General features: G+C 74.1%; 52 protein-coding genes (2 of these 52 running past the window's edge). 23 read left to right on the forward strand and 29 right to left on the reverse strand.

Features of this window, described 5'->3' with window-relative positions; genetic code table 11:
* The 5 genes from M3673_RS11505 to M3673_RS11525 form a co-directional block, all read right to left on the reverse strand.
* Window positions 1-990, reverse strand: partial view of a 5-(carboxyamino)imidazole ribonucleotide synthase gene (locus M3673_RS11505; protein ID WP_156697850.1) — the 5' portion only. It extends 171 nt beyond the left edge of the window; only the first 990 of its 1,161 coding nucleotides appear in the window; it begins with the start codon at window positions 988-990; its stop codon lies beyond the left edge, outside the window.
* A 26-nt stretch (window positions 991-1,016) separates the two neighbouring features.
* Window positions 1,017-1,502 carry a winged helix-turn-helix domain-containing protein gene (locus M3673_RS11510; protein WP_082500196.1) on the reverse strand — a complete coding sequence of 162 codons (486 nt, stop codon included), beginning with the start codon at window positions 1,500-1,502 and terminating at the stop codon, window positions 1,017-1,019.
* A 95-nt stretch (window positions 1,503-1,597) separates the two neighbouring features.
* Window positions 1,598-2,536 carry an adenylate/guanylate cyclase domain-containing protein gene (locus M3673_RS11515; protein ID WP_056863912.1) on the reverse strand — a complete coding sequence of 313 codons (939 nt, stop codon included), beginning with the start codon at window positions 2,534-2,536 and terminating at the stop codon, window positions 1,598-1,600.
* 43 nt (window positions 2,537-2,579) lie between these two features.
* A complete protein-coding gene (locus M3673_RS11520; RefSeq protein WP_056864584.1) occupies window positions 2,580-3,092 on the reverse strand; it encodes a PH domain-containing protein in 513 nt (170 codons plus the stop codon).
* A gap of 50 nt (window positions 3,093-3,142) precedes the next feature.
* Complete coding sequence (locus M3673_RS11525) at window positions 3,143-3,994, reverse strand: biotin--[acetyl-CoA-carboxylase] ligase (RefSeq protein ID WP_193661246.1); 852 nt, start codon at window positions 3,992-3,994, stop codon at window positions 3,143-3,145.
* Window positions 3,995-4,101: 107 nt separating this feature from the next.
* On the opposite strand from M3673_RS11525, the gene M3673_RS11530 reads away from it, so the two are divergent.
* Window positions 4,102-5,679 (forward strand): acyl-CoA carboxylase subunit beta, encoded by a 1,578-nt coding sequence (locus tag M3673_RS11530; protein ID WP_251534343.1) that lies wholly within the window; start codon window positions 4,102-4,104, stop codon window positions 5,677-5,679.
* The gene (locus M3673_RS11535; RefSeq protein WP_251533785.1) at window positions 5,676-5,900 is read left to right on the forward strand and encodes an acyl-CoA carboxylase subunit epsilon; all 225 of its coding nucleotides are present in this window, start codon (window positions 5,676-5,678) and stop codon (window positions 5,898-5,900) included. Before M3673_RS11530 ends, M3673_RS11535 begins: the two co-directional genes overlap by 4 nt.
* An 18-nt stretch (window positions 5,901-5,918) precedes the next feature.
* Here M3673_RS11535 and M3673_RS11540 read toward each other — a convergent pair whose 3' ends face one another.
* A complete protein-coding gene (locus M3673_RS11540) occupies window positions 5,919-6,665 on the reverse strand; it encodes a response regulator transcription factor (protein ID WP_056863909.1) in 747 nt (248 codons plus the stop codon).
* An 86-nt stretch (window positions 6,666-6,751) separates the two neighbouring features.
* Between M3673_RS11540 and M3673_RS11545 the strand changes: the two genes are divergently transcribed.
* Window positions 6,752-7,366, forward strand: coding sequence for a nucleoside triphosphate pyrophosphatase (locus tag M3673_RS11545; protein WP_251533786.1), 615 nt, complete (start codon window positions 6,752-6,754; stop codon window positions 7,364-7,366).
* Here M3673_RS11545 and M3673_RS11550 read toward each other — a convergent pair.
* The 3 genes from M3673_RS11550 to M3673_RS11560 all read right to left on the reverse strand — a co-directional run bounded on the left by M3673_RS11550 (window position 7,293) and on the right by M3673_RS11560 (window position 10,791).
* Window positions 7,293-7,841 carry a GtrA family protein gene (locus M3673_RS11550; protein ID WP_056863906.1) on the reverse strand — a complete coding sequence of 183 codons (549 nt, stop codon included), beginning with the start codon at window positions 7,839-7,841 and terminating at the stop codon, window positions 7,293-7,295. The two genes, M3673_RS11545 and M3673_RS11550, sit on opposite strands and share 74 nt — an antisense overlap.
* A 225-nt stretch (window positions 7,842-8,066) precedes the next feature.
* Window positions 8,067-9,458, reverse strand: a complete 1,392-nt coding sequence (locus M3673_RS11555) for an OFA family MFS transporter (protein ID WP_251533787.1) — start codon at window positions 9,456-9,458, stop codon at window positions 8,067-8,069.
* Between the two features lie 118 nt (window positions 9,459-9,576).
* Window positions 9,577-10,791: an acyl-CoA dehydrogenase family protein gene (locus tag M3673_RS11560; RefSeq protein WP_193661249.1), complete on the reverse strand. Its 1,215-nt coding sequence runs from the start codon at window positions 10,789-10,791 to the stop codon at window positions 9,577-9,579.
* 231 nt (window positions 10,792-11,022) lie between these two features.
* On the opposite strand from M3673_RS11560, the gene M3673_RS11565 reads away from it, so the two are divergent.
* Genes M3673_RS11565 through M3673_RS11585 form a run of 5 tightly spaced genes read left to right on the forward strand, consistent with a single transcriptional unit; the run spans window position 11,023 to window position 18,963 of the window.
* Complete coding sequence (locus M3673_RS11565; RefSeq protein ID WP_193661250.1) at window positions 11,023-12,813, forward strand: biotin carboxylase N-terminal domain-containing protein; 1,791 nt, start codon at window positions 11,023-11,025, stop codon at window positions 12,811-12,813.
* A gap of 41 nt (window positions 12,814-12,854) precedes the next feature.
* Window positions 12,855-13,382 carry a PH domain-containing protein gene (locus tag M3673_RS11570; RefSeq protein WP_251533788.1) on the forward strand — a complete coding sequence of 176 codons (528 nt, stop codon included), beginning with the start codon at window positions 12,855-12,857 and terminating at the stop codon, window positions 13,380-13,382.
* The gene (locus M3673_RS11575) at window positions 13,379-14,962 is read left to right on the forward strand and encodes a PH domain-containing protein (RefSeq protein ID WP_251533790.1); all 1,584 of its coding nucleotides are present in this window, start codon (window positions 13,379-13,381) and stop codon (window positions 14,960-14,962) included. The genes M3673_RS11570 and M3673_RS11575 overlap by 4 nt, the downstream gene beginning before the upstream one ends.
* Before the next feature lie 26 nt (window positions 14,963-14,988).
* Window positions 14,989-18,387 (forward strand): pyruvate carboxylase, encoded by a 3,399-nt coding sequence (locus M3673_RS11580; protein ID WP_193661252.1) that lies wholly within the window; start codon window positions 14,989-14,991, stop codon window positions 18,385-18,387.
* A gap of 9 nt (window positions 18,388-18,396) precedes the next feature.
* Complete coding sequence (locus tag M3673_RS11585; protein WP_251533792.1) at window positions 18,397-18,963, forward strand: dienelactone hydrolase family protein; 567 nt, start codon at window positions 18,397-18,399, stop codon at window positions 18,961-18,963.
* Here the strand turns inward: M3673_RS11585 and M3673_RS11590 are convergent.
* Window positions 18,960-19,511 (reverse strand): helix-turn-helix transcriptional regulator, encoded by a 552-nt coding sequence (locus M3673_RS11590; protein WP_251533794.1) that lies wholly within the window; start codon window positions 19,509-19,511, stop codon window positions 18,960-18,962. The genes M3673_RS11585 and M3673_RS11590 overlap by 4 nt on opposite strands.
* Window positions 19,512-19,572: 61 nt before the next feature.
* On the opposite strand from M3673_RS11590, the gene M3673_RS11595 reads away from it, so the two are divergent.
* Window positions 19,573-20,790 (forward strand): benzoate/H(+) symporter BenE family transporter, encoded by a 1,218-nt coding sequence (locus M3673_RS11595; protein ID WP_251533800.1) that lies wholly within the window; start codon window positions 19,573-19,575, stop codon window positions 20,788-20,790.
* On the opposite strand, the gene M3673_RS11600 is transcribed toward M3673_RS11595, so the two are convergent.
* From M3673_RS11600 to M3673_RS11610, 3 genes are all read right to left on the reverse strand, one after another.
* Window positions 20,771-22,000 carry a SpoIID/LytB domain-containing protein gene (locus M3673_RS11600; RefSeq protein WP_251533807.1) on the reverse strand — a complete coding sequence of 410 codons (1,230 nt, stop codon included), beginning with the start codon at window positions 21,998-22,000 and terminating at the stop codon, window positions 20,771-20,773. The two genes, M3673_RS11595 and M3673_RS11600, sit on opposite strands and share 20 nt — an antisense overlap.
* A 78-nt stretch (window positions 22,001-22,078) precedes the next feature.
* Window positions 22,079-23,329 carry a SpoIID/LytB domain-containing protein gene (locus tag M3673_RS11605; protein WP_251533812.1) on the reverse strand — a complete coding sequence of 417 codons (1,251 nt, stop codon included), beginning with the start codon at window positions 23,327-23,329 and terminating at the stop codon, window positions 22,079-22,081.
* Window positions 23,330-23,428: 99 nt separating this feature from the next.
* Window positions 23,429-24,967 carry a hypothetical protein gene (locus M3673_RS11610; RefSeq protein WP_251533813.1) on the reverse strand — a complete coding sequence of 513 codons (1,539 nt, stop codon included), beginning with the start codon at window positions 24,965-24,967 and terminating at the stop codon, window positions 23,429-23,431.
* 116 nt (window positions 24,968-25,083) lie between these two features.
* On the opposite strand from M3673_RS11610, the gene M3673_RS11615 reads away from it, so the two are divergent.
* Complete coding sequence (locus tag M3673_RS11615) at window positions 25,084-25,776, forward strand: DUF305 domain-containing protein (protein WP_251533814.1); 693 nt, start codon at window positions 25,084-25,086, stop codon at window positions 25,774-25,776.
* A 49-nt stretch (window positions 25,777-25,825) separates the two neighbouring features.
* Here the strand turns inward: M3673_RS11615 and M3673_RS11620 are convergent, their stop codons facing one another.
* Together M3673_RS11620 and lpdA are read right to left on the reverse strand one after the other, a co-directional pair.
* On the reverse strand, window positions 25,826-27,232 hold the full coding sequence (locus M3673_RS11620; protein ID WP_193661259.1) for an NAD(P)H-quinone dehydrogenase: 1,407 nt from the start codon (window positions 27,230-27,232) through the stop codon (window positions 25,826-25,828).
* Window positions 27,233-27,261: 29 nt separating this feature from the next.
* Window positions 27,262-28,668 (reverse strand): dihydrolipoyl dehydrogenase, encoded by a 1,407-nt coding sequence (gene lpdA, locus M3673_RS11625; protein ID WP_251533815.1) that lies wholly within the window; start codon window positions 28,666-28,668, stop codon window positions 27,262-27,264.
* Window positions 28,669-28,738: 70 nt separating this feature from the next.
* Here lpdA and M3673_RS11630 point away from each other — a divergent pair, with 70 nt between their 5' ends.
* From M3673_RS11630 to M3673_RS11660, 7 genes are all read left to right on the forward strand, one after another.
* Entirely contained in the window at window positions 28,739-29,191 is a 453-nt protein-coding gene (locus M3673_RS11630) for a gamma-glutamylcyclotransferase (RefSeq protein WP_056863892.1), read from the forward strand.
* A gap of 49 nt (window positions 29,192-29,240) precedes the next feature.
* Window positions 29,241-30,038, forward strand: a complete 798-nt coding sequence (locus M3673_RS11635; protein ID WP_056863891.1) for a purine-nucleoside phosphorylase — start codon at window positions 29,241-29,243, stop codon at window positions 30,036-30,038.
* Complete coding sequence (locus M3673_RS11640; RefSeq protein WP_251533816.1) at window positions 30,038-30,748, forward strand: TetR family transcriptional regulator; 711 nt, start codon at window positions 30,038-30,040, stop codon at window positions 30,746-30,748. The genes M3673_RS11635 and M3673_RS11640 overlap by 1 nt, the downstream gene beginning before the upstream one ends.
* Complete coding sequence (locus M3673_RS11645) at window positions 30,745-31,389, forward strand: biliverdin-producing heme oxygenase (protein WP_251533818.1); 645 nt, start codon at window positions 30,745-30,747, stop codon at window positions 31,387-31,389. The genes M3673_RS11640 and M3673_RS11645 overlap by 4 nt, the downstream gene beginning before the upstream one ends.
* Before the next feature lie 38 nt (window positions 31,390-31,427).
* Window positions 31,428-32,468, forward strand: coding sequence for an aldo/keto reductase (locus M3673_RS11650; RefSeq protein ID WP_193661261.1), 1,041 nt, complete (start codon window positions 31,428-31,430; stop codon window positions 32,466-32,468).
* Between the two features lie 54 nt (window positions 32,469-32,522).
* Window positions 32,523-33,143 (forward strand): hypothetical protein, encoded by a 621-nt coding sequence (locus M3673_RS11655; RefSeq protein ID WP_251533819.1) that lies wholly within the window; start codon window positions 32,523-32,525, stop codon window positions 33,141-33,143.
* Window positions 33,144-33,206: 63 nt separating this feature from the next.
* Window positions 33,207-34,883, forward strand: a complete 1,677-nt coding sequence (locus M3673_RS11660; RefSeq protein ID WP_251533821.1) for a phospho-sugar mutase — start codon at window positions 33,207-33,209, stop codon at window positions 34,881-34,883.
* A gap of 30 nt (window positions 34,884-34,913) precedes the next feature.
* On the opposite strand, the gene M3673_RS11665 is transcribed toward M3673_RS11660, so the two are convergent.
* Window positions 34,914-35,537: a hypothetical protein gene (locus M3673_RS11665; RefSeq protein WP_251533822.1), complete on the reverse strand. Its 624-nt coding sequence runs from the start codon at window positions 35,535-35,537 to the stop codon at window positions 34,914-34,916.
* Window positions 35,538-35,628: 91 nt separating this feature from the next.
* On the opposite strand from M3673_RS11665, the gene deoC reads away from it, so the two are divergent.
* From deoC to M3673_RS11680, 3 genes are read left to right on the forward strand one after another with little or no spacing between them, the layout of a single operon-like run.
* Window positions 35,629-36,621, forward strand: a complete 993-nt coding sequence (gene deoC, locus M3673_RS11670) for a deoxyribose-phosphate aldolase (RefSeq protein WP_228941948.1) — start codon at window positions 35,629-35,631, stop codon at window positions 36,619-36,621.
* 4 nt (window positions 36,622-36,625) lie between these two features.
* Window positions 36,626-38,074 (forward strand): aldehyde dehydrogenase family protein, encoded by a 1,449-nt coding sequence (locus tag M3673_RS11675; RefSeq protein WP_056903698.1) that lies wholly within the window; start codon window positions 36,626-36,628, stop codon window positions 38,072-38,074.
* The gene (locus tag M3673_RS11680; RefSeq protein WP_056863880.1) at window positions 38,071-38,943 is read left to right on the forward strand and encodes an aldehyde dehydrogenase family protein; all 873 of its coding nucleotides are present in this window, start codon (window positions 38,071-38,073) and stop codon (window positions 38,941-38,943) included. Before M3673_RS11675 ends, M3673_RS11680 begins: the two co-directional genes overlap by 4 nt.
* 103 nt (window positions 38,944-39,046) lie before the next feature.
* Here the strand turns inward: M3673_RS11680 and M3673_RS11685 are convergent, their stop codons facing one another.
* Window positions 39,047-39,736 (reverse strand): hypothetical protein, encoded by a 690-nt coding sequence (locus tag M3673_RS11685; RefSeq protein WP_251533824.1) that lies wholly within the window; start codon window positions 39,734-39,736, stop codon window positions 39,047-39,049.
* A gap of 69 nt (window positions 39,737-39,805) precedes the next feature.
* Between M3673_RS11685 and M3673_RS11690 the strand changes: the two genes are divergently transcribed.
* Window positions 39,806-40,417 (forward strand): ATP-binding protein, encoded by a 612-nt coding sequence (locus M3673_RS11690; protein WP_251533826.1) that lies wholly within the window; start codon window positions 39,806-39,808, stop codon window positions 40,415-40,417.
* Window positions 40,414-40,980 (forward strand): hypothetical protein, encoded by a 567-nt coding sequence (locus tag M3673_RS11695; RefSeq protein ID WP_251533828.1) that lies wholly within the window; start codon window positions 40,414-40,416, stop codon window positions 40,978-40,980. The genes M3673_RS11690 and M3673_RS11695 overlap by 4 nt, the downstream gene beginning before the upstream one ends.
* Here the strand turns inward: M3673_RS11695 and M3673_RS11700 are convergent.
* Window positions 40,953-42,059 carry an adenosine deaminase gene (locus tag M3673_RS11700; RefSeq protein WP_251533830.1) on the reverse strand — a complete coding sequence of 369 codons (1,107 nt, stop codon included), beginning with the start codon at window positions 42,057-42,059 and terminating at the stop codon, window positions 40,953-40,955. The genes M3673_RS11695 and M3673_RS11700 overlap by 28 nt on opposite strands.
* 118 nt (window positions 42,060-42,177) lie before the next feature.
* Between M3673_RS11700 and M3673_RS11705 the strand changes: the two genes are divergently transcribed.
* Complete coding sequence (locus M3673_RS11705; protein ID WP_056863875.1) at window positions 42,178-42,633, forward strand: MaoC family dehydratase; 456 nt, start codon at window positions 42,178-42,180, stop codon at window positions 42,631-42,633.
* A 16-nt stretch (window positions 42,634-42,649) separates the two neighbouring features.
* Here the strand turns inward: M3673_RS11705 and M3673_RS11710 are convergent, their stop codons facing one another.
* The 11 genes from M3673_RS11710 to M3673_RS11760 form a co-directional block, all read right to left on the reverse strand.
* A complete protein-coding gene (locus M3673_RS11710; RefSeq protein WP_251533832.1) occupies window positions 42,650-44,170 on the reverse strand; it encodes a fused MFS/spermidine synthase in 1,521 nt (506 codons plus the stop codon).
* Window positions 44,167-45,453, reverse strand: coding sequence for a thymidine phosphorylase (locus M3673_RS11715; RefSeq protein WP_251533834.1), 1,287 nt, complete (start codon window positions 45,451-45,453; stop codon window positions 44,167-44,169). The genes M3673_RS11710 and M3673_RS11715 overlap by 4 nt, the downstream gene beginning before the upstream one ends.
* 56 nt (window positions 45,454-45,509) lie before the next feature.
* On the reverse strand, window positions 45,510-45,935 hold the full coding sequence (locus M3673_RS11720) for a cytidine deaminase (protein WP_251533836.1): 426 nt from the start codon (window positions 45,933-45,935) through the stop codon (window positions 45,510-45,512).
* 1 nt (window position 45,936) lies between these two features.
* Window positions 45,937-47,265, reverse strand: a complete 1,329-nt coding sequence (locus M3673_RS11725) for an ABC transporter permease (RefSeq protein ID WP_156718109.1) — start codon at window positions 47,263-47,265, stop codon at window positions 45,937-45,939.
* Window positions 47,262-48,485 (reverse strand): ABC transporter permease, encoded by a 1,224-nt coding sequence (locus M3673_RS11730; protein WP_251533837.1) that lies wholly within the window; start codon window positions 48,483-48,485, stop codon window positions 47,262-47,264. Before M3673_RS11730 ends, M3673_RS11725 begins: the two co-directional genes overlap by 4 nt.
* Entirely contained in the window at window positions 48,482-50,047 is a 1,566-nt protein-coding gene (locus M3673_RS11735) for an ABC transporter ATP-binding protein (RefSeq protein WP_251533839.1), read from the reverse strand. The genes M3673_RS11730 and M3673_RS11735 overlap by 4 nt, the downstream gene beginning before the upstream one ends.
* Window positions 50,048-50,217: 170 nt before the next feature.
* Window positions 50,218-51,324: a BMP family protein gene (locus tag M3673_RS11740; protein ID WP_056903692.1), complete on the reverse strand. Its 1,107-nt coding sequence runs from the start codon at window positions 51,322-51,324 to the stop codon at window positions 50,218-50,220.
* A 110-nt stretch (window positions 51,325-51,434) separates the two neighbouring features.
* The gene (locus M3673_RS11745) at window positions 51,435-52,649 is read right to left on the reverse strand and encodes an amidohydrolase (RefSeq protein WP_056903691.1); all 1,215 of its coding nucleotides are present in this window, start codon (window positions 52,647-52,649) and stop codon (window positions 51,435-51,437) included.
* Window positions 52,650-52,664: 15 nt separating this feature from the next.
* Window positions 52,665-53,726, reverse strand: a complete 1,062-nt coding sequence (gene meaB / locus M3673_RS11750; protein WP_251533841.1) for a methylmalonyl Co-A mutase-associated GTPase MeaB — start codon at window positions 53,724-53,726, stop codon at window positions 52,665-52,667.
* A gap of 11 nt (window positions 53,727-53,737) precedes the next feature.
* Window positions 53,738-55,915 (reverse strand): methylmalonyl-CoA mutase, encoded by a 2,178-nt coding sequence (gene scpA, locus M3673_RS11755; protein WP_251533847.1) that lies wholly within the window; start codon window positions 55,913-55,915, stop codon window positions 53,738-53,740.
* Window positions 55,912-57,284 carry the 3' portion of a methylmalonyl-CoA mutase family protein gene (locus M3673_RS11760; protein ID WP_251533849.1) on the reverse strand. Its footprint extends 478 nt past the window's final position, so only the last 1,373 of its 1,851 coding nucleotides appear in the window; the start codon falls outside the window, past its right edge; the stop codon is at window positions 55,912-55,914. The genes scpA and M3673_RS11760 overlap by 4 nt, the downstream gene beginning before the upstream one ends.

Here is a 57,284-nt window from a genome sequence, read left to right on the forward strand (position 1 = left end):
GTGGGGGAAGCCGTCCCACAGCCGTCCCACCTCGGTGTCGTCGCTGCCGAGGATGTTGACCATCACCGTCCAGCGCGCGCGGGGGGCCGGCGAGCCCAGCGGCAGGTCCATGACGGCACGCAGGTGGTTCTCGAACTGGGAGGTCACCGCGCCGTCCTGGGTCCAGTGACCGGTGTTGTGCGGGCGCATGGCCAGCTCGTTGACGAGGATCCGCCCGTCGTTGGTCTCGAAGAGCTCCACGGCCAGCACCCCGGTGACACCGAGCTCTCCGGCGATGCGCAGCGCGATCTCCTGCGCCTGGCCGCCCAGCTCCGGGTCGAGGTCGGGGGCGGGGGCGACCACCTCGTGGCAGATGCCGTCGCGCTGGGTGGAGGCGACGACGGGGTAGGCCGCGGCCTGGCCGCTGGGCGAGCGCACCACGAGGGCCGAGAGCTCGCGGCGGAAGTCGACGAGCTCCTCGGCCAGCAGGCCGACGCCGCCCTCGGCGGCGGCGCGCAGCGGCTCGGCGCAGTCCTCGAGCGACCGCACGAACCACACCCCCTTGCCGTCGTAGCCACCGCGGGTGGTCTTGAGCACGCAGGGCAGGCCGAAGGCCTCGACCTCGTCGGGGGAGGCCACGACGGCGTTGCGCGGGCACGGCACGCCCAGCTCGGCCAGGCGCGTGCGCATCACGGCCTTGTCCTGGGCGTGGACGAGGGCGTCGGGGCCGGGTCGCACGGCGACGCCGTCGGCCTCGAGCGCGTGGAGGTGCTCGGTCGGCACGTGCTCGTGGTCGAAGGTGACCACCGGGCAGCCGTCGGTGACGCGGCGCAGCGTGGCGAGGTCGCGGTAGTCGCCGACGACGTGGTCGGGCACGACCTGCGCGGCGGAGACACCCTCGGCCTCGGCGAGCAGGCGCAGCGGCAGACCCAGGGCGATGGCGGGCTGGGCCATCATCCGGGCCAGCTGGCCACCGCCGATGACGGCGAGGACGGGAGCGGACTGGGGCACGGCCCCAACCCTAGGAGACGCCCCCGTCAGGCGACCACGGGGCGCTCCGCGGCGGACACGCGGTCGGCCTCGGGAGCGCGGTAGGCCATCTCGGGAGCCCCGACACCGGGGGCGGCCGGGCCGTCGGCGCAGTCGGTCGCGACGTCGGCGTCGATGACGATCGGGGCCACCGGCTGCGCACCCTCGCCGCCCGCGGCCGGGTGGCCGGGAGGCGGCTGCGGCTCGAAGCGCAGGCCCTTGCCGCGGATGGTGGTGATCAGGTGCGGGCGCCGCGGGTTGTCGCCGATCTTGCGGCGCACCCAGCCCAGGTGGACGTCGATGGTCTTGGAGGAGGTCCAGAAGCTGGTGTGCCACACCTCGCGCATCAGCTGCTCACGCGTGACGATCTCGCCGGGGCGGGAGATGAGGGCGAGGACGAGATCGAACTCCTTGCGGGAGAAGGTGATCTCGTCGTCCCCCTTCCACGCGCGGCGGGTCTCGGGGTCGAGGGAGACGTCCTGAACGCTGTACACGGGACAACCGTACGAAGCGACCCGGGCGAAAGTAAGGAAATGCCGCAAAATGACAGTGGCAGGAAACTGTCACACTGGGGGGACTGAAGAAATGCTCAGTGGCGACGAACGGCCACCGGCTCGACGAGGCCGAAGCCGCGCACCGGTCGGGCCGGCAGACGGCGGGTCTCGAACTGGTCCTCCGGCAGCACCGCAGCCGTCGCGGCGTCGATGATGATCCGGTTGCGCCGGGCCACCGCGGTCAGCCGCGCGGCCATGTTGACCGGCGGGCCGAAGACGTCGCCCAGGCGCATCACCACCGACCCGCTGGCCAGGCCGAGGCGGATGTCGGGCATCCGCGGGTCGCGACCGATCACGTTGATGATCCCCTCGGCGGTGTCGTAGGCCCGGATGGGGTCGTCGTTCACGAAGAGCACCGAGTCGCCGATGCTCTTGATCACCCGGCCGCGCTGGGTGGCCACGACGTCGGCGCAGCGCACCTCGAAGAGCTCCACGAGGTCGCCGATGCGCTCCTCGGTGAGGGTGTTGCTCAGGGCGGTGAAGCCCACGATGTCGGCGAAGCCGACGGTGAGCGTGGTCGTGTGGAGGTCCTCGTCGGTGGCGCCGAGGGCCTCGATGCGGGCCGCGGCGGCGGCCAGGTGGCGGCGCCACGCATAGATCAGCATCGACTCGAAGGGCTTGGAGAAGTCCTCGACGACCTGCAGGGCCAGGTCGACGCGGGCCCCGGGGCCGGCCTCGTCGGCGTCCATCTCCTCGACGTGCTGCACCAGGGCCGAGACCTCCCAGTCGGCCAGGCGCGCCATCGTCTGCCCCACCGCACGCGTGAGGTTGACCGCGAGGTCGAAGTCGATGAGCCCGGAGCGCACCACCTCCAGCAGGACGCCCACCGCCTCGGAGTCGGCGCCCATGAAGGCCGCCTCGTCGGCGGGGTGCTCGGGGAAGCCCAGCGCGCGCCACAGCCGGCGGGCCTGCTCGAGCGAGACACCGGCGTGCTCGGCCAGCTCGGGTGAGGTCAGCACCGGCACGTCGCCCATGATCGCCCGCTCCAGGTCGCCCGGTCGCCTGCTCGGCCCCGGCTCACGCACCGTCGGCCCGCGAGCGCGGCTCGTGCAGGTCGTGCAGGAGCAGGTTGAGGCGGCGGTGGGTCTCCTCGACGTGGGGGATGTCGGGCAGCGCGACCTGACCGTGGGTGCTGGCGTCGCTGATGATCAGCGTGCCGCAGCCCAGGAGCCGGTCGACCAGGTGCAGCTCGATGGCCACGTCGCTGATCCGCGACAGCGGGATGTCGTGGCCACGGCGGGTCACGACGCCGGTGCGGGTGATGAGACGACGGTCGGTGAAGGTGTAGGAGGCGGTGAGCCAGACCAGGAAGGGGCGCAGCACCCACCACAGCGCGGCCACGGCGACCAGCGCCCACACGACCAGCGACGCCACGCGGCCCACCTCGCCCTCGAGCAGCACCTGCGCCGCGACGCCGACGGCGAGCAGCACGACGAGGGTCAGCAGCGGCAGCAGCAGCGCCTTGGGGTGGGTGCGGGTGCTGAGGACGACGGACTCCCCGTCGTTGAGCAGCTTCTGCGAGATGGCCACCACACGATCATGTCACCTGCGGGCGACCCGCGCGCACCGGTCGGGCCACCTCACAGGGCGCGCGCGTGCACCACGTCGCCGGCCCCCACGGCCACCTCGCCGTCGGGTCCCGCGACCACCAGGCGACCCTGCTCGTCGACCCCGGTCGCCTGCCCCAGCAGGGTCCGCCCCGCGGGCAGCTCGACGCGCACGCGCCGGCCGACGCTCACGCAGGAGGTGGCGTACGACGCGCGCAGCCGCTCGGCCGCGCCGGCGCCGCCGCCCTGCCAGGTGTCGTAGGACTCCCGCAGCGTGGCGAGCAGGTCGACGAGGAGGGCCGCGCGGGTCGGCACCGGGAGGCCGAGCCGGTCGGCCTCGAGCGCCAGCGAGGTGGCCGTGGCGACCGGCAGCCGGTCGGCAGGGGTCCCGACGTTGAGCCCGATCCCGACCACGGCGGCCGCACCGGCGGGACCCTCGACCCGCTCGACCAGGATCCCGACCAGCTTGCGCTCGCCGCCCGCGGGGGCGCACAGCACGTCGTTGGGCCACTTCACCCCGGCCTCGAAGCCGTGGGCGCGCAGGGTCGCGGCGACCGCCTGCCCGGTCAGCAGCGGCAGCCACGGCCACTGCTGCGCCGGCACCCGCGGGCGCAGCAGGACCGAGAAGGGCAGGGAGGTGCGCGCCGGCATCTCGAAGCCGCGGTCGAGGCGTCCCCGGCCCGCGGTCTGGTGCTCGGCCACCACCACCAGCCCCTCGGCCTCGCCGGCGCGGGCCCGCTCGGCGACCAGCGCGTTGGTGGACGGCGTGGAGGCGACCACCTCCACCCTCAGGCCGGGCACCACGAGCGCGGCCGGGTCGAGCGGGGCGTCGAGCGGGAGCCGCTCCGGCTCGTGGGGTGGGCGCTCGGCGGTGTCCGGGGTCACGGGCACTACATTGACGCACGACCACTCGACGGGCCAGATCAGGAGGCCGGATACACGTGAGCGCACAGCCAGGCGAGGGCACCGACGTCCCCTCTCAGGAGACAGGCATCGACCTCCACACCACCGCGGGCAAGCTGGCCGACCTCGACCGCCGTCTCGACGAGGCGGTGCACGCTGGCTCGGCCAAGGCCGTCGAGAAGCAGCACGCCAAGGGCCGCCAGACCGCGCGCGAGCGCATCGAGCAGCTCTTCGACGAGGGCTCCTTCGTCGAGCTCGACGAGCTGGCCCGGCACCGCTCCACCGCCTTCGGCCTGGAGAAGACCCGCCCCTACGGCGACGGCGTGGTGACCGGCTACGGCACCATCGACGGTCGCCAGGTCTGCGTGTTCTCCCAGGACTTCACCGTCTTCGGCGGCTCGCTGGGCGAGGTCTACGGCGAGAAGATCACCAAGGTGATGGACCTCGCCATCAAGACCGGCTGCCCGATCATCGGCATTAACGAGGGTGCCGGCGCCCGGATCCAGGAGGGCGTGGTCTCCCTCGGCCTCTACGGCGAGATCTTCCGCCGCAACGTGCACGCCTCGGGCGTCATCCCGCAGATCTCCATGATCATGGGCTCCTGCGCCGGCGGCCACGTCTACTCCCCCGCGGTCACCGACTTCACGATCATGGTCGACGGCACCTCCAACATGTTCATCACCGGGCCCGACGTCATCAAGACCGTCACCGGCGAGGACGTCTCGATGGAGGACCTCGGCGGCGCGCGCACCCACAACACCAAGTCGGGCAACGCCCACTACATGGGCTCCGACGAGGCCGACGCGATCGAGTACGTCAAGGCGCTGTTGTCGTTCCTGCCGCAGAACAACCTCGACGAGTCGCCGACCTTCGACGACCCCGCCGACCTCGAGCCCTCCGAGCTCGACCTGGCCCTCGACACGATCATCCCCGACTCCCCGAACCAGCCCTACGACATGCACACCGTCATCGAGGCGGTCGTCGACGACGAGGAGTTCCTCGAGGTCCAGGAGCTCTTCGCCCCCAACCTCATCGTCGGCTTCGGCCGCGTCGAGGGACATTCGGTGGGCGTCGTGGCCAACCAGCCGATGCAGTTCGCCGGCACCCTCGACATCGACGCCTCGGAGAAGGCCGCGCGCTTCGTCCGCTTCTGCGACGCCTTCAACATCCCGGTGCTGACCTTCGTCGACGTGCCCGGCTTCCTGCCCGGCACCGACCAGGAGTGGAACGGCATCATCCGCCGCGGCGCCAAGCTGATCTACGCCTACGCCGAGGCGACGGTGCCGCTCATCACCGTCATCACCCGCAAGGCCTACGGCGGCGCCTACGACGTCATGGGCTCCAAGCACCTCGGCGCCGACATCAACGTCGCGTGGCCCACCGCCCAGATCGCGGTGATGGGCGCCCAGGGCGCGGCCAACATCGTGCACCGCAAGGAGCTCAAGGCCGTCGAGAAGGAGGGCGGCGACGTCGAGGCGCGTCGTGCCGAGCTCATCGACGAGTACGACACCACCCTGGCCAATCCCTACATCGCCGCCGAGCGTGGCTACATCGACGCGGTCATCACGCCCCACGAGACCCGCGTCGAGGTCGTCCGGGCCCTGCGCCTGCTGCGCTCCAAGCGCGAGACCCTGCCTGCGAAGAAGCACGGGAACATCCCGCTGTGAGCGCCGAGCAGGAGCCGGCGGCCCCCGTGCTGCGGGTCGTCACGCCCGACGCGACGCCGGAGGAGATCGCGGCCCTGGTGGCCGTCGTCTCCGCCCTCGGCGCCGGCTCGGAGCCGGCGCAGGCGCCGCGACGCCCCGAGTGGAGCGCCCCGGCCCGCCTGGTGCGGCGCAACCCGCCGCACGGGCCGGGCGGCTGGCGGGCCAGCGCGCTGCCGCGCTGAGCCCACGCGCGGCCCGGCTCAGCGCTGCTCGGCGCAGCGGTAGCCGACCTCGCCGACGGCCTCCACGAAACGGGGCCGGTCGCCGGTGTCCCCGAGCCGGTGGAGCAGGGCCTCGACGCACGCGTCGAGGCCCTGCCGGTCGTCGTCGTCGACCACCGTGGGGCCCGGCCGGTCGCCGCGCACCGAGAGCACCAGGTCGGCCTTGCCCCGCACCCGACGGCCGGTCGAGAGCAGGGTCGTGAGCAGGGTGCGCTCGTGCGCGCCGAGCTCGACCGGCCGCCCGTCGAGCTCGACCGCTCCGGTGGCGGTGTCGAGCACCAGGCCGTTGAGCTCCAGCGTCGCCGGCAGCAGGACCCCGGGCGGTGTGCGCGCGGCGAGGCCCGCCGCGTCGGCGACCAGCGCGTCGGCCTTGGCCCGCAGGTCGCGCGGGCGGAAGGGCTTGACCAGGTAGTCGTCGGCGCCGGCCTGCAGACCCGCCGCGGCGTCGCCGTCCTCGGCCATGGCCGAGATCATCACGACGTGGGTGCCGCTCAGCTCGCGCAGCCGGCGCGCCACCGCGAAGCCGTCGAGGCCCGGCATGTTGACGTCGAGGGTCGTCAGGAGCGGCGCGTGCGCGCGCACCGCGTCGATGCCCTCGAAGCCGTTGCCGGCGAGCACCGTGGTCAGGCCCGCCTGGGTGAGCACGATGTCGATGAGGTCGCGGACGTCGGGGTCGTCCTCGATGACCACCGCGACGGGGGCGGCGGCGGGGGGTCGCTCCGGCATGGCCGGGAGCCTAGGGCATGGTCGGGCCCCGCCCGCCGGGGGCGAAGCCGGCCGCGCGGTCGCCAGCCGGCCTCTAGGCTCGTGCGGTGACCTTCGTGCTGGCCAGTGCCTCCCCCGCCCGACTCGCCACGCTGCGCAGCGCCGGCCTCGATCCCGTGGTCGTGGTCAGCGGCGTCGACGAGTCGGTGCTCGACGGCCTGCCCGCTGCCGAGCTCGCCCTCGGACTCGCCCGCCTCAAGTGCGACGCCGTGGCCGAGCGGGCCGGGTCGACGGGCTCCGAGGTGCCCGCCGACGCCCTCGTGCTCGGCTGCGACTCGGTGCTCGAGCTCGACGGCCGGGCGCTCGGCAAGCCCCACTCCCCCGCCGAGGCCGTCGCGCGCTGGGAGGCCATGCGCGGGCGCACCGGGGTGCTGCGCACCGGTCACCACCTGCGCGACCTCGCCAGCGGGCGCTCGACCGGGGCGACCGCGTCGACGACCGTGCACTTCGCGCAGGTCAGCGACGCCGAGATCGCGGCCTACGTCGCGACCGGCGAGCCGCTGCACGTCGCGGGCGCCTTCACCGTCGACGGCCTGGGCGGCGCCTTCGTCACCGGCATCGAGGGCGACCACCACAACGTGGTGGGCGTCAGCCTGCCGCTCCTCCGCGAGCTGACGGCGGCGCTGGGTCGGTCGTGGACCGACCTGTGGGCGCGGCCGTGAGGGTCTCCTCGGCGGGGTAGATGTCGCCGAGCCCGATCGGGCGCCGGAAGACGAAGGTGCGGAAGAGGTAGAACCGCGCACCGACTCCGAGGGCCAGGCCGATGACGTTGGCCGCGACGTTGTCGGAGACCGGGTCGTCGAGGCCGAGCACGTCGCGGCTGACCACCAGGCACAGCACCGGCAGGGCCATGGTCGCCACGTTGATGACGACGAAGGCCGAGCGGCCCCCGTCGGCCTGGCGCGGCGGGCGGTCGCGGAAGGCCCAGCTCCGCGTGCCGCGGTAGCTGATGACCATGCCCACGGTGTTGGCGACGACGTAGGCCAGCACCGGCTGGTCGGGCAGCAGCGCGTGCTCGCCGGTGTTGAAGCCGTGGACCAGGAGATTGAACAGCACGAGCGCCACGACGGTGGCCAGGCCGCCGACGGCCAGGAACCTGCCGACCTCGGCGAGGACCCGCTCGCGACCCTCGCCCATGGGTCCAGGCTAGGCCACGACGACGTCGGGCCGGGGAGCGACGTGCTCCCCGGCCCGACGGCCGTACGGTTCCGGAGGGGTCCGGAAGGTCCGGAAGGTCCGGAAGGTCCGGAGGGTCCGGCCGGCCTCAGCCGGTGAAGAGCGCCGAGGCCTTGCGGACGGTCTCGACGATGCCGTAGGCCAGCGGGACGCCGACCAGGGCCCAGGCGACGACGATCCGGGCGCTCATGCGTTGCTCCTCTCGGTGGCACGGGCCGCGCGCGGCTCGTGGTACTTGCTGGCGACGGGGCGGACCATCGCGTTGGCCAGCAGGCCCACCGCGAGCAGGCCGACCATGATGAACAGCGCCGGGCGGTAGTCGCCGGCCACGAGCTCACCGGGGGTGCCCCGGCTGTCGAGCACCGAGTTGACGATGAGCGGCCCGGCGACACCGGCGGCCGACCAGGCGGTCAGCAGCCGGCCGTGGATGGCGCCGACCTGGTAGGTGCCGAAGAGGTCGCGCAGGTAGGCCGGGATCGTGGCGAAGCCGCCGCCGTAGAAGCTGATGATGACCGCGGCCAGCAGCACGAAGAGCGCGGTGGCGCTGCTGCCGACGGTGGCGAGCAGCACGTAGAGCACCAGGCCGAGGCCGAGGTAGACGAAGTAGATGCCCTTGCGCCCGATGACGTCGGAGGTCGAGGACCACACGAAGCGACCGGCCATGTTGAAGATCGACAGCAGGCCGACGAAGCCGCCGGCGGCCACGACCGAGACCGTGCTCGTCGCCCCGTCGCGGAAGAAGTCCTGGATCATCGGCGCGGCCTGCTCGAGGATGCCGATGCCGGCGGTCACGTTGCAGAACAGGATGGTCCACAGCAGCCAGAACTGCGGGGTCTTGATCGCGTTGGCCGCGGAGACCGAGTCGGTGGTGACGAGGCTCTTCTGCTTGACCGTCGAGGGGTCGAAGCCGTCGGGGCGCCAGTCGTCGGCCGGCACACGCATGGTGAAGGCGCCGAACATCATGAAGACCAGGTAGAGCGCGGCGAGCGTGAGGAAGAGCAGCACCAGGGCCTGGCCGTCGGCGAACGGGTTCTCGGTGGCGCTGAAGGAGGGGTCGTAGGCGGCGAGCAGCTCGCCGCTCAGCGGGCTGGCGATGAGCGCGCCGCCGCCGAAGCCCATGATCGCCATGCCGGTGGCCAGCCCGGGACGGTCGGGGAACCACTTGATGAGCGTCGAGACCGGCGAGATGTAGCCGATGCCGAGACCGATGCCGCCGATCACGCCGTAGCCGAGGTAGAAGACCCAGATGCTGCCGATCGCCATGCCCAGGGCGCCGACGAGGAAGCCGGTGACCCAGAAGCAGGCGGAGACGAACATGGCGGCGCGCGGACCGTTGCGGTCCACCCACGTGCCGAAGAGGGCGGCGGAGACGCCGAGCATCACGATCGCGATCGAGAACGAGACGCCCACGGCGGTGAGGCTGGAGTCGAAGTGCTCGACCAGGGCGCTCTTGTAGACGCTGGTGGCGTAGACCTGGCCGATGCAGAGGTGGACGGCCAAGGCGGCCGGGGGGATGAGCCAGCGGTTGAAGCCGGGCGGGGCCACGGTCTTCTCGCGGGCGAGGAACGACGGAACCACGGGGGATACCTCCGAGTCGGGAACCCGCTAGTTCTACTCCCCCGCCCGCGTGGCGTGGCTCACCCCCCTGGGGTGGCCCGCCCGTGGCGCCGGGTGTAGGGGGCCCGCCGCACGGGGCTCACTCCACCGGCAGGCCCAGGCCCCGCGCGATGAGCATCCGCTGCACCTCGGAGGTGCCCTCGCCGATCTCGAGCACCTTGGCGTCGCGGTAGAACCGCGCCACGGGGTACTCCTCCATGAAGCCGTAGCCACCGAAGACCTGTGTCGCGATGCGGGTCGCGGTGACCGCCGACTCGGTGGAGTAGAGCTTGGCCACCGCGGCCGCCTGCTTGAAGTCGCGGTACGGCGCGCCACCGTCCTTCATCGCCGCGGCGCGGTAGGTGAGCATCCGGCTGGCGTGCAGCATGACCTCGAGGTCGGCCAGCTGGAAGGCCACGCCCTGCTTGCGCCCGATGGGGCCGCCGAAGGTCTGGCGCTCCCCCGCGTAGGCCAGCGCCATGTCGAGGCAGGCCTGGATGCAGCCCACCGAGAGCGCGGAGATCGCCACGCGCCCGTCGTCGAGGGTGGCGAGGAACTGGGCGTAGCCCCTGCCGCGCTCGCCCAGCAGGTGGTCGGCCGGCACCCGCACGTCGTCGAAGGACAGCGGGTGGGTGTCGGAGGCGTGCCAGCCGAGCTTGTCGTAGGCCTTCTCGGCGGTGAAGCCCGGCGTGCCCGCGGGCACCATGATCGCGGAGATCTCGGGCCGGCCGTCCTCGCGCGTGCCGGTGCGGGCCGTGGCGGTGACCAGCGAGGTGATCGCGCTGCCGGAGTTGGTGATGAACTGCTTGGCGCCGTTGACCACCCACTCCTCCCCCGCCAGCTCCGCGCGGGTGGCGGTGGCGCCGGCGTCGGAGCCCGCACCGGGCTCGGTGAGGCCGAAACCGGCGAGCTGCTCCCCGGCGACCAGCGCGGGCAGCCAGCGCTCCTTCTGCTCCTGCGTGCCGTAGGTGAGGATCGGGTTGATGCCCAGGCCCACACCGGCCTGCAGGGTGATGCCCATCGACTGGTCGACGCGCCCGATCTCCTCGATCGCCACGCAGAGGCTGGTGAAGTCGCCGTCCTCGCCGGCCCCGCCGAACTCCTCGGGCGCGGTGAGGCCGAAGAGCCCCAGCTCGCCCATCTGCTGCACCACGTCGACCGGGAAGTGGTGCTCGCGGTCCCACTGCGCGGCGTGGGGGGCGATCTGGGCCTGCGCGAAGTCGCGCACGCTGCGGCGGAACTCCTCGTGCTCGCGGGAGAGCTCGAAGGCCGAGCCCTGGAGGCCGGCGGGGACGGAGGACGTGACGGCGGTCATGTCGTCCATGCTAGCCGCGCGGTTAGCGTCTGTTAACCACGTGGGCGGCCGCCCCCCGGACCGGGCGAAGGAGTCCGGAGGACAGACCTCGCCGACGCCGGCGCGGAGCGGGCGATAGCCTGCGCACGAGGTGCGGCCGGAGCCGCGCCGAGGACGACGCAGGCCCCCTGCGGAGCCCCACCCAGGACAGCCAGAACCCACCACCCCACCACAGACACCCAGGAGTGACAGGTGCCGGAGACCACGCCGCTGCAGAAGGTGCTCATCGCCAACCGGGGCGAGATCGCGGTCCGGGTCATCCGGGCCTGCAAGGACGCCGGCATCGGCAGCGTCGCCGTCTACGCCGAGCCCGACCGCGACGCCATCTTCGTGCGCATGGCCGACGAGGCCTACTCCCTCGAGGGCGCCACCCCGGCCGAGTCCTACCTCGACATCGCCAAGATCATCGCCGTGGCCCAGCGCTCCGGCGCCGACTCGGTCCACCCGGGCTACGGCTTCCTCGCCGAGAACGCCGACTTCGCGCAGGCCGTGCTCGACGCCGGGCTGATCTGGATCGGTCCCCCGCCGGCCGCCATCGAGGCCCTGGGCGACAAGGCCAAGGCCAAGCACATCGCCGACAAGGCCGAGGCGCCCCTGGCCCCCGGCACCAAGGACCCCGTGGCCGACGCCGACGAGGTCGTCGCCTTCGCCCGCGACAACGGCCTGCCCGTGGCCATCAAGGCCGTCTTCGGCGGTGGCGGCCGCGGCCTCAAGGTCGCCCGCACCCTGGAGGAGATCCCCGACGCCTACGAGTCGGCGGTGCGCGAGGCGGTCACCGCCTTCGGGCGCGGCGAGTGCCTGGTCGAGAAGTTCCTCGACAAGCCGCGCCACGTCGAGACCCAGTGCCTGGCCGACCAGCACGGCAACGTCGTGGTGGTCTCCACGCGCGACTGCTCCCTGCAGCGGCGCAACCAGAAGCTCGTGGAGGAGGCGCCCGCGCCCTTCCTGAGCCAGGAGCAGCTCGCCGAGCTCTACGAGTCCTCCAAGCGCATCCTGCGCGAGGCGGGCTACTACGGCGCAGGCACCTGCGAGTTCCTGGTCGCCCAGGACGGCACCATCTCCTTCCTCGAGGTCAACACCCGCCTCCAGGTCGAGCACTGCGTCTCCGAGGAGGTCACCGGCATCGACCTCGTGCGCGAGATGTTCCGCATCGCCGCCGGCGAGGAGCTCGGCTACGACGACCCCGAGATCCGCGGGCACTCCATCGAGTTCCGCATCAATGCCGAGGACGGCGGGCGCAACTTCATGCCCGCGCCCGGCACCCTCACCGCCTGGGCGCCGCCCAGCGGACCTGGCGTGCGCGTCGACGGCGGCTACGAGTCGGGCCAGACCGTCCCCGGCTCCTTCGACTCCCTCATCGCCAAGCTCGTCGTCACGGGCCGCGACCGCACCCAGGCCCTCGAGCGCTCGCGCCGCGCGCTGGAGGAGTTCGTGGTCGACGGCATGCCGACCGTCATCCCGTTCCACCGTGCCGTGGTCTCCGACCCGGCTTACGTCGGCGCCTCCACCCCCACCGGCGAGGGCTCCTTCGAGGTCTACACCCAGTGGATCGAGACCGAGTTCGACAACCGGATCGAGCCCTACTCCGGTGAGGCCGGCGAGGCGGCCGAGGAGGCCGAGCGCCAGAAGGTCGTCGTCGAGGTCGGCGGCAAGCGCCTCGAGGTCGTCCTGCCCGGCGGGCTCGGCGGCGTCGCCGCGGCCGCCGGCGGCGGGGGCAAGGCCAAGCCGAAGCGGGCGGGCGGCAAGAAGGCCGGCGCGGCCGCCAGCGGCGACGCCGTCACCAGCCCGATGCAGGGCACCGTGGTCAAGGTCGTGGTCGCCGAGGGCCAGGAGGTCGCCGAGGGCGACACCGTCGTGGTCATCGAGGCGATGAAGATGGAGCAGCCGCTGAAGGCCCACAAGGCCGGCACCGTGACCGGCCTGCAGGCCGAGGTCGGCGCCACCGTCACCAACGGCGCCGTGATCTGCGAGCTCAAGGACTGAGCCGGCGGGCGCCGAGGGGGTCGGTCGGTAGCGTCGGACCCGTGCCCCACGAGCCCGACCTGCAGCCCGACCCGCAGCCCGACCCGCATCCCGAGCTGCGAGCTCCTTCGCAGCGGGTCAGCCCCCGCGCCCGCACGATGTGGACCGTCGAGACCCTCCTCGAGGGGCTCGTCTCCGCCGCCCTCGTGGTGGTCGTCGTGGCCCTGGTCGACGCGGTCGACGTCACCTGGTGGGGCGTGGCCCTGCTGGGAGCCGCGGTCGCGGCGTACGCCCTGGTCGTGCCGCGGTGGCGCTGGGCGGTGCACCGGTGGGAGGTCACCGACACCGCGGTCTACACCCAGGTCGGGTGGTGGAGCCTGGAGCAACGGGTCGCGCCGCTCTCGCGGATCCAGACCGTCGACCACGTCGTCGGCCCGGTCGAGCGGGCCTTCGGCCTGGCCACCGTCACCGTCACGACGGCCTCGGCGGCCGGGGCGCTGCGGGTCTCCGGCCTCGAGCGCGACCGTGCCCGTCGCCTCGTCGACGAGCTGACGCTGCGCGCCGAGGCCGCCGGCGGCGACGCGACGTGAGCGAGGCGGAGCCGGAGCCGGTGCCCGAGCCGGTGGTGGGGCCGGTGGTGGGGCCGGTGGTGGAGCCGGTGGTGGCGGAGTCCGAGTGGCAGCGCCTCGACCCCCGGATGCTGCTGGTGCACCCGGTGAAGGAGGTCGTGCGCTTCCTGCCGGTGCTCGTCGGCGTGTGGTTCGCCGGCAGTGCGGCGGGCTCGTCGTGGCAGCTGCTCGGGGTGGCGGTGCCCGTGGCCCTGGGGGTGCTGCGCTACCTCACGACCAGCTTCCGCGTCGCCCACGACCGCGTCGAGCTGCGTCGCGGCCTTCTCGAGCGCCACGTGCTCTCCACCCCCGTCGACCGGGTGCGCACGGTCGACCTCACCGCCTCCCCCGTGCACCGCGTGCTGGGCCTGACCACGATGCGCGTCGGCACCGGCACGGCCTCCAGCGACGACGACGAGCAGCTCGACCTCGACGGGCTGCCCGTGGAGCGGGCCCGCCGGCTGCGCGACGAGCTGCTGCGCGCGGCCCCCTCCGCGCCGGGCGCCGAGGGGGACCTCGACGCCGAGGGCCGGTCGCGGCCCCCGGCGCCCGCGGCGCCGCCCGTGCTCGTGCTCGACGCCGCCTGGGCCCGCTACGCCCCGCTCACCAGCGCGGGGCTCGTGCTCGCCGCCGCCGTCGTCGGCGGTGGGCTGCAGCTCCTGCAGGTCCTCGGCGGGCTCGACCGCATCGACGTCGACGGCGTGGCCCGCGACGTCGCCACCGCACCGCTGCTGGCCCTCGCGGCCGTCGCCGTGGGCCTCGGCCTCGTGGTCGTCGCCGGGCTCGCCGTCGTGGCCTACCTGGTGTCCTACTGGGGCTTCTCGCTACGGCGGTCGGGAGCCAGCTGGCACCTGGTGCGCGGCCTGCTCACCACCCGGGAGACCAGCCTCGACGACGCGCGCCTGCACGGCGTCACCCTGACCGAGCCGGTCGGGCTCCGCCTGGCCGGCGGCGCCGGGCTCAGCGCGATCGTCACCGGGCTGCGGGGCGAGGGCGGCGCGGCCAGCGCCCTGCTCACCCCGCCCGCGCCGTACGCCGTGGTCGCCGCGACGGCCGCGGCCGTGGTGGGCGACGCCGAGCCGGTCACGGGGCCGCTGGTGCCGCACGGTCCGCAGGCGACGCGTCGTGCGTGGGTGCGCGCCTGCGCGCCGGCGCTCGTGCTCGCGGGCCTGGTGGTGGCGGTGGTGCTCGCCGACCTCCCGGGCACGTCGTCGTGGCTGCTGCCGCTCGTGCCCGTGCTGCTCGTGGGCGGGGCCCTGCTGGGCCGCGACCGCGCCCGCTCGCTGGGCCACGCGCTCACCGCGCGCCACCTCGTGGCGCGCCGCGGCAGCGTGGTGCGGCGCCGCGACGTGCTCGCCCGCGAGGCGGTCATCGGGTGGACGCTGCGGGCCACGTGGCTCCAGCGGCGCGCCGGCCTGTGCTCGCTGGTCGCGACGACCGCGGGTGGGCGGCAGTCGGTGGTGGTGGCCGACGTGCCGCGCGCCCTCGCCGTCCGGCTCGCCGCCTCCGCCCGGCCCGGGCTGCTGGCCCAGTTCCTCCTGGTGGACGAGTCACACGGCTGACACACCGACGTCGGTACCCTCCGGGCATGTTCTCCAAGGTGCTGGTGGCCAACCGCGGCGAGATCGCGATCCGGGCGTTCCGTGCGGCGTACGAGCTCGGGGCCGAGACCGTCGCGGTGTTCCCCTACGAGGACCGGGGCTCGGAGCACCGGCTCAAGGCCGACGAGGCCTACGAGATCGGCGAGCGCGGCCACCCCGTGCGCACCTACCTCGACCCCGACGCGATCGTGGCCGCGGCGGTCCAGGCCGGCGCCGACGCGGTCTACCCCGGCTACGGCTTCCTCTCGGAGAACCCCGCCCTCGCCGAAGCCTGCGCCAACGCCGGGATCACCTTCATCGGGCCCACCGCCGACGTCCTCGAGCTGACCGGCAACAAGGCCCGTGCCATCGCCGCCGCGAAGGCGGCGGGCGTGCCCGTCCTGGCCAGCGTCGAGCCCTCGACCGACGTCGACGCCCTCGTCGAGGCCGCCCAGGAGCTGCCCTTCCCGCTCTTCGTCAAGGCCGTGGCGGGTGGCGGCGGGCGCGGCATGCGCCGCGTCGACGACCCGGCCAGGCTGCGCGAGGCCGTCGAGACCTGCATGCGCGAGGGCGAGGCCGCCTTCGGCGACCCCACCGTCTTCGTCGAGCAGGCCGTGGTGGAGCCGCGCCACATCGAGGTGCAGATCCTCGCCGACGGCCAGGGCGGCGTCATGCACCTCTTCGAGCGCGACTGCTCGGTGCAGCGACGTCACCAGAAGGTCGTGGAGATCGCCCCGGCGCCCAACCTCGACCCGGAGCTGCGCGATCGCATGTGCGCCGACGCGGTGCGCTTCGCCCGCGAGATCGGCTACCGCAACGCCGGCACCGTCGAGTTCCTCCTCGACCCCGACGGCAACTACGTCTTCATCGAGATGAACCCCCGCATCCAGGTCGAGCACACCGTGACCGAGGAGGTCACCGACGTCGACCTCGTGCAGTCGCAGATGCGCATCGCCTCCGGGGAGAGCCTCGCCGACCTCGGGCTGTCGCAGGAGACCGTGCAGCTGCGCGGCGCCGCGCTGCAGTGCCGCATCACCACCGAGAGCCCCGCCAACGACTTCCGGCCCGACACCGGCACCATCACCACCTACCGCTCCCCCGGCGGCGCCGGTGTGCGCGTCGACGGCGGCACGACCTACTCCGGCGCCGAGGTCAGCGCCCACTTCGACTCGATGCTGGCCAAGCTCACCTGCCGCGGTCGCGACTTCCCCACCGCGGTGGCCCGCGCGCGCCGCGCCGTCGCGGAGTTCCGCATCCGCGGTGTCGCCACCAACATCGCCTTCCTTCAGGCGCTGCTCGACGACCCCGACTTCGCCGCGGGCCGGGTGACCACGTCGTTCATCGAGACCCACCCGCAGCTGCTCACCGCACGCGCCTCCGGCGACCGCGGCACCAAGCTGCTGGCCTACCTCGCCGACGTCACCGTCAACAAGCCCCACGGCGAGGCCCCCGTGACCCTCGACCCCCGCACCAAGCTGCCGCGGGTCGACCTGTCGGTGCCCGCCCCCGACGGCACCCGCCAGCAGCTGCTGGCGCTGGGGCCCGACGCCTTCGCCCGCGACCTGCGCGAGCGCACCGGGGTGGCCGTCACCGACACCACCTTCCGCGACGCCCACCAGTCGCTGCTGGCGACCCGGGTGCGCACCAAGGACCTCCTCGCCGTCGCGGGCCACGTCGCCCGCACCACCCCCCAGCTGTGGTCGCTGGAGGCCTGGGGCGGCGCGACCTACGACGTGTCGCTGCGCTTCCTCGCCGAGGACCCCTGGGAGCGCCTGGCCCAGCTGCGCCAGGCCGTGCCCAACATCTGCCTGCAGATGCTGCTGCGCGGGCGCAACACCGTCGGCTACACCCCCTACCCCACCGCGGTGACCCACGCCTTCGTCGAGGAGGCCGCCGCCACCGGCATCGACGTCTTCCGGATCTTCGACGCCCTCAACGACGTCGAGCAGATGCGCCCGGCCATCGAAGCCGTGCGCGCCACCGGCACCACGGTGGCCGAGGTCGCGCTGTGCTACACCGGCGACCTCTCCGACCCCGCCGAGGACCTCTACACCCTCGACTACTACCTGCGCCTGGCCGAGCAGATCGTCGACGCCGGCGCCCACGTGCTGGCCATCAAGGACATGGCAGGACTGCTGCGCGCCCCCGCGGCCCGCACGCTGGTGACCGCGCTGCGCGAGCGCTTCGACCTGCCGGTGCACCTGCACACCCACGACACCCCGGGCGGGCAGCTGGCGACCCTGCTGGCCGCCATCGACGCCGGGGTCGACGCGGTCGACGCCGCGACCGCCGCGATGGCGGGCACGACCTCGCAGCCGCCGATCTCGGCGCTGGTCGCCGGCACCGACTTCTCGGCGCGCGAGACCGGCCTCGACCTCGCGGCGGTCAACGCGCTCGAGCCGTACTGGGAGGCCACGCGCCGCGTCTACGCCCCCTTCGAGTCGGGCCTGCCGGCGCCCACCGGGCGGGTCTACCGCCACGAGATCCCCGGCGGCCAGCTCTCCAACCTGCGCCAGCAGGCGATCGCGCTCGGCCTGGGCGAGAAGTTCGAGCAGATCGAGGACATGTACGCCGCGGCCAACGACATCCTGGGCCGGGTCGTGAAGGTGACGCCGTCCTCCAAGGTGGTCGGCGACCTCGCGCTCCACCTGGTCGCCGCGGGCGCCGACCCCGAGGAGTTCGCGGCCGACCCGGCCTCCTTCGACATCCCCGGCTCGGTCATCGGCTTCCTGCACGGCGAGCTCGGCGACCCGCCCGGCGGCTGGCCCGAGCCGTTCCGCACCAGGGCGCTGGAGGGTCGCTCCTACCAGGCGCCGGCCGAGGAGCTCACCGACGAGCAGGCCGCGGGGCTGGGCCTCGACGGCGAGGTCAGCCAGCGCACCCGCCGCGACACCCTCAACGAGCTGCTCTTCGCCGGCCCGACCAAGGAGTTCCGCGAGTCGCGCTCGACCTACGGCGACCTCTCGGTGCTGTCCACCCTGGACTTCCTCTACGGGCTGCGCCGCGGCGAGGAGCACACCGTGGAGATCGCGGAGGGCAAGAAGCTCATCCTCGGCGTCCAGGCGATCGGCGAGCCCGACGAGCGCGGCATCCGCACGGTGATGTGCACCATCAACGGCCAGATGCGCCCGATCCCGGTGCGCGACCGCTCGGTCTCGGCCGACGCCGCGGCCGTGGAGAAGGCCGACCCGGCGAAGCCGGGCCAGGTCGCGGCCCCCTTCCAGGGCGTCGTGAGCGTCGTCGTGGCCGAGGGCGACCGCGTCGCCGCGGGCGACACCGTGGCCACCATCGAGGCCATGAAGATGGAGGCGGCCATCACCGCCCCCGTCGACGGCACGGTGGAGCGGGTGGCGCTGTCGGGCACCCAGGCCGTCGAGGGCGGTGACCTGGTCGTCGTGCTGGCCTAGGGTCGGGCGATGACCCACGTCGTCCTCTTCCACCACGCCCTCGGGCAGACGCCCGGCTTCCACGCCTTCGCCGACCGGCTGCGCGCAGCCGGTCACGAGGTCACCGCCCCCGACCTCTACGCCGGGGCGACCTTCACCGACCTCGACGAGGGCGTGGCCCACGCCCGCGCGACCGGCTTCGACGTCGTGCGTCAGCGCGGCCTGGACGCCGCCGCCGACCTGCCCGACGACGTGGTGTGGGCCGGGATGTCCCTGGGGCTGATGCCGGCGCAGACCCTGGCCCAGACCCGGCCCGGCGCCCGCGGGGCGCTGCTCCTGCACGGCAGCGTGCCGCCGGAGGCGCTCGGGTCGCCCTGGCCGAGCGGGCTGCCGGCGCAGGTGCACGTCATGGAGCACGACGACTGGGGCGACGTCGACGACTGCCGCGCCCTGGCCGCCGCGCAGGACGAGGTCGAGCTCTTCCTCTACCCCGGCGCGGGCCACCTCTTCACCGACGCCTCCTCGGTCGACCACGACCCCGCCGCGAGCGACCTGCTCCTCGAGCGGGTCCTGGCCTTCCTCCAGCGGGTCGGCTAGCCCCCGGGCGTCGCGGGCGCCGGCGTGGTGATGACGTCGACGCCCGTCATGCCGCCGGCACCCGCCGTGTAGGCGTGCGGCCGGTCGGCCGCCCACTCCGCGGTGGCGCCCGCGGCGAGCTCCAGGGGGGCGTCGTCGCCCGGCTCCACCCGGCACGAGCCGGTCAGCACCACCAGGCGCTCGCGGGTGCCCGGGGCGTGGGCCGGCGAGCGGCGACGACCGCCGGGCGGCATGCGCAGCAGCCAGACCTCCACCGTGCGGTCGGCCTCGGCGAGCAGGTGCAGCCGCACGGTCTCCAGACCCGGGTCGGCCACCGCGACCCCGTCGCGGTCCTCGACGAGGGCGGCCAGCGGCACACCGAGCGGGCCCGCGAGGGCGTAGAGCGTGTCGAGGGTCGGGTTGCGGCGCCCCGTCTCGAGCTCCGAGAGCGAGCCCTTGCCCACGCCGGCGGCCTCGGCCAGCGCGGCCAGCGACAGCCCGCGCGCGCGGCGTACGGCGCGCACCCGCGCACCGGCCTCGGCGCCCGGGCGGTGGACCTCGTCCGCCACGGGCGGCTCCCTCCGACTAGGGTTCTGTATACGGAACCCTAGCGCGGCGAGGAGGCCCCCGGTGCCGACCACGACCGACGACGCCCCGGAGGCGCCCGCCCACGGCAGCCCCGTGCTGGCCGGCGTGGTGGTCGCCCTCGTCGGCTTCTCCAGCTCCTTCGCGGTCGTGCTGGCCGGGCTGGTGGCCGTCGGCGCCTCGCCCACCCAGGCCGCCTCCGGGCTGCTGACGCTCTGCGTCACGCAGGCGCTGGGCATGCTCTGGCTCAGCCTGCGTCACCGCATCCCGCTCACCCTGGCCTGGTCGACCCCGGGCGCGGCGCTGCTGGCCACGACCGGCGGTGCCGTGGGCGGCTGGCCCGCGGCGGTGGGCGCGTTCGTCGCCACCGGCGCGCTCGTGCTGCTCACCGCGGCGTGGCCGCGGCTGGGTGACCTGGTCGCCCGGGTGCCGCCCGCGCTCGCCCGGGCGATGCTCGCCGGGGTGCTGCTGCCGCTGTGCCTGGCGCCGGTGACGGCGCTCGCCACCGACCCGTGGGCGGTGGCGCCGGTCGTCGTGGTGTGGCTGGTCCTGCTGCGCGCGGCCCGCCGGTGGGCCGCGCCCGCGGCGCTGGGCGCCGCGCTGGTCGTCGCCGTGGTCGACGTGACCGCCGGCGACGGCGCCCGGCTCGCCGCGGGCGACCTGCTGCCGCGTCTCGACCTCACCGCTCCGACGTGGACGCTGCCGGCCCTGGTGGGCCTGGCGCTGCCGCTCTACGTCGTCACGATGGCCTCGCAGAACCTCCCCGGGGTGGCGGTCATGAGCGCCGAGGGCTACGCCGTGCCGTGGCGCGAGTCGATGGCGGTCACGGGGGTGGCCACCGTGGTCGGCGCCCCGGCCGGCGCCCACACGGTCAACCTGGCCGCGATCACCGCGGCCCTGGCGGCCGGCCCCGAGGCCGGCCCCGACCGCGAGCGCCGCTGGGTCGCCGCCGTCACCGCGGCGGTGGCCTACCTCGCGCTGGCAGTGGCCAGCGCCGCCCTGGCCTCGCTGGTGGCCGCCTCCTCCAGCGCGGTGGTGCCGGCCGCGGCCGGTCTGGCGCTGCTGGGCACGTTCGCCGCCTCGGCCAGCGACGCCCTGGGCGCGAGCGAGGAGCGCGAGGCCGCGGCCGTCACCTTCCTCGTCGCCGCCTCCGGCGTGGTCGTGCTCGGCGTGGGGGCGGCGTTCTGGGCGCTGCTGGCCGGGCTCGGGGTGCGCGCGGCGCTGCGCGCGGGCCCCCGGGCGGTCACGACACCGCGACGGTGAACCAGGTCGAGCGCAGGCCCAGCGCGGAGCGGAACCCGTCGCCGCTCACCGTGACCGAGCCCCGCGTGCCGCTCAGCACGAGGGTCGTGACGCGACCGCCCCACTCGCCGTTGCCGTCGCGGGCGGTGACCCGCACGCCCCGCAGGTCGCCGACCGCGGGCCAGCGCCGCTCCAGGGTCTCGTCGGCCAGCCGCACCGACCAGTCGTGCACGGGGTTGCCGGCCCAGTCGTCGTACGGGTCGGCCCGGGCCACCAGGTAGGGCACCGAGCCGGCCGAGGTCCATCCCCCGCTGCTCGAGGAGAACTGCGTGAAGGCGGGCGACCCGTCGGCGAGCAGCACCTGGCCGGCGGTGTCGGCGATCGCGGCGTCGGAGGCGGGGTGCTCGGAGCCGACCCCGCCGTAGACCTGGGAGGCCGTGGTGTCGTAGACGTCGAAGTGGCCCCCGCGGGGGTGGAGCCGCTCGTAGGCGGCGTAGGTGCGGGCCGCCACCGCCTGGGCCCGCACGGCGGCCGGCGACCAGCTCGCCGGCACCTCGCGCGGCACCACGCCGCGCAGGTAGGCCTCCAGGCGCAGGTCGTTGACGGTGTCGCGGGCGGCCGAGCCCGGGGTCACGGTGGCGGCACGCAGCCGACCGCGGTACTGCTGGTCCCCGCCGGGCGTCACCAGGGTGAGCGGCTGACCGCCCGCGGCGAGCTCCCCGTCGCCCTCGAGCTCGCGCCAGCGCCGCCAGCGGTCGGTGCGGAAGGAGACCCGGGTGGCCCCGGTGGCGGCCTGCTGCACCCGCCACAGCGAGGCGCCCTTGTCGGGCAGCAGGGTCAGCTCACCGGTCGCGGTGTCACGCAGCGTCAGCCCCGGCCGGGCGCGCACGACGAGGTCGTCGGTGGTGTCGGCGCCGACGAGCACGTCGATGCGTCCGGCGCGCCGGCCCCAGGTCAGGTCGGGGTAGTAGAAGTCGAGGATCTCGCGGTGGTCCAGGCCCTGGCGGGCCGCGCCCTCCGCGCCGTACTGCGACATGCCGTGACCGTGACCGTAGCCGTGGCCGGTGAGGGTCAGCACGGCGTCGGGCGGCACGGTCCAGGTGTCGGCGGCCGACGCGGCCGACGCGGCCGACGCGGACGGCGTCGCCGCGAGCGGGGCGAGCAGGGGCACGGCGACGGCGGCGAGCAGCAGGGCGACGCGCGCACGACCGCGGGGGCGGCGGGACAGCATGACCCGATGGCACCACACGACCCACCGGCCCCGCGGGGCTCTTCGCGAACTACGCCGGGGTAGTTCGCGGGAGGGGGCTCAGACGAGCCAGAACCAGTCCGAGCGCAGCCCGAAGAACGAGCGGAACCGGTCACCGCTCACGGTGCTGGAGGCATCGGTGCCGCTCACGCGCACCTCGACGACGCGACCGCCGCGCGGGCCGTCTCCGTCGCGGCGGGTGACCTCCACGCCGGTGAGCTCTCCGATCTGCGGCAGCGCCCCCTCGAGCGCCTCGTCGCTGATCCGCACCGTGCCCTCGGGCCACGGCACGTAGGGGTTGCCGCGCCACGGGTCGTAGGGGTCCTTCTTCGCCCGCAGGTAGCCGAAGGATCCGGCCCGGGTCCAGCCGCCGTTGCTGGCCGAGAACTGCGCGAAGATCGGCTTCCCGTCCTTCGTGCGCACCTGGCGCGCGGTGGCCCGGATCGCCGCGTCGGCCCGCGGGTGCTCGGCGGAGAAGCCGCCGTAGACCTGGCAGGCGGCGGTGTCGCACAGCTGGTAGTGCCGCGAGCCCGGTGCGGCGGCGCGCTCGAAGGCGGCGTAGGTGCGGGCGGCGACGGCCTGGGCGCGGATCGCGTCGGGGTCCCAGGTCGAGGCGATCACCTCGGCCGGCACCACGCCCCGCAGGTAGGACTCCAGCGGGACGACGTTGACGGTGTCGCGGCCCGACCCGGAGGCCGCCGAGCGCAGCGCGCCGCGGTAGTCCACGGCGCCCGCGGGCGTGTGCAGCCGCACCGGCGCTCCCCCGGCCGCGAACTGCGCCTGCCCCGGCAGCACCCGCCACCGCTTCCAGGGGCCGCCGGAGGTCTGCGACGAGACCAGGCTGTCACCGTCGGCGGCGGCGGTGATCCGCCACCGGCTCGCCTCGGGGCGGGCCTCGGCGAGCCGCCAGGTGCGCGCGGAGCCCGCCGACCCGGTCGCGGTCAGGGCCCGACGCGCGCTCACGACGACGTCGTCGCTGGTGTCGGCCGAGAGCAGCACCCTGACGTCGCCGCCGACCGTGCCCCGGCCGGTGCCGGGGTAGTAGAAGCGCAGGATCCGCTGGGCCCCGAGGCCCTGGCGTGCGGCACCCTCGGCGCCCCACTGCGACAGGCCGATGCCGTGGCCGTAGCCGCGCCCGGCCAGGTCGACGCCACCGATCGGGGCCCTCCGCTCCCCCTCCTCGGCGGCCGCACCGCGCGTCGGCAGGGCGACCGACATCAGTGCCACCGACAGCAGGGCGGCCGACAGCAGGGAGCCGGCGCCGCTCAGGCGGCGCGCGGGGTGGGCACGGGCGGGGCGGGGGTGGCGCACAGGGACTCCCGGGGGGTGGAGGCAGGCAGGACGCGCCCGATCCTCACAGGAGGACCGGACGCGTCTCAAGCCCGCTCGGTGCCGTGCGGGGTGGTGCGGTCAGCCGTTGTAGGACGGCTGCGACTGGGCGTTGAAGGTGCCCATGCGCACCTTCTTGGCCTTGTTCACGCGCGGGTCGTCGATGGCGAAGACCTCGAGGCCGCGGGTGATGTCGCTGGAGTAGATGTGGCCGTTGTACCAGTACGTCGACCAGGAGCCACCGAGCACGAGCTCGGTGTCGGAGATGGCTCCGCGGTCGAAGTGGGCGATCTCGACCGGCTTGCGGGAGTTGGTGAAGTCGAAGACCGAGAAGCCGCCCTGGTACCACGCCTGCACCATGATGTCGCGGCCCTCCACCGGGATCAGCGAGCCGTTGTGGGCCACGCAGTTCTCGGTGAGCGCCTGGGTGCGCGGGATCTTGTAGTAGCTGCGGAACTCCAGGTCGCGACGCACGATGTCGTAGATGCCGTTGGCGCCCCGCTTGGGGCCGGTGCCGGGGTTGCAGGTCGGCGCACCGCCGCCGCCGAGCTCGTCGGTGAAGACGACCTTGGTGCCGGCGTTGTTGAAGGTGGCGCTGTGCCAGAAGGCGAAGTTGCGCTCGTCGCGGACCCGGTCGATGACGCGGGGCTCGGCGCGCTTGCTGATGTCCATCAGGATGCCGTCGCCCATGCAGGCCCCCGCGGCGAGGTCCTTCTGCGGGTAGGCGGTGATGTCGTGGCAGCCGCTCGTGGCGCTGTTGCCGCCGGGCACGCCGCTGCCGGGGTTGCCGCCGCCGGGGAACAGCCTCGGCGTGCGGAGCAGCTCCGCACCGGCGGGGTCGGCCACGGGCACGGTGACGATGCTGATGCGGTCGTGCGGGGTCTGGCAGTCGGGGAAGGCGTCGTTGGGTCCGTAGGAGGACACGTAGACGAACAGCCGCTCCCCCGACTTCGACGGCGCGAGGGTGTGGGTGTGCGAGCCGCAGTCGGTCTCCACCGACGCGACGTACTCCGGGGCGGCGGGGTCGGAGATGTCGAAGACCCGCAGACCCTCCCACGACGACTCCTCCTCGGCCGACTGCGAGACGCTGCTGCACGAGTCGTCGCTGCGGCTGGAGTCGACGCTCAGCACGAGGACGTCGCGGTAGACCGAGACGTCGCCCTGACCGCCGGGGCACTCGACCTGGGCCACGCGCTTCGGCTCGGTGGGTCGGGAGATGTCGAAGACCGCGAAGCCGTTGTAGTTGCCGTCGTAGGCGTACTTGCCCTGGAAGGCCAGGTCGCTGCCGACGCCGCCGTTCTCCGGCGTGAAGGAGCCGACCAGCGGCTTGCGGGCGATCTGTCGCACGTTGCTGCTCTTGTCGACCTCGCCCTGGTCGGCGGTGGCCTCGTAGGAGTCGAGACCGGCGAGCGCCTGGCCGGGCAGCGCGCAGGCGTCGTCGAAGTTGTCGCCGGCGGCGCGCAGGTCCGCGCGCTCGGCGGGGGTGCAGGTCGGGTCGGTGCGCTCGGCGGAGGCCGAGCCGGCGCCGGTGATCGTGAGGCCGGCGACCGCGCCGGCGCCGAGGGCCAGCGAGAGCAGCGCGAGCCCGGCGCGGGTGCGGCGGGGGGTGGGTGGTGTCACGGGGGGTGGGCCCTTCGTCCGAGTGTCGAATCCCTCCGCGGGTGCCGCGGAGGGGTGGGTCAGGAGAATCTTGGCCGCTGTGGCCCGATCGCGCCACCCTGTGATGTGCTGGATCCATGACTCGGGTCGTTGTCCTGCACCGTACGTCGATCGCCGCGGCCGCCGCCGTGCTCGCGCTGGGCCTCGCGGGGTGCAGCTCCGACGACGGCGCCGCGGACACGCCGCAGGGGGGCGCGTCCGACGCCCCCGCGGGCTCCCCCGCCGCCGAGCTGCCCGCCGGGGTCGACGCCGACGACGCGTCGTTCCTGACCCAGATGGTGCCCCACCACGCGCAGGCGCTGACGCTGGTCGACCTGGCGCAGACCCGGGCTGCGAGCCCGGCCGTGCTCGCGGCGGCCGACCGCATCGCGGCGGGCCAGGGCCCCGAGATCCTCGAGATGGCGGCGTGGCTCGACGCCCGCGGCCTCCCGGTGCCCGACGAGTCCGACCTGGCGGAGATGACCGAGGCGGTGTCGGGCGACCCCGCGGCGGGGCACGAGGGTCACGACATGGAGGGCATGGAGGGCATGGGGGCCATGCCCGGGATGCTCGGCTCCGACGACCTCGACGCCCTGGCCGCGGCCGAGGGCGTCGACTTCGACCGGCTCTTCCTCACCGACATGATCCGCCACCACGAGGGCGCGGTCACGATGGCCGAGGCGGTGCTCGCCGACGGCTCCGACCAGCGCGTCAACGAGATCGCCACCGAGATCTCCGCGGGCCAGACCGCGGAGATCGAGCGGCTCGAGGTCCTGCTCGACCGGCTCTGAGGCCGGCCGCTCCCGGTCGGACGCGGCCCGGACACGGGTCGGGCGCGGGTCAGACGCGGTGCAGCCGGCGGGCGGCCTCCGCGATCGACCCGCTCATCGAGGGGTAGACGGTGAAGGTGGCCGCGAGCTGGTCGGCGGTGATCGACTCCGCCACGGCCAGCGACACCGGGTGGATCAGCTCGCTGGCCCGAGGACCGACCACCACGCCGCCGACGACGATGCCGGTGCCGGGACGGCAGAAGAGCTTGACGAACCCGTCGCGCACGCCCTGCATCTTGGCCCGCGGGTTGCCCGAGAGAGGCAGCATGACGACCTCGGCGGTGATCTCCCCGTTGTCGACGGCCTGCTGCGACCAGCCGACCGTGGCGATCTCGGGGGCGGTGAAGACGTTGGAGGCGACCTTCTTGAGGTCCAGGGGCGCGACGGCGTCACCGAGGAAGTGGTACATCGCGATCCGGCCCTGCATGGCCGCCACCGACGCGAGCATCAGCACACCGGTGCAGTCGCCGGCGGCGTAGACCCCGCGGGCGGTGGTGCGCGAGACGCGGTCGACGCCGACGAAGCCGCCGTCCTTGAGCCGCACGCCGGCGTCCTCGAGACCGAGGTCGGTGGTGTTGGGCACCGAGCCGAGCGCGAGGATGCAGTGCGAGCCCTGCACGCTGCGGCCGTCGGTGAGCGTCACGGTCACGACGTCGCCGTCGCGCGTCACCGACTCCATCCGCGAGCGGGAGAGCACCTTCATGCCGCGGCGCTTGGAGACCTCCTCGAGCACGGCCGAGGCGTCGGCGTCCTCGCCGGGCAGCACGCGGTCGCGCGAGGAGACGAGGGTGACGGGGATCCCGAGGGCGAGGTAGGCCGACGCGAACTCGGCCCCGGTCACGCCCGAGCCGACCACGATCAGCTCGGTCGGCACCTCGGTGAGGTCGTAGACCTGCTCCCAGGTGAGGATCCGCTCTCCGTCGGGCTGGGCGCTGGGCAGCGTGCGGGGCGAGGCGCCGGTCGCGATGAGCACGGCGCCGGCCTCGAGGGTCTGCTCGGAGCCGTCGGGGCCGGTCACCACGACGCGCTCGGGACCGTCGAGGCGGCCGCGGCCGCGCACCACCGTGACGTTCTCGCGGTCGAGGCGGCGGCCGATGTCGACCGACTGCTCGGCGGCGAGGGCCTTGACCCGGGTGTTGACCCGGGCCAGGTCCACGCTGAGCGTCGTGGCCGCGTCGCCCTCCACGTCGTGGAAGTTGACCCCGAGCTCGGCGGCGCCGGCGACCTCGGTCATCAGCTCGGAGGTGGCGATGAGGGTCTTGCTCGGCACGCAGTCGGTGATGACCGCCGACCCGCCGAGACCGTCGGTGTCGACCACGGTCACCTCGGCCCCGAGCTGGCTGGCGACCAGCGCGGACTCGTAGCCCCCGGGACCACCGCCGATGATGACGACCTTGTCGACTGTCCGGTCGGGCATGGCTGTGCTCCTCGCGCTGGCGGGCTCGGTCAGAAGTTGATCATGTGGCCGGCGATGCCGTGCACGGCTTCCTTCACCGACTCACCCAGCGTCGGGTGGGCGAAGACGTTGCGGGCCACCTCGTCGGCGGTGAGGTCCCACTGCTGGGCCAGGGTCAGCACCGGCAGCAGCTCGGTCACGTCGGGGCCGATGAGGTGGGCACCGATGATCTCGTTGTGCTCGGCGTCGGCGACGACCTTCACGAAGCCGACCGCGTCGCCGAGACCCTGCGCCTTGCCGTTGGCCGAGAAGGGGAACGTGGAGGTCTTGACGTCGTAGCCCTTGTCCTTGGCCTGCTGCTCGGAGTAGCCGAACGAGGCCACCTGCGGCTGGCAGTAGGTCGCCCGCGGGATCATGTCGAAGTCGATCTCCATGGTCTCCGCGCCGGCGATGGTCTCGGCGGCCACGATGCCCATGGCCTCCGCGGCGTGGGCCAGCATCATCTTGCCGGTGACGTCGCCGATGGCGTAGACGTGCTCGACGTTGGTGCGACCCCGCCCGTCGACGGCGATCGCTCCCCGCTCGGTGAGCTCCACACCGGCCGCCTCGAGGCCGTAGCCCTCGACGCGCGGGGCGAAGCCGATGGCCTGCATGACCTTGTCGGCCTTGAGGACCTCCTGCTGGCCGTCCTTCGACACCGTCACCGAGACCTGGTCGCCGGAGTCCTCGATGGACTCGACCTTGGTCGACAGGCGCACGTCGACGCCGAGCTTCTTGTAGTGCTTGAGCAGCTCCTTGGACACGTCGGCGTCCTCGGTGGGCACCATGCGGTCGAGGAACTCCACGATGGTCACCTCGACGCCGAAGTTCTTCAGCACGTAGGCGAACTCCACGCCGATCGCGCCGGAGCCGGCGATGATGATGGAGCCGGGCAGCTGGTCGGTGAGGATCTGCTCCTCGTAGGTCACGACCCGCTCGCTGAGAGAGGTGCCCGGGATGAGCCGGGTCTTGGCACCCGCGGCGACGATGAGGTCGGTGCAGGTGTAGGAGGTGACGTTGCCGTCCTTGTCCTTGACCTCGACGCCCTGACCACCGTCGACCGCGCCGGTGAGGGTGCCCCAGCCGTCGATCTCGGTGATCTTGTTCTTCTTCATCAGGAAGTGGACGCCCTTGACGATGCCGCCGGAGACCTGACGGCTGCGCTTGTGGGTGGGCCCGAAGGCCATGGTGGCGTCGCCCTCGATGCCGTACTTGGCCTTCTCGTGGGTCAGCACGTGGGCGAGCTCGGCGTTCTTGAGCAGGGCCTTGGAGGGGATGCACCCGACGTTGAGGCAGACACCGCCCCAGTACTTCTCCTCCACCACGGCGACCTTCTTGCCGAGCTGGGCCGCGCGGATCGCGGCGACGTAGCCGCCGGGACCGGCGCCGAGGACGAGGACATCGAAGTGCGTGCTCACGGGCTCCACCCTAGGGCTCGCGCGCAGGTCGGCCCAAGGCGGGCGGGCACCCGGCACTACTCTTCGTCACGTGACGCTCTACGCCGCCTACGGGAGCAACCTCGATCCCGCCCGCATGGGCGAGCGCTGCCCCCACTCGCCGCTGCGCACGACCGGCTGGCTGGAGGGCTGGCGGCTGACCTTCGGTGGCGAGGAACACGGCTGGGACGGCGCCCTGCCCACCATCGTCCAGGACCCCTTCGAGCAGGTCTTCGTCGCCGTCTACGACGTCACCCGCGAGGACGAGAGCAGCCTCGACGGCTGGGAGCAGGCCGACACCGGCCTCTACCGCAAGACCCGGGTGCGGGTCTCCACGCTCACCGGCGAGCAGGTCACGTGGGCCTACGTCCTCGACGCCTACGAGGGCGGCCTGCCCTCCGCCTCCTACCTCGGCGTGCTGGCCGACGCCGCCGAGGCCGCCGACGCCCCTGCCGACTACGTCGCCGCCCTGCGCCGACGCCCCTGCCGCTCCTCCGGCCTGTAGCTCCCGGCCCCCGGCTCGCGACGGGTCGCGGCACGCATAGGCTGGGCCGGTGAACGACGACGCCTACTCCCTGGCCACCGACGCCGCCCAGAAGCTCGCCGACCTGACCGGCGTCGAGCGCCACGACGTGGCCCTGGTGCTCGGCTCGGGCTGGCTCCCCGCGGTGGACGCGCTCGGCGAGGCCACCGCCGAGATCGCCACGACCGACCTGCCCGGCTTCAACCCCGCCGCGGTCGCCGGCCACTCCGGCACGATCCGCTCGGTGCGCTCGGGCGAGCGCAACCTGCTGGTGTTCCTCTCGCGCACCCACTACTACGAGGGCAAGGGCGTGCCGGCCGTCGTCCACCCGGTCCGCACCGCGGCCGCCGCGGGGTGCTCGACGATCGTGCTCACCAACGGCTGCGGCGGGCTCAAGGAGACCTGGAGCCCCGGCCAGCCCGTGCTGATCAGCGACCACATCAACCTCACCGGCCGCTCCCCCATCGAGGGCGCGCGGTTCGTCGACCTCACCGACCTCTACTCCCCGCGCCTGCGCGCGCTGTGCCGCGAGATCGACCCGAGCCTCGACGAGGGCGTCTACGTCCAGTTCCCCGGACCGCACTACGAGACCCCCGCCGAGATCGGGATGGTCCGCGCCATCGGCGGCCACCTGGTCGGGATGAGCACGACCCTGGAGGCCATCGCCGCGCGCGAGGCCGGCATGGAGGTCCTCGGCATCAGCCTGGTCACCAACCTCGCCGCCGGCATGAGCGGCGAGCCGCTCGACCACGCCGAGGTCCTCGAGGCCGGCCGCGCCGCGGCCAGCCGGATGGGAGACCTCCTCTCCACGATCGTCCCGCGGATCTGATGGCCCCCGACGAGACGACCGGCGAGACACCCGACCCCACCGGCGACCTGTCCTCGGGTCGCGAGACCCGGGCCCGGCTGGTCGAGGCGGCCACGCGCGCCTTCGCCGACCACGGCGTGCAGAACGCCTCGCTGCTCGACATCACCCGCCAGGCCGGCCAGCGCAACCGGGGCGCCGTGCACTACCACTTCGGCTCGCGCGCTGGCCTGCTCACCACGGTGCTCGACCAGTTCACCGAGGTCCTCGCCGCGCGTGAGCGCGAGCTGCTCGCCGCGGCGCGCGAGCGGCCCGACGACGACCTCGGTGCGGCGATCGAGGCCGTCGTGCGGCCCAGCGTCGAGGTGGCCGAGGGCGACTGGCGCGGGCGCTGCTACCTCATGATCGTCGCGGAGCTCATCGCCGACGACCAGGCCCGCGCCCTCGACGGCGTGGAGGAGGCGCTGGCCCGCACCGGGGGCCACGAGGTCTACGCCCTCATCGTCGAGCGGATGCCGGCGCTGCCCGACGCGCTGCGCGAGGAGCGCCTGACCCTGATGACCGGCTTCGTGCTGCGCGCCATCGGCGACCGCGCCCGGGCCCTGGGCGGCGACTCCCCCCGGCGCGAGCGCCTCGACACCGACGCCTTCGTCGCCAACCTGGTGGCCATGGCCGCGGCGATGCTGCGCGCCCACCCCCTGCCCGACGTGCCCGCGTCCGGCCTGCCCGCGTGAGCACGCTGTCGGCGCGCATGCGCGAGGGGTCGATGGCCGAGCACCGCGCCGCCGAGGCCTCGGTCTTCGTCACCCGCCTGCTCGAGGGAGGGGTCGACGCCGCCGGCTACACCGCCTACCTGCTGCGGCTGCAGCGCGTGTACGCCGCGCTCGAGCGCACCGCCCGCGCCCACCTGCACCACCCCGGTGTCGTCGCGGTCCACGACCCCGACCTCGAGCGGTCGGCCGCGCTGGAGGCCGACCTGGAGCACTGGGCGCCCGGCGGACCCCGCGAGGTCGACTCCCCCGCGGTCGCGGCCTACGAGCGCCGCATCGAGGCCAGCACCGGCGTGGCCGGCGGCGCCGGCTTCGCGGCCCACCACTACACCCGCTACCTCGGCGACCTCTCCGGGGGCCAGGCCATCGGCCGCACCCTCGACCGGACCTTCGACCTCGGGGGCCGCGGCACGGACTTCTACCGCTTCGACGCCGTACCGAGGCCCAAGCCGTACAAGGACGCCTACCGCCTGCGCCTCGACGGGCTCGACCTCGACGAGGCGCAGCAGGAGGCGGTCGTGGCCGAGGTGCAGGCGGCCTTCGCCCTCAACCAGGCGCTCTTCGTCGAGCTCGCGGCGGAGCTGGACCTGCTCGGCGCGCGCTGACGCACGCGCGGCTTGGACCGCCGCGCTTGGGTGGACCCATGAGCACCTCCGCCCCGACCCCCGCGAGCATCCCGACCCGCACCCTCGGCACCGCCTCCCACGAGGGTCGACCCCTCACCGTCTCCGCCCTCGGCCTGGGCTGCATGGGCATGTCGGAGTTCTACGGCACCGGCGACGAGCAGACCGGCGTCGACACCATCCACCGCGCCCTCGACCTCGGCGTGACCTTCCTCGACACCGCCGACATGTACGGCCCGTTCACCAACGAGCAGCTGGTGGGCCGCGCCATCGCCGGACGCCGCGACGAGGTCCAGCTGGCCACGAAGTTCGGCAACGAGCGGCTGCCCGACGGCACCCGCCTGGGCATCAACGGCAGGCCCGACTACGTGCGCACCGCCTGCGACGCCTCGCTGCGCAGGCTCGGTGTGGACCACCTCGACCTCTACTACCAGCACCGTGTCGACAAGACCGTGCCGATCGAGGAGACCGTCGGCGCGATGGCCGAGCTCGTCGAGGCCGGCAAGGTCCGCCACCTGGGCCTCTCGGAGGCCTCGGCCGCCACGATCCGCCGCGCCCACGCCACCCACCCGATCACCGCGCTGCAGACCGAGTACTCCCTGTTCACCCGTGACCTCGAGGACGAGATCCTCCCCGTGCTGCGCGAGCTCGGCATCGGCCTGGTGCCCTACTCGCCGCTGGGTCGCGGCATCCTCACCGGCGCGATCACCGACGAGAGCCAGCTGGAGGAGGGCGACTCGCGTCGCACGGCGTACTTCCCCCGGCTCAACGGCGAGGGGCTGCGCGCCAACCTCGCGCTCGTGGCGAAGGTGCGCGGGATCGCCGAGGCCAAGGGCTGCACCCCCGGCCAGCTCGCGCTCGCCTGGGTGCTCGCGCAGGGCGACGACACCCTGGGCGTCGCCCCCATCCCCGGCACCAAGCGCGTGCGCTACCTGGAGGAGAACGCCGGGGCCGTCGCGGTCTCCCTCGACGCCGCCGACCTCGAGGCCCTCGAGCGCGCCGTGCCGCGCGACGCCGTCGTGGGCGAGCGCTACGGCGACATGAGCAGCATCGACGCCTGAGCGGGCGTGAGGGGGACCCGGTTTCCCTGCGCCGGCGAGGGGCAGCATCCGGTCGTGCCCTGTCGTCCCCTGGTCGCCCTGCTCTCCCTCCTCGTCGGCGTCACCGCCGCCTGCAGCAGTGGCGGCGGCCAGGACGGGTCGGGCGGGCCCGGCGCTCCCGCCGCGTCCTCGCCGGCCACGCCCACCCCGAGCGACCCGGCGCCCCCCGCCCGCTCGACCGCCGTCACCCTGGACCGGGGCACGAGCACCCGGTGCGCGCCGGCCCGGAAGCCCTACGTGGTCTGGGAGTCGTTCCGGGTGAGCGCCCCGGCGACGGTCGAGCGCCTGGTGCTCGGGGGGCTGCGGGGGGTCGAGGTCTCCGGGCAGTCGATCAGTCGCCGCCCGCCCGGGCAGGGGTCCTACACCGGCATGGCCCGCGGCACCGCGCCTCCCCGCGGCGAGCGCGACACCGTGGCGTGGGGCGAGCGGAGCGCCCTGCCCGCGCAGGTGGGGCCCGGCGACTACTACGTCTTCGCACGCGTCTCGCAGGCCCGCCGCGGCGGCGGCTGGGACCGCTTCGGCCTGGAGTTCACCGACGCCGACGGGGTGGCCGGCAGTGTGGCGCGCGCCTGGGCCACCGGCTTCCGGGCCGCGTCGGACCCGGTGTCGGCGCCGGGTGGTCGCTGCGGCTCCTGAGCGCCCGCGGCGCCGGACCGGCCCGGCTAGGACCGCCGGTCGCCACGCACTAGCGTCAGCCCCATGACCCGCCCCGACCTCGCCACACTGCTCGACCTCGCCCGCGCCTGGAGCGCCGACGACCCCGACCCGGCCACCCGGGCCGAGCTGGACGCGGTCGTGGCGGCGGCCGAGGCGGGCGACGCGGCGGCGCAGGGCGACCTGGCCGACCGCTTCGACGGCACGCTGGAGTTCGGCACGGCCGGCCTGCGCGGCGCCCTGGGTGCGGGGCCCCGCCGGATGAACCGCGTCGTGGTGACGCGGGCGGCCGCCGGCCTCGCGGCGTACCTCCGGGAGACGGGGGCGCGCGGCGGCGTGGTGATCGGCTACGACGCGCGGCACAACAGCGACGTCTTCGCGCGCGACACCGCCGAGGTGATGACCGGCGCCGGCTTCGAGGCCCACCTGCTGCCCGCCCCCCTGCCGACACCCGTGCTGGCCTACGCCATCCGCGAGCTCGGCTGCGCCGCCGGCGTGATGGTCACCGCCAGCCACAACCCGCCCGAGGACAACGGCTACAAGGTCTACCTCGGCGACGGCAGCCAGATCGTCGCCCCCGTCGACGCCGCCATCGCCGCGCAGATCGCCGCGGTCGGCCGGGTCGCCGACGTGCCCCGCGGTCGCCCCGGGCGGGTGCTGGGCGAGGAGGTCGTCGACCGCTACCTCGACACCACCGCCGCCCTCGTGGCCGACGGGCCGCGCGACCTCGACATCGTCTACACCCCCCTGCACGGCGTCGGCGGCACCTCGGTCGCCGCGGTGCTGGAGACGGCCGGCTTCGCGGCCCCCCGCGTGGTGGAGCAGCAGGAGCAGCCCGACCCCGACTTCCCCACCGTCGCCTTCCCCAACCCCGAGGAGCCGGGCGCCATGGACCTGGCCATGGAGCTGGCCGCCCGCGTCGACGCCGACCTCGTGGTCGCCAACGACCCCGACGCCGACCGCTGCGCGGCGGCCGTGCCGACCCCGCAGGGCTGGCGCATGCTGCGCGGCGACGAGGTCGGCGCCCTGCTCGCCGACCACCTGCTGCGCTCGGGCCGCGAAGGCACCTACGCCACCTCCCTCGTCTCCTCCAGCCTGCTCGGCACCATGGCCGCTGCCGCCGGCCAGCCCTACGTCGAGACCCTCACCGGCTTCAAGTGGATCGGTCGCGTCGACGGCCTCGCCTTCGGCTACGAGGAGGCGCTCGGCTACTGCTGCGACCCCGAGCACGTGCGCGACAAGGACGGCGTCTCGGCGCTCCTGCTGCTGTGCGACATCGCCGCCGGGGCCAAGGCCGAGGGCCGCACGCTGCTGGACCTGCTCGACGACATCGCGCGCCGCCACGGCCTGCACGCCACCGACCAGCTCTCGGTGCGCGTCGAGGACCTCGGCGTCATCACCCGGGCGATGCAGACGCTGCGCTCCACCCCGCCGACCGTGCTCGGCGGCCTCGCGGTGGAGGCGGTCGACGACCTCGCCGCTCCGCCCGCCGGCGGCCTGCCGCCCACCGAGGGTCTCCGCTACCGCCTCGCCGAGGGCGCGCGCGTGGTCGTGCGCCCCAGCGGCACCGAGCCCAAGCTCAAGTGCTACCTCGAGGTGGTCGTGCCCGTGGAGGCCGGCCCTGACGACGACGCGGCCGATGCCGTCGCGGCCGCCCGCATCGTCGCCGCGGGACGCCTCGACGCCGTCCGCACCGACCTCGCGGCCGCCGCGGGGCTGTAGCCGCGGCCGGGCGCGGTCACGGCGTCGGGATCACACGAGCAGGGTCACGACGAGGGCGACGGCGAGCACCACGACGACGCCCACCCAGGGCCAGCTGGTGGTGCGCCCCGCCTCGCCGAGCAGCGCCTCCTGCTCGGGCGAGCGGGCCGCCACCCCGCGGGCCAGACGGGCCTGCTCGGCCAGGTGACGCAGCCGCTGCTCGACGAAGTCGGCCTGGTCGACGCCCTTGCCCGCGGGCGCGGTGACCTCGCTGAGCCAGCTGCTGGGGCGACTTCCCCGACGGGCCGCACGTGCCTCGCCGATGAGCTGGCGCGAGCTGCGCGCGATGGTCGGGGAGACGAAGCGGCGCTCACCGGCGAAGACGGCCAGGACGTGGCGCACGACCACGCTGGTGACCGCGGCCAGCGGCACCCGGTCGGTGCGCACGAGGTGGCGCAGCACCAGCACGTCGCCCTCGACCCAGACGGCCGGGCGCAGCATGACCAGCCACACCACGACCTCGAACAGCGCGACGCCCACGACGAGCGCCGGGCCCAGACCGCCGTACACGCCGGCCAGGACGAGGACGGCCGGACCGATGGCGAGACCGAGGTAGCCGGTGAACCTGCCGTTGCTGGGCGGGAAGCGCTGGACCTCGACGCTCTCGTCGACCACGTGACTCTCCTCCGCGTGCGCTCGCTGCGGGGCCCGGTGGGGCCCGGTCGCCGGTTGGGGCACCGACGGCGCGCAACCCTATGCTGCCCTCATGCCTATCACTGCCTCGTCGGCTGCCACCGCGCCGACCGGCGGCAGCGGCCTCGCGGACGTCACCTCGTCCGACGCGGCGCTGCGCCGTTTCCTCCACGGGCTCCCCGGCGTCGACCAGGTCGGCGCCGAGGCCCGGGCCGCGTCGCTGGCGACGCGCTCGATCAAGACCACGGCCAAGGAGCACGCGCTCGACCTGGCCATCCGCATGGTCGACCTCACCACCCTCGAGGGCTCCGACACCCACGGCAAGGTGCGCGCGCTGGCCGCCAAGGCCGTGCGCCCCGACCCCGCCGACCCGGCGTGCCCATCTGCGGCCGCGGTGTGCGTGTACCCCGACATGGTCGCCACCGCCAAGGAGACCCTCGGCGACAGCGGCGTTCACGTGGCCGCCGTGGCCACCGCCTTCCCGAGCGGTCGCGCGGCCCTCGACATCAAGCTCGCCGACACCCGCGACGCGGTCGAGGCCGGCGCCGACGAGATCGACATGGTCATCGACCGTGGGGCCTTCCTCTCCGGCCGCTACCTCCAGGTCTTCGAGGAGATCGTGGCCGTGCGCGAGGCCTGCGCCCGCGCCGATGGCGAGGACGCCCACCTCAAGGTGATCTTCGAGACCGGCGAGCTGCAGACCTACGACAACGTCCGCCGCGTTTCCTGGCTGGCCATGCTGGCCGGCGCCCACTTCATCAAGACCTCGACCGGCAAGGTGCAGCCCGCCGCCACCCTGCCGGTGACGCTGGTGATGCTGGAGGCCGTGCGCGACTTCCGCCGCCAGACCGGCCAGATGGTCGGGGTGAAGCCCGCGGGCGGCATCCGCACCAGCAAGGACGCGATCAAGTACCTCGTGATGGTCAACGAGGTCGCCGGCGCCGACTGGCTCGACCCGGACTGGTTCCGCTTCGGCGCCTCGACGCTCCTCAACGACCTGCTCATGCAGCGCACCAAGCTGCGCACCGGCCGCTACTCCGGCCCCGACTACTTCACCCTGGACTGATCCCATGACACCCAGCAGCCCCTTCGACTACGCCCCCGCGCCCGAGTCACGCGCCGTGGTGGACATCAAGGCGACCTACGGCCTCTTCGTCGGCGGAGAGTTCGTCGACGGCCACGGCACGCCCTTCAAGACCGTCGACCCCGCCACCGAGGAGGTCCTCGCCGAGGTCGCCGAGGCCAGCGACGCCGATGTCGACGCCGCGGTCAAGGCCGCCCGCAAGGCCCACGAGCGCGTGTGGGGCCGGATGCCCGGCCGCGAGCGCGCCAAGTACCTCTACCGCATCGCGCGGATCATCCAGGAGCGCAGCCGCGAGCTGGCCGTGCTGGAGACCATCGACAACGGCAAGCCGATCAAGGAGTCGCGCGACGTCGACGTGCCGACGGTCGCCGCGCACTTCTTCTACTACGCCGGCTGGGCCGACAAGCTCGAGCACGCGGGCTACGGCACGACCCCGCTCGGCGTCGCCGGCCAGGTCATCCCGTGGAACTTCCCGCTGCTGATGCTGGCGTGGAAGGTCGCGCCCGCCCTGGCCTGCGGCAACACCGTGGTGCTGAAGCCGGCCGAGACGACGCCGCTGACCGCGCTGCTCTTCGCCGAGATCTGCCAGCAGGCCGACCTGCCCGCGGGCGTCGTCAACATCGTCACCGGCGCGGGCGCCACCGGCCAGGCCCTCGTGGCCCACCCCGGCGTGGACAAGGTCGCCTTCACCGGCTCGACCGCGGTCGGCAAGGCCATCGCCCGCACGGTGGCCGGCACCTCCAAGAAGGTCACGCTCGAGCTGGGCGGCAAGGCGGCCAACATCGTCTTCGACGACGCCCCCGTCGACCAGGCCGTCGAGGGCATCGTCACCGGCATCTTCTTCAACCAGGGCCACGTCTGCTGCGCCGGCTCGCGCCTGCTGGTGCAGGAGTCGATCGCCGAGGAGGTCCTCGACCGGCTGCGCGAGCGGATGTCGACCCTGCGCCTGGGCGACCCGCTCGACAAGAACACCGACATCGGGGCCATCAACTCCGCCGCCCAGCTCGCCCGCATCCGCGAGCTGGCCGACATCGGCGAGCAGGAGGTCTCCGGCGAGCGCTGGTCGCCGGCCTGCGAGCTGCCCGAGCGGGGCTTCTGGTTCCCCCCGACGGTCTTCACCGGGGTGACCCAGGCCCACCGCATCGCCCGCGAGGAGATCTTCGGCCCCGTGCTGTCGGTGCTGACCTTCCGCACCCCCTCCGAGGCGGTCGAGAAGGCCAACAACACCCCCTTCGGCCTCTCCGCCGGCATCTGGTCGGAGAAGGGCTCGCGCATCCTGGAGATCGCCAGCCGGCTGCGCGCCGGCGTGGTGTGGGCCAACACGTTCAACAAGTTCGACCCCACCAGCCCCTTCGGCGGCTACCAGGAGTCCGGCTACGGGCGCGAGGGCGGCCGTCACGGCCTCGCGGCCTACCTCGAGGGAGGACAGCGATGAGCGACCGCATCGACGTGCGCAAGACCTACAAGCTCTACGTCGGGGGCGCCTTCCCCCGCTCGGAGTCCGGCTACACCTACGAGGTCACCGACGCGAAGGGAGCCTTCGTGGCCAACGCCGCCCTCGCCTCGCGCAAGGACGCCCGCGACGCCGTCGTCGCCGCCCGCAAGGCCTTCGGTCCCTGGTCGGGCCGCACGGCCTACAACCGCGCCCAGGTGCTCTACCGCGTCGCCGAGGTGCTCGAGGACCGTCGCCCGCAGTTCGTGCAGGCCGTCGTGCAGTCCGAGGGACTCTCGGCGAGCAAGGCCGAGCGCGTGGTCGACGAGTCCGTCGACCGGCTGGTCTGGTACGCCGGCTGGGCCGACAAGATCACCCAGGTGGTCGGCGGCGCCAATCCCGTCGCCGGGCCGTTCTTCAACCTCACCACCCCCGAGGCCACCGGCGTCGTCGCCGTCCTCGCCCCCGAGCGGTCCTCGCTGCTCGGGCTGGTCACCGCGATCGCGCCGGTCGTCGTCACGGGCAACACCGCGGTCGTCGTGTCGTCGTACTCCCGGCCGCTGGCGGCCGTGACCCTCGCCGAGGTGCTCGCCACCTCCGACGTGCCCGGCGGCGTGGTCAACGTGCTGACCGGGTCGGCCGCGACCCTCGGCCCGTGGCTGGCCTCGCACATGGACGTCAACGCCCTCGACCTGCTCGGCACCGCGGGCCAGACCGAGCTGGCGCGCGACCTGGAGGTGGCCGCGGCCGACAACCTCAAGCGCGTGCGTCGCGCCCCGGCGGCCGAGCCCGACTTCACCCGCGAGCCCGGGCTCGACACCATGACCGACTTCCTGGAGCTCAAGACGGTCTGGCACCCGATGGGCGTCTGACCCGGGTCACTCACCCCGACAGCAGCGACGTCAGCGACGCCCCCGGCCCACGGCCGGGGGCGTCGTCGCGTGCGGGCTCGCGTGGGAGGCTCGCCTGGCGGGGTCAGCCCGCGGCGGCCAGGGCGCTGCGGGTGGCGGTGACCACGTCGGCGACGGCCTGCCGCGCGGCGACCGGGTCGACCGGGCGCGCGGCGGTGAGGGTCACCCGCACGACGGCGCTGCCCTCGCGGAACCACACCCGCGAGACGCCCGTCGGGTCGTCGCCGTCGAGCAGGGTGCCGCAGGCCTCGAGGTCGGCGGGGAGGCCGACGACCGGCGACTCCACCGTCTCACCGCGCGAGCGCATCAGCGCGCACGCCTCGTCCCAGGTGCGCTGGGCGGCCTCCTCGTCGCTCTCGGGGGCCGCCGACCCGGTGTCGGTCGAGGGCGAGCCGGAGGCCTCCGTGGCGGGCCCCGCGGAGGACCCGGTGGACGACCCGGTGGAGCCGGACTCCTCGGGCTCCTCCTCGACGACGACCGGCACGCTGAGGACCCCGATCGAGCCGACGTCGTAGGCGCGCAGGCGACAGCCGCCGGCCACGAGGTCGCCGGTGGCCTCGACGCCCGGCGCCTGCCAGTCGAGGCTGCGCAGCAGGGAGGTGTCGAGCACCTGGGCGCAGACGCGCGGGGAGACGTCGGGCGGGTCGGCGACGGGAGCCTCTCCCCCGCCGGCGACGGCCGTCGCCGTCACGACCACGACCGCGCCCGCCACGAAACCCGCCGCGACGCCGAGCGCGGTCCTCTTCTCCACCATGGGGCCCTCCTGCCCGCCGGGCCCGCCCCCGAAACACCGACGCCCCGCGCCAGGCGGCACAATGGGCCGGTGCGTGCCCGGGTGATCGTCCTCGCCGGCCCCTCCGGGTCGGGCAAGTCGCGACTCGCGGAGCGGATCGGGCTGCCCGTGCTGCGCCTTGACGACTTCTACAAGTCCGGGGGCGACCCCACGCTCCCGCGGATCACCGAGGGCGCCAACGCCGGCATCGTCGACTGGGACCACCCCGACTCCTGGCTGCCCGAGGACGCCCTGGAGGCGATGGTCGCGCTGTGCCGCGACGGGCGCGCGGAGGTGCCGGTCTACGACATCGCCCACGACGGCCGCACCGGCACCCGGATGCTCGACCTCGGCGGCGGCGACCTCTTCCTCGCCGAGGGCATCTTCGCCCAGGACGTCGTGGGCCCGGCCCGCGAGGCGGGGATCCTCGGCGCGGCACTGTGCATCCGTCGCTCGGCCGCGCTCACCTTCTGGCTGCGCCTGACCCGCGACCTGCGCGAGCACCGCAAGCCGCCGCTGGTGCTGGTGCGCCGGGGGCTGGCCCTGGCCCGCGCCCAGCGCGGCGTGGTGGCCGACGCCGTGGCCAAGGGCTGCCGCCCGGTCTCCCCCGACGAGGCTGTGGCCGTGGTCGACGCCGTGCGGGCCGGGGCGCCGGCGCCGTGACCGGCGGCGCCCCGCTGCCCTTCGGGCCCGCGCTGCGCCAGCCCGACCAGCGCTCCTGCGGCGCGGCGGTGGTGGTCGTGGCACGCATGCTGGCCGACCCGGCGTACGCCGAGCGCGCCCTGCCCCGCTTCGGCGCGGAGGTGCTGGCCGCCCACCAACGGCTGACCGGGGCGCGGGACGCGACCGGTGCCCTGCAGGCGCCGTGGCCGCGCGCCGTCGGCACTCCCCCGTGGGCCGTCGCCCGCGCGCTGCCCCGCGGCCCCCACGGGGTGCGCCGCGCCCGCGGCCGCTTCGAGGACCTGCTGCGCGCGGTCGGCCACGGCCCGGCCGCGCTCTACGTGGGCGACCGGTGGCTGCCGCGCCACGTGCTGCTCGCGGTGGGACGCGACGGCGACGGGCCCGCGGCCCGCCTGGGGGTCTACGACCCCGGGTCCGGCACGCTGCGCACCCTGACCCGCGACGCCTACGCCGACGCCGCACTCCCCCTCGGCCGCTGGCGGCGACCCTGGTTCGTCGTGCTGCCGACGCGGTCGGCTCAGGCCTCGGCGGCCAGCGCGGCGTAACCGGGCTTGACCACCCCGTCGATGATCGCGAGGCGCTCGTCGAAGGGCAGGAAGGCCGACTTCATCGCGTTGACGGTGAACCACTGCAGGTCGTCGAGCCCGTAGCCGAAGGCGTCGACCAGCGAGGTCATCTCCGCGGTCATCGACGTGCGGCTCATCAACCGGTTGTCGGTGTTGACGGTGACCCGGAAGCGCAGGTCGGTGAGCAGCTTGATCGGGTGCTCCGCGATCGAGGCCGCCGCGCCGGTCTGCACGTTGGAGGCCGGGCACATCTCCAGCGGGATCCGCTGGTCGCGCACGTAGGAGGCCAGCCGGCCCAGGGTGACCGAGCCGTCGTCGGCGACGTCGATGTCGTCGACGATGCGCACGCCGTGGCCGAGCCGGTCGGCGCCGCACCACTGGATGGCCTCCCAGATCGACGGCAGCCCGAAGGCCTCGCCGGCGTGGATGGTGAAGTGGGCGTTCTCGCGCTGGAGGTACTCGAAGGCGTCGAGGTGGCGGGTGGGAGGGAAGCCCGCCTCGGCTCCGGCGATGTCGAAGCCGGCGACGCCGCGGTCGCGCCAGGCGATGGCGAGCTCGGCGATCTCCATCGACCGGGCCTGGTGGCGCATCGCGGTGAGCAGCTGGCGCACGACGATGCGCCCGCCGGTGGCGGCGACGCCCTGCGCGAAGCCCTCGGCCACGGCCGCGACGACCTCGTCGAGGGTGAGCCCGGCGTCGACGTGCTGCTCGGGGGCGTAGCGGACCTCGGCGTAGACCACGCCGTCGGCGGCGAGGTCCTCGACGCACTCCCGCGCGACCCGGGTGATCGCGGGGCCGTGCTGCATGACCGCGACCGTGTGGTCGAAGGTCTCGAGGTAGCGCACCAGCGACCCGGAGTCGGCCGACTCGGCGAACCACGCCCCGAGCGCCTCCGCGGAGTCGGCGGGCAGCGCGTGGCCGACCTCGGCGGCCAGCTCGAGGATCGTCTGGGGGCGCAGGCCGCCGTCGAGGTGGTCGTGCAGGAGCACCTTGGGCGCGCGCCGCACCTGGTCGTGGGTGGGCGTGGGGCGGGCGGTCGCTGCGGTCGGTGCGGTCACCCCCCGATCCTCCCGCACCGCCACCCACGACCGGAGCGCCGGGTGGCGCGCTAGGGTCCCCAGACGGTGTCCGGTCGCGGCCGGCGCCACGACCGCCACCCGCCACGAGAGGCCCCCCATGCGCACCTTCAGCACCTTCGACGAGCTCTCCGCCGCCGCCGGCGAGGAGCTCGGCACCAGCGACTGGGTCGAGATCGACCAGGCGCGCGTCGACACCTTCGCCGACGCCACGGGCGACCACCAGTGGATCCACGTCGACGTCGAGCGCTCGGCCGAGGGCCCCTTCGGCGGCACCATCGCCCACGGCTACCTCACGCTCTCGCTCATCCCGTGGCTCGGCTCCTCGGTCTTCGCGCTCGAGACCCCCGGGGCCAAGCTCAACTACGGCGTCAACAAGGTCCGCTTCCCGAACCCGCTCCGCGTGGGCAAGCGGGTGCGCCTCACGGTCACCATGGGCGAGGTCACCGACCTCCCGGCCGGCAAGCAGATCACCCTGCGCCACGTCGTCGAGATCGAGGACGAGCCCAAGCCGGCCTGCGTGGCCGAGACCGTCGTCCTCCTGCTCGAGGGCTGAGCCCGCGCGGCGGCGCTCAGGCGCTGCCGAACGGCGTGAGCAGCTGGTCGACCGGGGCGAAGGCGTCGGTGAGCACCTCGGCGTCGCCGGTGAAGGCGTCGAGGTCGGCGTCGGCGCGCACCTCCCACGCCAGGTCGCGGCCCTCCAGGCCCGCCGCCAGCGCCGCGAGGTCGAGGGGCCGGTCGGAGCCGACGACCACGACGTTGCCGCCCGCGGTGCCGGCGAAGGCCGCCGGCCGGGCGAGCACGGCGACGTGGTCGAAGACCTCCCGCAGCGTCGCGGTCTCGGCCCGCACGAAGGCCAGCGGGCCGTGGTCGATGAGGTTCATGACGTAGACGCCGCCGGGCCGCAGCACGCGGCGCACGTCGTCGACGGCCTCGACCGTCGTGAGGTGCCACGGCACGGAGACCCCTCCGAAGGCATCGCCCACCACGAGGTCGCGGCTGTCGTCGGCGAGCCGGTCGAGGCCCAGGCGCCCGTCCTCGACACGCACCTCGAGGTCGGGGCCGGTCTCGAGCCCGAGCCGGTCGCGGTCGACCTCGATCACCCCCGCGTCGATCTCGGAGACCACGCTCGAGGTGCCGGGCCTGACCTCGGCGAGGTAGCGCGGAAGCGTCAGCCCGCCGCCGCCGAGGTGGAAGGCCTCGAGGGCCTCGCCGGCGGGGAAGGCGGTGTCGACGACCGTGGCCGCGGCCTGCACGTACTCGAAGTCGAGGTAGGTCGGATCGGAGAGGTCGACGTAGGAGTTGCGCACCCCGTCGAGCACCAGCACCCGGCCGTCGGGCCGCTCCGGGTCGTCCTCGACGACCGCGCAGTGGTAGGTCGTCTCCACGTCGCAGCCGCCGGGGGCCACGGCGGCGCCGAGTCCCGCGGCGCCGACCAGCAGGAGGGCGGCCGCGCCGGCACGCCAGCCGCGCACGCGCCAGTCGGCCGCGACCCCCGCGAGCACGAGCAGCACGCCGAGACCCACCAGGATCGTGCTGACCGGCACCGTCGAGACCAGCACGAACCCGGTCACGACCGTGCCGGCGATGGACCCGGCGGTGCCGAGCCCGGAGAGCCGGCCCACGACCGTGCCGGTCTCGGCCAGGGTCGTCAGCCGCAGCTTGGTCACCATCGGCGTCACCGCCGCCAGCAGGGCGCCGGGCACGAGGATGGTCAGCGTCGCGGTCGGCAGCAGCAGTCCGCCCGAGTCGAGCTCGGCGGCGCTGCGCACCAGCAGGGGGGTCAGCGCCACGACCACCCCCGAGACGGCCAGCAGCGCGCCGAGGGTGCGCCGCGGGTCGACGACGTCGGCGGCGCGACCGCCCGCCCAGGAGCCGAGGGCGATCGCGGCCAGCGCGATCCCGATGACCACGGTGTTGGTCTCGAGGGTGAGTCCGAGGTAGGGCGCCAGCAGCCGCAGCGCCACCAGCTCGACCACGAGCACGGCCGCCGAGGAGCCGAAGACCAGCGCGCCCGCGGCGCGCGGGCCCAGGCCCGTGGCCGGGGTGCCGGCCGGGGTGCCGGCCGGCGTGCCGGTGGGGTCGGGGGTCATCCCACGCGGTCGATGACGATCGGGCCGACGGCGACCTCGGTGCCGGCGGGCACGACGTCGTAGCCGCCCTCCAGCGAGGCCAGGGCGCGCTCGAAGCGGGCCGGCTCGTCGGTGTGCAGCGTGAGCAGCGGCTCGCCCGCGCGCACGGCGTCGCCCGGGCGGGCGTGCCACACGACCCCGGCGCCGGCCTGCACCGGGTCCTCCTTGCGGGCACGGCCCGCACCCAGGCGCCACGCGGCCATGCCCACGGCCATCGCGTCGAGGCGGCTGAGGACACCGTCGGCCGGGGCGGTGACGACGTGCTGCTCGCGGGCCACCGGCAGCGTGGCGTCGGGGTCGCCGCCCTGGGCGGCGACCATGGCCCGCCAGGCGTCCATGGCCGACCCGTCGGCGAGCCGGTCGGCGGGGTCGACGTCGGTGACGCCGGCCGCGGTGAGCATCTCGCGGGCCAGCGCGACGGTGAGCTCGACGACGTCGGCGGGTCCGCCACCGGCGAGGACCTCCACCGACTCGCCCACCTCGAGGGCGTTGCCGGCGGTCAGGCCGAGCGGGGTCGACATGTCGGTGAGCAGGGCGACCGTGCGCACGCCGGCGTCGGTGCCGAGGGCGACCATCGTCTCCGCCAGCTCGCGGGCCCGGTCGACGGACTTCATGAACGCCCCGGTGCCGACCTTGACGTCGAGCACCAGGGCGCCGGTGCCCTCGGCGATCTTCTTGCTCATGATCGAGGAGGCGATGAGCGGGATCGCCTCGACCGTGCCGGTGACGTCGCGCAGGGCGTAGAGCTTCTTGTCGGCCGGGGCGAGCCCGTCGCCGGCGGCGCAGATGACCGCGCCGACCGACTCCAGCTGGCCCATCATCTCCTCGTTCGACAGCGCAGCGCGCCAGCCGGGGATCGACTCGAGCTTGTCGAGGGTGCCGCCGGTGTGGCCCAGGCCGCGACCTGAGAGCTGCGGCACGGCCACGCCGCAGGCGGCGACGAGCGGGGCGAGCGGGAGGGTGATCTTGTCACCCACGCCACCGGTGGAGTGCTTGTCGGCGGTGGGCCGCGAGAGCGAGGAGAAGTCCATGCGCTCCCCCGACGCGATCATCGCGGCGGTCCAGCGGGCGATCTCGGCGCGATCCATGCCGTTGAGCAGGATCGCCATCGCCAGCGCCGACATCTGCTCGTCGGCGACCTCGCCGCGGGTGTAGGCGTCGACGACCCAGTCGACCTGGCTGTCGCTGAGGCGCTGGCCGTCGCGCTTGGTCGTGATGACCTCGACCGCGTCGTGCTTGCTCACGTGGGGCTCCTTGTCGACGGCTCCGTCGCCGTCACCGTTGGGCTGGGACCGGCACCCTAGGACAGGTCGTCGGGTCCGAAGGCATCCGGCAGCACCTCGGCCATGGTGCGCAGCCCGGAGACGGTCCACAGCTGCAGCTCACGACCGCCGTTCTCGAACAGCAGCTGGCGGCAGCGCCCGCACGGCATGATGACCGCGCCGTCGCCGTTGACGCACACGAAGTGCGTCAGCCGGCCCCCGCCGGTCAGGTGCAGCTGGCCCACGAGGCCGCACTCCGCGCACAGCGTCACGCCGTACGCCGCGTTCTCGACGTTGCAGCCGGCCACGGTGCGCCCGTCGTCGACCCGCGCCGCCGCGCCCACCGCGAAGCGGGAGTAGGGGGCGTAGGCGTGCGTCGCCGCCTCGACCGCGACGGCCCGCAGGGCCGCCCAGTCGAACCCGTCCGGGGAGTCCGGGACGTCCAGGACGTCGGGGACGGCCACGTCAGGCCTTCACGAACGGCTCGCCGTCGGCGGCGGGTGGTCGCACCCGTCCGACGAAGCCGGCCACGACGATGACGGTGGCGAGGTAGGGCAGGGCGCCGATCAGGTCGCCGGGGATCCGGTCGACCAGGCTCAGCTGGGTGCCGAGGTTGCGCATGAACCCGAAGAACACCGCGGCCAGCGCGGCCCAGACCGGGTGCCAGCGACCCATGATGACCGCGGCGAGGGCGATGAAGCCCGTGCCGGCCGACATCTCCTTGTCGAAGGCCCCGGAGCTGCCGACGGTGTAGTAGGCGCCGCCGAGCCCGGCCAGCAGGCCGCCGAAGAGCACCGCCTGCCAGCGCAGCCGGTTGACCTTGATGCCCACGGTGTCGGCGGCCTTGGGGTGCTCGCCGACCGCGCGCACCCGCAGGCCCCAGCGGGTCTGGAAGAGCAGCAGCGCGACGACCACGACCGCGGCGTAGGTGAGGTAGACCAGGATCGTCTGCTCGAAGAGCGCCTGACCGATCACCGGGATGTCGCTGAGCACGGGCACGGCCAGCGGCTCGAGCGGGTCGGGGTTGTTGAGGCGACCGGTGCTCTCGCTGGGGATCTGGCCCAGCAGGAAGCCGGTCAGGCCGGTGGCGAAGGCGACGATGACGACGCCGAGCACGACCTGGTTGACCTGGTAGCGCAGCGCGAAGAGACCCAGGATCGCCGAGACGAGCATGCCGGCGAGCGCGCCGCCGAGCAGGCCGAAGGGCGCGCACAGCCACAGCGGGATGAAGGCCAGCGACGACAGCGCGATGCTGGCGAAGAGCGAGGCCGAGAAGGCGCCGGCGAGGAACTGGCCCTCGATGGCGATGTTGATGACGCCGGCCCGCTCGCACACCACGCCGGCCAGTGCGCCGAGCACCAGCGGGGTGGCGATGCTGATCGTGCCGGGGATCGGGTTGGAGATCGAGGCCTGGAAGCCCTCGCCCTGGTCGGCGAAGGCCCACGCCATGAAGGCGACGTAGAACGACAGCCCGACCAGCACGTAGAGCAGGAGCCCGAGTCCGCCGCGGGGCACGCGGTTGAGGGCGGCGAGCACCACGCCGGCCAGGGCGAGCACCAGGGCGACCCAGTTGACCAGGGAGCCGTCGAGGGAGCGCGGCTGACTGTCGGCCGAGCGCTGGGCCTCGAGCAGGTAGGTGACCGAGAAGCTGTCGGTGGTGAGCCGGAAGAGCAGCACCATCGCGGCGGCCAGGGCGAAGACCACGACCAGCCGCACCTGACGGCGCACGTCGGCCCGGTCGCGCACCTGCTCCTCGGGGGCCTCGCTGCGTGCGGGGGCGTCGACGACGCTCATCCTCCCCATCCCTTCGCCTCGACGCTGGAGCCCTGCCCGCGTCCCTTGATCCGGAAGATGCCGCGCACCAGGGCCGGTGCGGCGACGAACAGCACGATGAGCGCCTGGAGCACCTGCGAGAGCTCCGGGGCGATGCCGGCGGCGCCCTGCATCGACAGGCCTCCGGCCGAGAGCGCCCCGAAGAGCAGACCGGCCAGGACCGTGCCGACGGGGGTGGCCCGGCCCAGCAGGGCGACCGTGATGGCGTCGAAGCCCACGGTGCCGGCGACCTGGTCGGTCACCGAGTTCTGCTGGCCCAGCACCGTCATCGTGACCGCCAGCCCGGCCAGCACGCCGGCCAGCGTCATCGCGGTGACGTAGACCCGGGGCACGCTCATGCCGGCGGTGCGGGCGGCGTCGGGGTTGGCGCCGACGGCGCGCATCTCGAAGCCCAGCGTGCTGCGCTCCAGCAGCCACCACACGACGAGGGCGGCCAGCACGGCCAGCACGATCCCGAGGTGCAGGTTGCCGATCGCGGGGAAGGTCGCGCTGTCGTCGACCGGCGGGGAGAGCTTGTTGTCGCTGTTGGGGCGCTGGAAGGCCTCGAGACCGAGGAAGTAGAGCACCACGAAGCGGGCGACGTTGTTGAGCATGATCGTGGTGATCACCTCGTGGGCGCCGGTGCGGGCCTTGAGCAGCCCGATCACCCCGCCCCACAGCGCGCCGGCCACCAGCGCCGCGAGCAGCGCCACGAGCGCGTGCAGCCCGGTGGGCAGGTCCCAGGTGAAGCCGACGTAGCCCGCGGCGAGGCCCGCGACCAGCATCTGCCCCTGGGCGCCGATGTTGAACAGCCCGGCGCGGAAGGCCAGGCTCACGCCCAGGCCGGCGCAGATGAGCGGGGCGGCGCGGTTGAGGGTGCGGGTGAGGGCGTCGGCGCCGCCGAGCGAGCCGTTGACCAGCGCGGCGTAGCCGTCGCCGACCGCCTCGCCGGCGAAGCGGAAGAAGTCCCAGGGGTAGCTGAAGAAGTACGGCAGCGAGCCCAGCACGCGCTCGGTGGAGAACACGATGAGCACCGCGCCGACCACGAGCGCCAGCACGACGGCCAGCACGCTGTCGACGACGGTCGGCACGAAGGCGGAGGCGTCGAAGCGCCGGCGCGGCGCGGCGGCGGCCTCGTGGGGGTCGACCCGCTCGGGGTCGACGACGGACGGGGCGGCGGGGCCCTTCTGCGGGTCGCTCATGCCGCTCCTCCCCCGGTGCCGTGGGTGCCGGCGCCGGTGGCGCCGGTGGCCCCGGCCTGGTCGGTGTCCGTGGCGCCGGCCATCATCAGGCCGATCTCCTCTCGGGGGATGTCGGGGGTGACGGTGCCGACGATGCGGCCGTCGTACATGACCGCGATCCGGTCGGAGAGCGCGAAGACCTCGTCGAGCTCGGTCGACACGATGATCACCGCCGTGCCCTTGTCGCGCTCCTCGACGATGCGCTTGTGGATGAACTCGATGGAGCCGACGTCGACGCCGCGGGTGGGCTGGGAGGCGATGAGCACCTTGAGCGGGCGGGAGAACTCCCGGGCCACGACGACCTTCTGCTGGTTGCCGCCCGAGAGCGCGCTGACGGGGGTCTCCATGGTCTCGGTGCGGATGTCGAACTCCTCGATGCGCTGGCGGGCGTTGGCCTCGATGGCGCCCAGGCGCAGCGCGGGGCCGCTGGCGAACCGCTCGCTGCGGAAGAGGTCGAGCACGAGGTTCTCGCGCACGCTGAAGGAGCCGACGTAGCCGTCGTGGGAGCGGTCCTCGGGCACGTAGCCGATGCCGTCCTCCAGGCTCTGGCGCGGGCCGTGGCGGCTGATGTCGCGACCGTCGAGCCAGATCTCGCCGGCGTCGGGACGCACGAGCCCGAGCAGCGACTTGATCAGCTCGGTCTGCCCGTTGCCCTGCACGCCGGCGATGCCGAGCACCTCACCGGCGCGAGCCACGAAGGAGACGTCCTTGACGACCTGGTGGCCGCGGGGGTCGATGACGGTGACGTTGCGGGCCTCCAGCACCGGCTCGCCGACCGCGGCGGCGGCCTTGTCGACGACCAGCTGCACGGAGCGGCCGACCATCATCTCGGCCAGCTCGGCCTCGCTGGCGGTGGGCTCGGCGGTGCCGACGACCTTGCCGCGGCGGATCACGCTGATCCGGTCGCCGACGGCGCGGACCTCGCGCAGCTTGTGGGTGATGAAGATGATCGAGGTGCCCTGGGCGCGCAGCTCGCGCATGATGCCCATGAGCTCGTCGATCTCCTGCGGGGTCAGCACCGCGGTCGGCTCGTCGAGGATGAGCACCTTCGCCTCGTTGGCCAGCGCCTTGATGATCTCGACGCGCTGCTGCACGCCGACGGGGAGGTCCTCCACGAGGGCCTCGGGGTCGACCGCGAGCCGGTAGCGCTCGGAGAGCTCGCGCACCAGCCGTGAGGCGGCCTTGCGGTCGAGCACGCCGAGGCCGCGGGTGCGCTCGCGCCCGAGCATGACGTTCTCGGCGACGGTGAAGGGCGGCACGAGCATGAAGTGCTGGTGCACCATGCCGATGCCGGCGGCGATGGCGTCGGCCGGCGAGGCGAAGGCCACCGGCTCCCCGTCGACCAGGATCTCGCCCTCGGAGGGGTCGAGCAGGCCGTAGAGCATGTTCATCAGCGTGGACTTGCCGGCGCCGTTCTCGCCGAGCAGGCAGTGGATCTCACCGGGCCTGATCGTGAGGTCGATGCCGTCGTTGGCGGTGAAGGAGCCGAACCGCCTGGTCAGGCCCCTGATCTCGAGTTCCATCTACTCCCTCACGACGTACGTCGGCCGCTCCCCCGAGATGGCCGGGGGACGACCCTAGACCCGACAGGTCGGGGCGGGGTCCCCGCCCCGACCTGTCGGAGGTGGTGCTGTGCTGCTGGTGTGCTGCCGGTGTGGTGCTGGTCGGCCGGACCGGCCGGTGGCGCGGCGTGTCAGCCGACGGTGATCTCGCCGTCGATGATCTGCTGCTTGAGGTCCTCGATCGTGGCCTGGAGCTCCTCGTCGACGTCGTCGCTGAACGGGGCGAGCTTGACGCCCTCGTTCTCCAGCGTGCCGACGTAGACCTCGTTGGAGAACTCGTCCTCGGCGGAGGCGAGCACGGCGTCCTGCACGGCGACGTCCATGCCCTTCATGACCGAGGTCAGCAGCACGTCGCAGTACTCCTCGGCCGAGACGCAGCCGTCGGTGTCGACCCAGATCGCCTTGACGTCGTTGTCCTGGGCGGCCTGCAGGCCACCGAGGCCGGCGGGGCCGGCGACCGGGAAGATGACGTCGGCGCCCTGGTTGATCATCTCGGTGGCCGTCGACTGGCCGAGGTTCTTGTCCTCGAAGTCGTTGGTGAAGGAGCCCTCGGCGGACTCGGGGTCCCAGCCGATGACCTGCACGTCGGAGCCGGTGTCCTCGTTGTAGCGCTCGACGCCCTGCACGAAGCCGGTCATGAAGATGGTGACCGTGGGGATGTTCAGGCCGCCGAAGGTGCCGACGACGCCGGACTCGGAGGAGGCCGCGGCGGTGTAGCCGGCCAGGAAGGAGGGCTCGGCGGTGTTGAAGGTGAGGCCCTTGACGTTGGCCGGGGCGGTGTTGTCGCCCTTGTCGTCGGTGTAGGCGAAGTCGACGATGGAGAAGTCGACGTCCTTGTTCTTCTTCGCGGCGGCCAGGGTGGAGTCGCCGAGGAGGAAGCCGACCGTGGTGATCGAGTTGCAGCCCTGGCTGACCAGCTCGTTGATGTTGTCGTTGAACTCGGAGGGGTCGTTCGACTCGATGTCGGCCTCCTGCATCCCGTAGGCCTCGACCGCGTCGCGCAGGCCCTGGCGGGAGGTCTGGTTGAACGACTTGTCGTCGAAGCCGCCCGAGTCGGAGACCATGCAGGCCTTGAAGTCGGGGAACTGCTGGCTCGGGTCGGCCGAGGCCGACTCCGAGGTGCTCTCGGACGGCGTCGACGCGGGGTCCTCGCCGGCGTCGGTCTCGCGCTCGCCGCACGCGGACAGGGACAGGGCGACCATGGTGGCCACCGCAGCGATTCGGGCCGTCTTCTTCACGGCGATCCTCCTGGGTTCGTGACTGGCACCCCGCAGCGCGGGGCACATCGCGTCACCCTAGGTGGGCCCGGACGCCTTGTGCGCCCCGCGAGCCGAATTTCGTGAGGTTGTTACCTGTCGGTGACCAAGCTGCGCACCGCGGCCTCCGCGAGCATCGTCGCGCCGACCCCGATCGCCCGCTCGTCGACCTGGAGGTTGCCCTGGTGCAGGTCGTAGGTGGGCCCGCCCGGGGTGCGCGTGCCGAGGCGCAGCATGGCGCCCGGGACCCGGTCGAGGTACCACCCGAAGTCCTCGCCGCCCAGGCTCTGCGGCGCCAGCACCTCCGCCTCGGGGCCGAGGACGTCGCGCACCGCCCCGGTGAGCACGTGGTGGGCCGAGGCCTCGTTGACCACCGGGGGCACCCCCCGCTGGTAGTCGAGGTCGGCGGTGACGCCGTAGGGCCGCACGACGTCGTGGACGACCTCGCGCACCAGCTTCTCGCAGTCGGCCCAGGCCACGGCGTCGCGGATGCGGATGGTGCCGGCCACCAGACCGCGCCCCGGGATGACGTTGGCGGCCGAGCCGGCGTTGACGATGCCCCACACCACGCTGACCCCGGCGCGCGGGTCGAGGCGGCGCGAGAGGATCGCGGGCAGCTCGGTGACGATCTTGGCCAGGGCGAAGGTCAGGTCGCCGGTCAGGTGGGGGCGCGAGGTGTGCCCGCCGGTGCCGCGCAGCCGGATCTCCACCTTGTCGGTGGCGCTGGTCAGCGCCCCGAGGCGCAGCCCGACCTGCCCCACGTCGACGGCGGGGTCGCAGTGCAGGGCGAAGGCGCGCGAGAGGCCGTCGAGGCGGCCCAGCTTCATCAGGTGCAGCGCTCCCCCGGGCATGACCTCCTCGGCCGGCTGGAAGAACAGCCTGACCCGTCCGGGCAGCAGTCCCGCACGGTGCACCTCGGCCAGCGCGAGCGCGGCGCCGACCAGCGAGGTCGTGTGCACGTCGTGGCCGCAGGCGTGGGCCACGCCCGGTGTCGTGCTGGCCCAGTCGTGGCCGGTGTCCTCCTGCACGGGCAGCGCGTCGAGGTCGGCGCGCAGGCCCACCGCGGGCTCCCCGTCGTCGGGCCCGAGCTCGGCGACCAGGCCGGTCTGCGGCAGCAGCTCGACCTCCCAGCCGGCGGCCGCGACCCGCGCCGCGACGACCTCGGTCGTGCGGGTCTCGGCCCACGACAGCTCGGGGTGGGCATGCAGGTCGCGGCGCAGGGCGACGAGCGCGTCACGGTGGGCGGCGACGGAGGCGGCGATCACCGCTGACGCGGTCGTGGGAGCAGTGGGGCCGTCGGAGGACATCGGGTGCAGGCTAGTTCACCGGGCGTCGGTGCCCGGCGGGTGTCCGCCCGACCCGTGCCGGTCGTCGTGCCGGCCGTCGCGGTCGCCGTCGTACGCCGCGAGCAGCCGGTCGGCGGCCACGGTGGCGGGCAGCTCGCCCGCGAGCACCTGGGCGCGGACCTCGGCGCGGAGGGCGCGCACGCCGGGCGAGAGCCGCAGCCGTTGGTCGAGCTCGTCGCGCACCATCGCCCAGGTGAAGTCGAGCTGCTGCTCGGCGCGCTTGGCCGCCAGCCCCGCTTCGCCGAGGTGCGCGCGGTGGTCGAGCACTCGCTCCCACAGGTCGTCGACGCCGGTGCCCTCCAGCGCCGAGCAGGTCACCACCGGTGGGGCCCACTCCCCCGCGCCGCGCACCATGCGCAGCGCGCCGGCGAGGTCGCGGGCGGCGGCGCGGGCCTCCTGCTCGCGGTCGCCGTCGGCCTTGTTGACCGCGATGACGTCGGCGATCTCGAGGATCCCCTTCTTGATGCCCTGGAGCTGGTCGCCGGTGCGGGCGAGGGTGAGGAAGAGGAACGTGTCGACCATGCCGGCCACGGTGACCTCCGACTGCCCCACGCCGACGGTCTCGACCAGCACCACGTCGTGGCCGGAGGCCTCGAGCACCGCCATGGCCTGCACCGTGGCCCGGGCGACGCCGCCGAGGGTGCCCGCCGAGGGCGACGGCCGGATGAAGGCGGCCGGGTCGGTGGCCAGGCGGCCCATCCGGGTCTTGTCGCCGAGCACCGAGCCGCCCGTGCGCACCGAGGACGGGTCGACGGCGAGCACGCCGACGCGGTGGCCGGCGGCGGTCAGCCGGGTGCCGAGGGCCTCGATGAAGGTCGACTTGCCGACGCCGGGCACGCCGGAGACGCCCACCCGCACCACGCCCGGCCCGGCGCCGCCCGCCGGGTCGCCGGAGCCCTCGGCCAGCGCGGTCAGCAGCTCGCGCGCCTGGCGGCGGTGCTGCGGGCGCGAGCTCTCGACCAGCGTGATCGCCTGCGACACCGCGGCGCGCCGCTGGGCCCGGACGCCCTCGACGAGGGCCTCGACGTCGACGGGCACGGGGCCCGGCCTCAGTGGCCCAGCTGCTCGCGCAGCCGGGCCAGCAGGTCGAGGGCCGACTCGGCGATGACGGTGCCGGGCAGGAACACCGCGGCCGCGCCCATCTCCTGCAGCGTGGGCACGTCGTCGGGCGGGATCACGCCCCCGATCACCACCATGATGTCGGGCCGTCCCTGCTCGGCCAGCGCCTCGCGCAGCGCCGGGAGCAGGGTGAGGTGGCCGGCGGCCAGCGAGCTGACGCCGACGATGTGCACGTCGGCGTCCACGGCCTGCTGGGCGACCTCCTCGGGCGTGGAGAACAGCGGCCCCACGTCGACGTCGAAGCCCATGTCGGCGAAGGCCGAGACGATCACCTTCTGGCCGCGGTCGTGACCGTCCTGGCCCATCTTGGCCACCAGGATGCGGGGGCGGCGGCCCTCGGCCTCCTCGAAGTCGGCGGTCGCGTCGAGCACCTGCTGCACCTTGCCGGCGCCCGGCCCGTCGCCACTGCCCGACTCGTCCCTGAACACCCCGGAGATCGTACGGATGACCGCCTGGTGGCGCCCGTAGACCTTCTCCAGCGCGTCGGAGATCTCCCCGACGGTGGCCTTGGCGCGCGCGGCGTCGACGGCCAGCGCGAGCAGGTTGCCGTCGAGGGAGCCGTCGGTGGCCGGGCCCTGCTCGGCCGAGCGGGTCAGCGCCGCGAGGGTGCGCTCGACCTCCCGGTCGTCGCGCTCGGCGCGCAGCCGCTCGAGCTTGGCGATCTGCTGGCGGTAGACGTCGTCGTTGTCGACGCGCAGCACGTCGAGCCTGTCCTCCGCGGCCAGACGGTAGGTGTTGACGCCGATGACCTTCTGCGCCCCGGAGTCGATGCGCGCCTGCGTGCGGGCGGCCGCCTCCTCGATGCGCATCTTGGGGATGCCCTGCTCGATGGCCTTCGCCATGCCCCCGGCGCGCTCGGCCTCCTGGATGTGGGCCCACGCCTTCTCGGCCAGGTCGTGGGTGAGCCGCTCGATGTAGTAGGAGCCCGCCCAGGGGTCGATCGTGCCCGTCGTACCGCTCTCCTGCTGCAGCAGCAGCTGGGTGTTGCGCGCGATGCGGGCCGAGAAGTCGGTGGGCAGCGCGATCGCCTCGTCGAGGGCGTTGGTGTGCAGCGACTGGGTGTGGCCCTGGGTGGCGGCCATCGCCTCGATGCAGGTGCGCTGGACGTTGTTGTAGACGTCCTGGGCGGTCAGCGACCAGCCGCTGGTCTGGCTGTGGGTGCGCAGGCTCAGCGACTTGGGGTTCCGCGGGTCGAACTGCCGCACCAGCCGGGCCCACAGCGCGCGGGCCGCGCGCAGCTTGGCCACCTCCATCGAGAAGTTCATCCCGATGGCCCAGAAGAACGACAGCCGGGGCGCGAACTGGTCGATGGTCATGCCGGTGCCGAGCCCGGCGCGGATGTACTCGACGCCGTCGGCGAGGGTGTAGGCCAGCTCGAGGTCGGCGGTCGCCCCGGCCTCCTGGATGTGGTAGCCCGAGATCGAGATCGAGTTGAAGCGCGGCATGCGCGCCGAGGTGTAGCTGAAGATGTCGGAGATGATCCGCATCGACGGCGCCGGCGGGTAGATGTAGGTGTTGCGGACCATGAACTCCTTGAGGATGTCGTTCTGGATGGTCCCCGCGAGCTGCTCCGGCGCCACCCCCTGCTCCTCGGCGGCGGCGATGTAGAGCGCCAGCACGGGCAGGACGGCGCCGTTCATGGTCATCGACACCGACATCTCGTCGAGCGGGATCCCGTCGAAGAGGGTGCGGGTGTCGTAGATGGAGTCGATGGCCACGCCCGCCATGCCCACGTCGCCGCGCACGCGCGGGTGGTCGGAGTCGTAGCCGCGGTGGGTGGCCAGGTCGAAGGCCACCGAGAGCCCCTTCTGACCGGCCGCCAGGTTGCGCCGGTAGAACGCGTTGGACTCCTCGGCGGTCGAGAAGCCGGCGTACTGGCGCACGGTCCAGGGCTGGGTGGTGTACATCGTCGGGTAGGGCCCGCGCAGGAACGGGCTCAGGCCGGGGTAGGTGTCGAGGGCGTCGAGGCCCTCGAGGTCGGCCTCGGTGTACTGCGACCGGATCTCGATGCCCTCGGGCGAGGTCCAGGGCCGCGCCTCGGGCTGCGGCGCGCTCGTGGTGCCACGGCCGCTGAGCGGCAGGCCGGCGAAGCTGGTCGGGACGGTCATGCGAGCTGCTCCCTCGTGCGGGTCAGGAAGGACAGGGCGTCGACGCCGAGCGCGCAGGCGTCGTCGGTGCCGTCGAGGGGCTTGCCGGCCACCACGACGTGGCGCGCGCCGGCCTCGCGCAGGGCGCGGGCCGCGGCGGTGCCCCAGGCGGCGTAGGTCGCGTCGCTGCCGGCGAGCACCGCCACCCGCTGCCCGTCGTACGCCGAGAGCAGCGCCTCGACGTCGGCGGTGGCCCCGGCGACGTCGACGCCGACGCCGCCCGCGGCGAGCAGGTTGGTGGCGAAGGTGGCCCGCGCGGTGTGCGAGGCCACCGGGCCGAGGGTCGCCAGGAAGGCCCGGGCCGTCGGCGGGTCGTCGCGCAGCGCCTCGAAGGCCGCGCCGTAGGGGCGCACGCCGACCCAGCCCGACGCGGAGTCGGGGGTGACCGGCTCGCGCTCGGGCAGGACCTCGTCGACCTGGGGGAACTCGGTGAGCCCGGTGAGGGGTCGCCGGCGGCGAGCGACCTCGTCGTCGCGGCGCTCGACGGTCCGTGCCACGCGGGCCAGCAGCGAGCCGTCGGCCAGGGCGGCCGCCGCTCCGCCGACCTCCTCGGTGCGGCCGAGCTCGGCCCAGCCGGCGACGGCGAGGTCGTCGGTGAGCTTCTCCACGGCGTAGGAGCCGCCGGCGGGGTCGGCGACGTGGGCGACGTGGGCCTCGTCGACGAGCAGCGCGGAGGTGTTGCGGGCGATGCGGCGGCCCAGGGCCTCGGGGCGGCCCAGCGGGCTGTCGAAGGGCAGCACGGTGACGGCCTCGGCCCCGCCGACGCCTGCGGCGAACGCCGCCACGGTGGTGCGCAGCATGTTCACGTAGGGGTCGTAGCGGCTCATCATGGGCCGGCTGGTCACGACGTGCTGGCGCTGGGCCAGCCGCAGCCGCTCCTCGTCGGTGACGCCGCTGAGCTCCAGCACCCGCGCCCAGAGCCGGCGGGCCGCGCGCAGCTTGGCGATGGTGGCGAACTGGTCGTCGGTGGCGGCGTAGCGCACCTCGACCAGGCCGGCGGCCTCGGCGACGGTGAGGCCCGCCCCGGTGAGCGCCCGCAGGTAGGCCGCGGCCACGGCCATCGACCAGCCGAGCTCCTGGGCGTCGGAGGCGCCGCGGTCGTGGACGGCGGTGGCGTCGACGACCACGCCGAGCAGCCCGCGCTCGTGGGCGGCACGGGCCACGGCGACCAGCGGGGCGAGGTCGACCTCGCCGGCCGGGTCGGCGCCCGGGCCGGTGCCGTGGCGCAGGGCCGCGCCGAGGGGGTCGGCGCCGAGGTTGGTGCCCGCGGCGAGGTCGCGCTCGCCGGCGTGGGCGAGGAAGTTCTCGGCCAGCGCCTGCTGGGCCGTCG

The sequence above is a fragment of the Nocardioides sp. P86 genome (assembly GCF_023712465.1).
GTDB classification, from domain to species: domain Bacteria; phylum Actinomycetota; class Actinomycetes; order Propionibacteriales; family Nocardioidaceae; genus Nocardioides; species Nocardioides kribbensis.

Coding starts and splice junctions, on each gene's coding strand:
- M3673_RS11515 (WP_056863912.1), bottom strand. CDS start 2,536: ATGGGCGACGTGCCGGTGCTGACCTCACCCGAGCTGGCCGAGCACGCC.
- M3673_RS11540 (WP_056863909.1), bottom strand. CDS start 6,665: ATGCCGGAGCGACCCCCCGCCGCCGCCCCCGTCGCGGTGGTCATCGAG.
- M3673_RS11550 (WP_056863906.1), bottom strand. CDS start 7,841: ATGGGCGAGGGTCGCGAGCGGGTCCTCGCCGAGGTCGGCAGGTTCCTG.
- M3673_RS11560 (WP_193661249.1), bottom strand. CDS start 10,791: ATGACCGCCGTCACGTCCTCCGTCCCCGCCGGCCTCCAGGGCTCGGCC.
- M3673_RS11580 (WP_193661252.1), top strand. CDS start 14,989: ATGTTCTCCAAGGTGCTGGTGGCCAACCGCGGCGAGATCGCGATCCGG.
- M3673_RS11585 (WP_251533792.1), top strand. CDS start 18,397: ATGACCCACGTCGTCCTCTTCCACCACGCCCTCGGGCAGACGCCCGGC.
- M3673_RS11600 (WP_251533807.1), bottom strand. CDS start 22,000: ATGCTGTCCCGCCGCCCCCGCGGTCGTGCGCGCGTCGCCCTGCTGCTC.
- M3673_RS11615 (WP_251533814.1), top strand. CDS start 25,084: ATGACTCGGGTCGTTGTCCTGCACCGTACGTCGATCGCCGCGGCCGCC.
- M3673_RS11620 (WP_193661259.1), bottom strand. CDS start 27,232: ATGCCCGACCGGACAGTCGACAAGGTCGTCATCATCGGCGGTGGTCCC.
- M3673_RS11640 (WP_251533816.1), top strand. CDS start 30,038: ATGGCCCCCGACGAGACGACCGGCGAGACACCCGACCCCACCGGCGAC.
- M3673_RS11650 (WP_193661261.1), top strand. CDS start 31,428: ATGAGCACCTCCGCCCCGACCCCCGCGAGCATCCCGACCCGCACCCTC.
- M3673_RS11660 (WP_251533821.1), top strand. CDS start 33,207: ATGACCCGCCCCGACCTCGCCACACTGCTCGACCTCGCCCGCGCCTGG.
- deoC (WP_228941948.1), top strand. CDS start 35,629: ATGCCTATCACTGCCTCGTCGGCTGCCACCGCGCCGACCGGCGGCAGC.
- M3673_RS11675 (WP_056903698.1), top strand. CDS start 36,626: ATGACACCCAGCAGCCCCTTCGACTACGCCCCCGCGCCCGAGTCACGC.
- M3673_RS11680 (WP_056863880.1), top strand. CDS start 38,071: ATGAGCGACCGCATCGACGTGCGCAAGACCTACAAGCTCTACGTCGGG.
- M3673_RS11685 (WP_251533824.1), bottom strand. CDS start 39,736: ATGGTGGAGAAGAGGACCGCGCTCGGCGTCGCGGCGGGTTTCGTGGCG.
- M3673_RS11705 (WP_056863875.1), top strand. CDS start 42,178: ATGCGCACCTTCAGCACCTTCGACGAGCTCTCCGCCGCCGCCGGCGAG.
- M3673_RS11710 (WP_251533832.1), bottom strand. CDS start 44,170: ATGACCCCCGACCCCACCGGCACGCCGGCCGGCACCCCGGCCGGCACC.
- M3673_RS11725 (WP_156718109.1), bottom strand. CDS start 47,265: ATGAGCGTCGTCGACGCCCCCGCACGCAGCGAGGCCCCCGAGGAGCAG.
- M3673_RS11730 (WP_251533837.1), bottom strand. CDS start 48,485: ATGAGCGACCCGCAGAAGGGCCCCGCCGCCCCGTCCGTCGTCGACCCC.
- M3673_RS11735 (WP_251533839.1), bottom strand. CDS start 50,047: ATGGAACTCGAGATCAGGGGCCTGACCAGGCGGTTCGGCTCCTTCACC.
- M3673_RS11745 (WP_056903691.1), bottom strand. CDS start 52,649: ATGTCCTCCGACGGCCCCACTGCTCCCACGACCGCGTCAGCGGTGATC.
- scpA (WP_251533847.1), bottom strand. CDS start 55,915: ATGACCGTCCCGACCAGCTTCGCCGGCCTGCCGCTCAGCGGCCGTGGC.